Source organism: Ensifer sp. NPDC090286 (genome assembly GCF_044769565.1).
Lineage (GTDB): Bacteria > Pseudomonadota > Alphaproteobacteria > Rhizobiales > Rhizobiaceae > Ensifer.
Map to the genome: position 1 here is coordinate 574067 of NZ_JBIVYF010000002.1, position 57671 is coordinate 631737.

At 63.9% G+C, this 57671-nt stretch carries 47 protein-coding genes (2 of these 47 running past the window's edge); 31 read left to right on the forward strand and 16 right to left on the reverse strand.

Annotated features, from left to right (window positions below; all coding sequences use genetic code 11):
* The 3 genes in view from ACIQUG_RS12845 to ACIQUG_RS12855 are tightly spaced (at most 9 nt apart) and all read left to right on the forward strand, a layout consistent with a single transcriptional unit that may run on beyond the window.
* A protein-coding gene (locus ACIQUG_RS12845) for an ABC transporter ATP-binding protein (RefSeq protein WP_402321911.1) crosses the window boundary here: on the forward strand, positions 1 to 487 show its 3' portion. The gene continues 611 nt to the left of window position 1, outside the view; only the last 487 of its 1098 coding nucleotides appear in the window; the start codon falls outside the window, past its left edge; its stop codon occupies positions 485 to 487.
* The gene (locus tag ACIQUG_RS12850) at positions 480 to 1475 is read left to right on the forward strand and encodes an ABC transporter ATP-binding protein (RefSeq protein WP_402321913.1); all 996 of its coding nucleotides are present in this window, start codon (positions 480 to 482) and stop codon (positions 1473 to 1475) included. The genes ACIQUG_RS12845 and ACIQUG_RS12850 overlap by 8 nt, the downstream gene beginning before the upstream one ends.
* Positions 1476 to 1484: 9 nt before the next feature.
* Complete coding sequence (locus ACIQUG_RS12855) at positions 1485 to 3155, forward strand: dihydroxyacetone kinase subunit DhaK (RefSeq protein ID WP_402321916.1); 1671 nt, start codon at positions 1485 to 1487, stop codon at positions 3153 to 3155.
* Positions 3156 to 3224: 69 nt separating this feature from the next.
* Here ACIQUG_RS12855 and ACIQUG_RS12860 read toward each other — a convergent pair whose 3' ends face one another.
* Entirely contained in the window at positions 3225 to 3422 is a 198-nt protein-coding gene (locus tag ACIQUG_RS12860) for a heavy-metal-associated domain-containing protein (protein WP_034799336.1), read from the reverse strand.
* A 422-nt stretch (positions 3423 to 3844) separates the two neighbouring features.
* Here ACIQUG_RS12860 and ACIQUG_RS12865 point away from each other — a divergent pair, with 422 nt between their 5' ends.
* A complete protein-coding gene (locus ACIQUG_RS12865; protein WP_192449634.1) occupies positions 3845 to 5137 on the forward strand; it encodes an NCS2 family permease in 1293 nt (430 codons plus the stop codon).
* Between the two features lie 98 nt (positions 5138 to 5235).
* Here the strand turns inward: ACIQUG_RS12865 and ACIQUG_RS12870 are convergent, their stop codons facing one another.
* Together ACIQUG_RS12870 and ACIQUG_RS12875 are read right to left on the reverse strand one after the other, a co-directional pair.
* Positions 5236 to 5556, reverse strand: coding sequence for a 2Fe-2S iron-sulfur cluster-binding protein (locus ACIQUG_RS12870; RefSeq protein ID WP_043613820.1), 321 nt, complete (start codon positions 5554 to 5556; stop codon positions 5236 to 5238).
* A 42-nt stretch (positions 5557 to 5598) separates the two neighbouring features.
* On the reverse strand, positions 5599 to 6852 hold the full coding sequence (locus ACIQUG_RS12875; protein ID WP_402321921.1) for a cytochrome P450: 1254 nt from the start codon (positions 6850 to 6852) through the stop codon (positions 5599 to 5601).
* A gap of 110 nt (positions 6853 to 6962) precedes the next feature.
* Between ACIQUG_RS12875 and ACIQUG_RS12880 the strand changes: the two genes are divergently transcribed.
* The gene (locus ACIQUG_RS12880) at positions 6963 to 7811 is read left to right on the forward strand and encodes an AraC family transcriptional regulator (protein ID WP_402321924.1); all 849 of its coding nucleotides are present in this window, start codon (positions 6963 to 6965) and stop codon (positions 7809 to 7811) included.
* A gap of 86 nt (positions 7812 to 7897) precedes the next feature.
* Here ACIQUG_RS12880 and ACIQUG_RS12885 read toward each other — a convergent pair whose 3' ends face one another.
* The 3 genes from ACIQUG_RS12885 to puuE form a co-directional block, all read right to left on the reverse strand.
* Positions 7898 to 8383 (reverse strand): ureidoglycolate lyase, encoded by a 486-nt coding sequence (locus tag ACIQUG_RS12885; RefSeq protein WP_034799348.1) that lies wholly within the window; start codon positions 8381 to 8383, stop codon positions 7898 to 7900.
* Between the two features lie 71 nt (positions 8384 to 8454).
* On the reverse strand, positions 8455 to 9474 hold the full coding sequence (alc, locus tag ACIQUG_RS12890) for an allantoicase (protein ID WP_402321928.1): 1020 nt from the start codon (positions 9472 to 9474) through the stop codon (positions 8455 to 8457).
* Between the two features lie 10 nt (positions 9475 to 9484).
* Positions 9485 to 10900 carry an allantoinase PuuE gene (puuE, locus tag ACIQUG_RS12895; RefSeq protein ID WP_402321931.1) on the reverse strand — a complete coding sequence of 472 codons (1416 nt, stop codon included), beginning with the start codon at positions 10898 to 10900 and terminating at the stop codon, positions 9485 to 9487.
* A gap of 172 nt (positions 10901 to 11072) precedes the next feature.
* On the opposite strand from puuE, the gene uraH reads away from it, so the two are divergent.
* From uraH to xdhC, 4 genes are read left to right on the forward strand one after another with little or no spacing between them, the layout of a single operon-like run.
* Positions 11073 to 11444: a hydroxyisourate hydrolase gene (gene uraH / locus ACIQUG_RS12900; RefSeq protein ID WP_402321934.1), complete on the forward strand. Its 372-nt coding sequence runs from the start codon at positions 11073 to 11075 to the stop codon at positions 11442 to 11444.
* A 3-nt stretch (positions 11445 to 11447) separates the two neighbouring features.
* Positions 11448 to 12929 carry a xanthine dehydrogenase small subunit gene (gene xdhA / locus ACIQUG_RS12905; RefSeq protein ID WP_402321937.1) on the forward strand — a complete coding sequence of 494 codons (1482 nt, stop codon included), beginning with the start codon at positions 11448 to 11450 and terminating at the stop codon, positions 12927 to 12929.
* Positions 12930 to 12940: 11 nt separating this feature from the next.
* The gene (xdhB, locus tag ACIQUG_RS12910; protein ID WP_402321940.1) at positions 12941 to 15280 is read left to right on the forward strand and encodes a xanthine dehydrogenase molybdopterin binding subunit; all 2340 of its coding nucleotides are present in this window, start codon (positions 12941 to 12943) and stop codon (positions 15278 to 15280) included.
* An 18-nt stretch (positions 15281 to 15298) separates the two neighbouring features.
* Complete coding sequence (gene xdhC, locus ACIQUG_RS12915; RefSeq protein WP_402323025.1) at positions 15299 to 16165, forward strand: xanthine dehydrogenase accessory protein XdhC; 867 nt, start codon at positions 15299 to 15301, stop codon at positions 16163 to 16165.
* Positions 16166 to 16177: 12 nt separating this feature from the next.
* Here the strand turns inward: xdhC and ACIQUG_RS12920 are convergent, their stop codons facing one another.
* The gene (locus tag ACIQUG_RS12920) at positions 16178 to 16987 is read right to left on the reverse strand and encodes an NAD(P)H-dependent oxidoreductase (RefSeq protein WP_402321943.1); all 810 of its coding nucleotides are present in this window, start codon (positions 16985 to 16987) and stop codon (positions 16178 to 16180) included.
* A gap of 95 nt (positions 16988 to 17082) precedes the next feature.
* Between ACIQUG_RS12920 and ACIQUG_RS12925 the strand changes: the two genes are divergently transcribed.
* On the forward strand, positions 17083 to 18003 hold the full coding sequence (locus tag ACIQUG_RS12925; protein WP_402321946.1) for a LysR family transcriptional regulator: 921 nt from the start codon (positions 17083 to 17085) through the stop codon (positions 18001 to 18003).
* Between the two features lie 275 nt (positions 18004 to 18278).
* Positions 18279 to 18857, forward strand: coding sequence for a hypothetical protein (locus ACIQUG_RS12930; protein ID WP_402321949.1), 579 nt, complete (start codon positions 18279 to 18281; stop codon positions 18855 to 18857).
* A gap of 187 nt (positions 18858 to 19044) precedes the next feature.
* Here the strand turns inward: ACIQUG_RS12930 and ACIQUG_RS12935 are convergent, their stop codons facing one another.
* The gene (locus tag ACIQUG_RS12935; protein ID WP_402321952.1) at positions 19045 to 19959 is read right to left on the reverse strand and encodes a LysR family transcriptional regulator; all 915 of its coding nucleotides are present in this window, start codon (positions 19957 to 19959) and stop codon (positions 19045 to 19047) included.
* Between the two features lie 147 nt (positions 19960 to 20106).
* On the opposite strand from ACIQUG_RS12935, the gene ACIQUG_RS12940 reads away from it, so the two are divergent.
* Together ACIQUG_RS12940 and guaD are read left to right on the forward strand one after the other, a co-directional pair.
* Positions 20107 to 21345 (forward strand): urate hydroxylase PuuD, encoded by a 1239-nt coding sequence (locus tag ACIQUG_RS12940; RefSeq protein WP_043613579.1) that lies wholly within the window; start codon positions 20107 to 20109, stop codon positions 21343 to 21345.
* Complete coding sequence (gene guaD, locus ACIQUG_RS12945) at positions 21342 to 22694, forward strand: guanine deaminase (RefSeq protein WP_402321955.1); 1353 nt, start codon at positions 21342 to 21344, stop codon at positions 22692 to 22694. Before ACIQUG_RS12940 ends, guaD begins: the two co-directional genes overlap by 4 nt.
* Before the next feature lie 93 nt (positions 22695 to 22787).
* Here guaD and ACIQUG_RS12950 read toward each other — a convergent pair whose 3' ends face one another.
* Positions 22788 to 23609 (reverse strand): IclR family transcriptional regulator, encoded by an 822-nt coding sequence (locus tag ACIQUG_RS12950; protein ID WP_402321958.1) that lies wholly within the window; start codon positions 23607 to 23609, stop codon positions 22788 to 22790.
* A gap of 170 nt (positions 23610 to 23779) precedes the next feature.
* On the opposite strand from ACIQUG_RS12950, the gene gcl reads away from it, so the two are divergent.
* The 4 genes from gcl to ACIQUG_RS12970 all read left to right on the forward strand — a co-directional run bounded on the left by gcl (position 23780) and on the right by ACIQUG_RS12970 (position 28795).
* Complete coding sequence (gcl, locus tag ACIQUG_RS12955) at positions 23780 to 25564, forward strand: glyoxylate carboligase (RefSeq protein WP_043613573.1); 1785 nt, start codon at positions 23780 to 23782, stop codon at positions 25562 to 25564.
* 76 nt (positions 25565 to 25640) lie between these two features.
* Positions 25641 to 26456, forward strand: a complete 816-nt coding sequence (gene hyi / locus ACIQUG_RS12960) for a hydroxypyruvate isomerase (RefSeq protein ID WP_402321962.1) — start codon at positions 25641 to 25643, stop codon at positions 26454 to 26456.
* A gap of 5 nt (positions 26457 to 26461) precedes the next feature.
* Positions 26462 to 27346 (forward strand): 2-hydroxy-3-oxopropionate reductase, encoded by an 885-nt coding sequence (locus ACIQUG_RS12965; RefSeq protein ID WP_034799385.1) that lies wholly within the window; start codon positions 26462 to 26464, stop codon positions 27344 to 27346.
* Between the two features lie 180 nt (positions 27347 to 27526).
* Positions 27527 to 28795 carry a glycerate kinase gene (locus ACIQUG_RS12970; RefSeq protein ID WP_402321967.1) on the forward strand — a complete coding sequence of 423 codons (1269 nt, stop codon included), beginning with the start codon at positions 27527 to 27529 and terminating at the stop codon, positions 28793 to 28795.
* 42 nt (positions 28796 to 28837) lie between these two features.
* Here ACIQUG_RS12970 and hpaH read toward each other — a convergent pair whose 3' ends face one another.
* From hpaH to ACIQUG_RS12985, 3 genes are all read right to left on the reverse strand, one after another.
* Positions 28838 to 29641, reverse strand: a complete 804-nt coding sequence (gene hpaH / locus ACIQUG_RS12975) for a 2-oxo-hept-4-ene-1,7-dioate hydratase (protein ID WP_402321970.1) — start codon at positions 29639 to 29641, stop codon at positions 28838 to 28840.
* A gap of 76 nt (positions 29642 to 29717) precedes the next feature.
* The gene (locus ACIQUG_RS12980) at positions 29718 to 30329 is read right to left on the reverse strand and encodes a LysE family translocator (protein ID WP_402321973.1); all 612 of its coding nucleotides are present in this window, start codon (positions 30327 to 30329) and stop codon (positions 29718 to 29720) included.
* Between the two features lie 208 nt (positions 30330 to 30537).
* Positions 30538 to 31197 carry a response regulator gene (locus tag ACIQUG_RS12985; RefSeq protein WP_402321976.1) on the reverse strand — a complete coding sequence of 220 codons (660 nt, stop codon included), beginning with the start codon at positions 31195 to 31197 and terminating at the stop codon, positions 30538 to 30540.
* A gap of 68 nt (positions 31198 to 31265) precedes the next feature.
* On the opposite strand from ACIQUG_RS12985, the gene ACIQUG_RS12990 reads away from it, so the two are divergent.
* Positions 31266 to 33062, forward strand: coding sequence for an ATP-binding protein (locus ACIQUG_RS12990; protein WP_402321979.1), 1797 nt, complete (start codon positions 31266 to 31268; stop codon positions 33060 to 33062).
* On the opposite strand, the gene pbpC is transcribed toward ACIQUG_RS12990, so the two are convergent.
* The 3 genes from pbpC to ACIQUG_RS13005 form a co-directional block, all read right to left on the reverse strand.
* Positions 33052 to 35133, reverse strand: coding sequence for a penicillin-binding protein 1C (pbpC, locus tag ACIQUG_RS12995; protein WP_402321982.1), 2082 nt, complete (start codon positions 35131 to 35133; stop codon positions 33052 to 33054). The genes ACIQUG_RS12990 and pbpC overlap by 11 nt on opposite strands.
* Positions 35134 to 35141: 8 nt before the next feature.
* Positions 35142 to 40592, reverse strand: a complete 5451-nt coding sequence (locus tag ACIQUG_RS13000; RefSeq protein ID WP_402323026.1) for an MG2 domain-containing protein — start codon at positions 40590 to 40592, stop codon at positions 35142 to 35144.
* Between the two features lie 217 nt (positions 40593 to 40809).
* Positions 40810 to 41475 carry a GntR family transcriptional regulator gene (locus tag ACIQUG_RS13005; protein WP_052201650.1) on the reverse strand — a complete coding sequence of 222 codons (666 nt, stop codon included), beginning with the start codon at positions 41473 to 41475 and terminating at the stop codon, positions 40810 to 40812.
* A 290-nt stretch (positions 41476 to 41765) separates the two neighbouring features.
* On the opposite strand from ACIQUG_RS13005, the gene ACIQUG_RS13010 reads away from it, so the two are divergent.
* Complete coding sequence (locus tag ACIQUG_RS13010; protein WP_402321986.1) at positions 41766 to 42797, forward strand: proline racemase family protein; 1032 nt, start codon at positions 41766 to 41768, stop codon at positions 42795 to 42797.
* A 70-nt stretch (positions 42798 to 42867) separates the two neighbouring features.
* Here ACIQUG_RS13010 and ACIQUG_RS13015 read toward each other — a convergent pair whose 3' ends face one another.
* The gene (locus tag ACIQUG_RS13015) at positions 42868 to 43488 is read right to left on the reverse strand and encodes a helix-turn-helix domain-containing protein (RefSeq protein WP_402321989.1); all 621 of its coding nucleotides are present in this window, start codon (positions 43486 to 43488) and stop codon (positions 42868 to 42870) included.
* Positions 43489 to 43715: 227 nt separating this feature from the next.
* Between ACIQUG_RS13015 and ACIQUG_RS13020 the strand changes: the two genes are divergently transcribed.
* From ACIQUG_RS13020 to ACIQUG_RS13075, 12 genes are all read left to right on the forward strand, one after another.
* A complete protein-coding gene (locus ACIQUG_RS13020) occupies positions 43716 to 45293 on the forward strand; it encodes an ABC transporter substrate-binding protein (protein WP_402321992.1) in 1578 nt (525 codons plus the stop codon).
* 63 nt (positions 45294 to 45356) lie between these two features.
* Positions 45357 to 46298, forward strand: coding sequence for an ABC transporter permease (locus tag ACIQUG_RS13025; RefSeq protein ID WP_402321995.1), 942 nt, complete (start codon positions 45357 to 45359; stop codon positions 46296 to 46298).
* A complete protein-coding gene (locus ACIQUG_RS13030; RefSeq protein ID WP_402321998.1) occupies positions 46295 to 47164 on the forward strand; it encodes an ABC transporter permease in 870 nt (289 codons plus the stop codon). Before ACIQUG_RS13025 ends, ACIQUG_RS13030 begins: the two co-directional genes overlap by 4 nt.
* A gap of 1 nt (position 47165) precedes the next feature.
* Positions 47166 to 48179: an ABC transporter ATP-binding protein gene (locus tag ACIQUG_RS13035; RefSeq protein WP_402322001.1), complete on the forward strand. Its 1014-nt coding sequence runs from the start codon at positions 47166 to 47168 to the stop codon at positions 48177 to 48179.
* Positions 48180 to 48181: 2 nt separating this feature from the next.
* Positions 48182 to 49189 (forward strand): ABC transporter ATP-binding protein, encoded by a 1008-nt coding sequence (locus ACIQUG_RS13040; protein ID WP_402323027.1) that lies wholly within the window; start codon positions 48182 to 48184, stop codon positions 49187 to 49189.
* A 24-nt stretch (positions 49190 to 49213) separates the two neighbouring features.
* Complete coding sequence (locus tag ACIQUG_RS13045; RefSeq protein ID WP_402322004.1) at positions 49214 to 51016, forward strand: aminopeptidase P family protein; 1803 nt, start codon at positions 49214 to 49216, stop codon at positions 51014 to 51016.
* Between the two features lie 246 nt (positions 51017 to 51262).
* Positions 51263 to 51994, forward strand: coding sequence for a DeoR family transcriptional regulator (locus ACIQUG_RS13050; RefSeq protein WP_192449666.1), 732 nt, complete (start codon positions 51263 to 51265; stop codon positions 51992 to 51994).
* 173 nt (positions 51995 to 52167) lie between these two features.
* Entirely contained in the window at positions 52168 to 53181 is a 1014-nt protein-coding gene (deoC, locus tag ACIQUG_RS13055) for a deoxyribose-phosphate aldolase (protein WP_402322008.1), read from the forward strand.
* 5 nt (positions 53182 to 53186) lie between these two features.
* A complete protein-coding gene (locus ACIQUG_RS13060; protein WP_402322011.1) occupies positions 53187 to 55571 on the forward strand; it encodes an aldehyde dehydrogenase family protein in 2385 nt (794 codons plus the stop codon).
* Positions 55572 to 55706: 135 nt separating this feature from the next.
* On the forward strand, positions 55707 to 56159 hold the full coding sequence (locus ACIQUG_RS13065) for an RbsD/FucU family protein (protein ID WP_402322014.1): 453 nt from the start codon (positions 55707 to 55709) through the stop codon (positions 56157 to 56159).
* 101 nt (positions 56160 to 56260) lie between these two features.
* Positions 56261 to 57193, forward strand: coding sequence for a ribokinase (gene rbsK, locus ACIQUG_RS13070; RefSeq protein ID WP_402322017.1), 933 nt, complete (start codon positions 56261 to 56263; stop codon positions 57191 to 57193).
* Positions 57190 to 57671 carry the 5' portion of a carbohydrate ABC transporter permease gene (locus ACIQUG_RS13075; protein ID WP_402322020.1) on the forward strand. Its footprint extends 394 nt past the window's final position, so only the first 482 of its 876 coding nucleotides appear in the window; the start codon lies at positions 57190 to 57192; its stop codon lies off the right edge, out of view. Before rbsK ends, ACIQUG_RS13075 begins: the two co-directional genes overlap by 4 nt.

The window sequence follows — 57671 nt, forward strand, 5'->3', positions numbered from 1 at the left end:
CGTCGTCATGAACCACGGCGTCATCGAGCAGTTCGGCCGGCCGCAGCAGATCTACGACTGGCCGGCGACGAAATTCGTCGCCAAGTTCATCGGCTCCCCGTCCATGAACTTTCTGGAGTTCGAAGGCATGATCGGCGTCGGCGGCGACAGAATCGATCTCGGCGAGAAAAAGGTCGCGGTGCCGGCGTCGCGTGAGGGCAGGGCCGGTACGCTGTCGCTCGGTGTGCGTCCCGAGCACGTTCGTTTCGTCGACGACTCCAGCTACAGGGGTCGCGTAATCGCCGTCGAGTATCTGGGCACCACCCAGATCGTCACGATCGAAACGCCCAATGGCGAGATCAAGGCGCGCACGCCCTCCAGTCAGGCAGCCCGCACCGACGAGCTTGTCGGTCTCGACTTCAACGCACGGACCTTGACGCTCTTCAATGCGGAGACGGGTCGTGCTCTTGTCTCCGAAGCCAACGAGGGAGTGCTGCGCCGTGGCTGAAGTCATCCTAAGAAACGTGACGAAGACATTCGGCACCCAGACGGCGCTGAACGACGTCTCGATGACGATCCCGGACGGATCGTTCGTCGTGCTGCTGGGGCCGACCGGTGCCGGAAAGACGACGACATTGCGCATGGTCTCAGGTCTCGACACGCCCGACAGCGGCGAGATCTTTATCGGCGGGATGTCCATGCAAGGACTGACGCCGGCGCAGCGCAACGTGGCAATGGTCTTCCAGCAATATTCGCTCTACCCGCATCTGTCCGTGCGGCAGAACCTGGAGTTTCCGCTGAAATCCCCGCTTCTGAGAACGCCGCAAAAGACGATCGACGAAAAGGTGAACGCCATCGCCGAGGTCTTGCAGATCTCGCACAAGCTCGACAACAAGGCGACGGCCCTGTCCGGCGGCGAGATGCAGCGCGTGTCGATCGGTCGAGCGCTTGTCAGAAACCCGCAGATATACCTGATGGATGAGCCGTTGAGCTCGCTCGATGCGAAGCTTCGGGCCGACCTGCGCGTCGAACTGAAGAACATCCAGGCAAAATCCGGGGCGACGCTTCTCTACGTCACCCACGACCAGATCGAAGCCATGACAATGGCAACGCATATCGGCGTGCTCGAAGAGGGCAGGCTCGTTCAGTTCGGTTCACCACGAGAGGTCTACGAAGCGCCGGTCAGCGTCTACGCCGCGACCCGTCTCGGCCAGCCGCGCATCAACGTCCTGCCTGCCAAGCTTTTTGCGTGGGCGCCGGAGAGGGCGCAGTCGATCGGCCTTCGGCCCGAAAACATCGTCCAGGGCGCCGGAGAGGATGCTCTTGTGACCCGTGTCGAACATCTGGGCGACCAGACGCGCCTGCATCTCACGTTCAAGCAGCACAACCTCGTGACGGTCACGGATCCCCATACCGGCTTCCGCGGCGGCGAGACCATCAAGATCCAGCCAGATAAGCCGCTCTTCTTCGACGCGGCCGGAATGCGCATCGCTTAGGAGGCGAACATGAATCAGTTTATCAACCGCAAGGAAAATGCGGTTACGGAAGCGATCGACGGGGTTCTTGCCGCATCCGGCGGCGCGCTCTGCCGCCTCGACGGATATCCGCACATTCGCGTCGTCCTGCGCTCGGATTGGGACAGGAGCAAGGTTGCGCTGGTTTCCGGTGGCGGCTCGGGACACGAACCCGCGCATATCGGCTTCGTCGGCAAGGGCATGCTGACGGCTGCCGTCTGCGGTGACGTCTTCGCATCGCCGAGCGTGGACGCGATCCTCGCCGGCATTCTGGCGGTGACTGGGCCCGCCGGCTGCCTGCTGATCGTCAAGAACTACACCGGCGACCGGCTGAATTTTGGCCTCGCGGCCGAACGCGCCCGCGCCTACGGCCTCAATGTGAGCATGGTCATCGTCGACGACGACATTGCGCTGCCGGACCTTCCGCAGGCCCGGGGTGTCGCCGGCACCCTGTTCGTTCACAAGATCGCCGGAGCGCTCGCGGAAAGTGGGGCGGACCTCGATACGATCGCCCATGCGGCGCGCAAGGTCATATCCGGCACGAGCACCATCGGCATGTCGCTCGATACCTGCACCGTGCCGGGTTCGCCGAAGGAACACCGTATTCCCGAAGGGCATGCGGAACTCGGCCTCGGCATCCATGGCGAAGCCGGCGTCGAGCAGATCGTCTATTCGGATGCGAGAGGCGCGGTTGCCGCCATGGTCGAGCGACTGCAGGCGGCGATGGAGGACAAGCCGCACGTGGCGCTCGTCAACAATCTCGGCGGCACGTCGATCCTGGAAATGTCTGTCCTCATGCATGAACTCGTCCAGTCTGACATCGCCGACCGGATCGTGCACCTTGTCGGGCCCGCGCCGATGATGACGTCGCTGGACATGCGTGGCTTTTCCGTCTCCGTCTACCCGGCCGACAAGGCCGAACTGGAGCTGTTGTCCCGGCCCGTGGCGCTTCCGGCATGGCCGGGCGTGACCGCCGTCAGGCCGGTGAATGTTCTGGCCCTGCCGGATGGCCTGACGCCGATTTCGCCTCTGCCTTCACGACACGATGCGACGCGGCAGTTCCTGCTTGCCTGCTGCAACCTGCTGATCGATGCGGAAAAGGACCTGAACGCACTCGATGCCAAGTCCGGCGATGGAGACACCGGCTCGACGCTGGCCGGCGCGGCACGGGCACTCATTCAGGCGCTCGATCGCCTGCCGCTCTCCGACCATACGCAGCTCTTCCGCGCCATCGGGCAGGAGCTGAGCCAGACGATGGGTGGATCTTCCGGCGTGCTTCTGGCGATCTTCTTCGCCGCCGCCGGTGATGGCGCCTCGAGCGGGCTTTCGATCCGCGAAGCGCTGAAAGCCGGGCTGGCGCGCATGCAGGAAATCGGCGGGGCGCAGATCGGCGACCGCACCATGGTCGACGCGCTTTCCCCCGCGCTCGATGCGCTCGACGCGAGCATCGGCGCGGCTGCCAAGGCGGCGCGCGACGGCGCCAATCTGACGGCGACGCTCGTGCGGGCAAGGGCAGGGCGGGCCGCCTACATCAACGCCAAGCAGCTCGAAGGGCACATCGACCCCGGCGCCGAAGCAGTCGCTCGCCTGTTCGAGCACCTGGCGCGCCATCCCGATATGCTCGGGCGCCAGCCCGAAGGCGCCGCAGCCGTCGCCGGCTGACGGCCAGACAACAAAACGCCCCGGCAAGCCGGGGCGTTTTGTGACGGGAGGTGTCAGTGGAGCGTGGGCTCAGAGCGCGCGGCTCTCGTAACCGGCCGCCTTCAGGGCGTCTGCGATCGGCCCTGCCGCTGCGGCGGTCTCGACGCTGACTTCCCGATTGCCGAGATCGACCTTGATCGTTGCCTGCGGGTCGACGCTCAGGATCGCCTTCTGGACGACGCCGGCGCAGTGGCCACAGGTCATGTTGTCGATCTTGTAGTTCTGCATGCTTGTCTCCTTGGTTCGGTTGTGAGACAAACATGGCGTCTCCCACCGTTGGAAGGTCAATAGGGCCTTCGAGATATTTGTTCGCGGCATTTCCAGTCGCACGAATGGTGGAAAATACCCCCGAGAGTCTAGGCCAACGGCCTCTCAAATTCTCCGAAAAATTTGAAAGTCTTTCATCATCGATCCCGGGAATGGACGGCTAGCGGTCTGCGTCCGGAAGTCGCACAATCCTGGGGCTGTGCAAGAGGCATTCGCGTCGTCCGAGAGAGGGCGGACGATCGCCAGCCGGCACGAAGCCTAAAGCGAAGCGATCGCTCCGGACTGTCCGGGCGTTCGAAATGCACTGGTCGGGAACTGGAGGAGACGGTTTCCCGCTCATTGTCGTTCGGCTGCGTCGTGGTGACGCCGCCAAGGGAGGAAAGATGTTTGAACGACTATTCAAGCTGAAAGAGCATCAGACGACGGCGCGCACCGAGGTGATCGCCGGTATCACGACATTCCTGACGATGTCCTACATCATCTTCGTCAACCCCGACATCCTGTCGAGCACGGGCATGGATAGGGATGCCGTCTTCGTCGCAACCTGTATTGCCGCGGCCCTCGGCTCCGCCGTCATGGCGCTCGTCGCCAACTGGCCGATCGGCATGGCGCCCGGCATGGGCCTCAACGCCTTCTTCGCCTTCACCGTCGTCGCGGCGCTGGGCTTTACCTGGCAACAGGCGCTGGGCGCGGTCTTCATCTCGGGCGTGATCTTCCTGATCCTGACCGTGACGGGGGTCAGAAGCTGGCTGATTGCTGGTATTCCGCATTCGCTGAGAAGCGCGATCGCCACCGGTATCGGTCTCTTCCTCGGCATCATCGCCCTGAAGAACGCCGGCATCGTCGTCGACAACCCGGCAACGCTCGTCGGCCTCGGCGACCTCAAGCAGACCGGCCCGCTTCTCGCCATCCTCGGCTTCTTCGTGATTGCCGTGCTCGATGCGCTGAAAGTTCGCGGCTCGATCCTGATCGGCATCCTGGTCGTCACCGTCCTGTCGATGATCCTCGGCGTCAGCGAGTTCAAGGGCATTGTTTCGGCACCGCCGAGCATCGCGCCGACCTTCCTGCAACTCGACATCATGGGCGCCCTGCATGGCGGCCTGCTGCACGTCATCCTCGTCTTCGTGCTCGTCGAAGTTTTCGACGCCACCGGCACGTTGATCGGTGTCGCCAAGCGCGCCAAACTGGTCGAAGAAGGCAAGCCGAACCGCCTCGGCCGCGCGCTTCTGGCCGACAGCACCGCGATCGTCGCCGGCTCGCTGATCGGTACCAGCAGCACGACCGCCTATGTCGAAAGCGCCTCGGGCGTCCAGGCAGGCGGCCGCACGGGTCTGACCGCGCTCACCGTCTGCGTACTCTTCCTCGCCGCGCTGTTCTTCTCGCCGCTGGCAGCTGCCGTTCCGTCCTATGCGACGGCTCCGGCTCTGCTCTACGTTGCCGGTCTGATGATGCGCGAACTGACGGAAGTCGACTGGGACGATCTGACGGAAGCGGCTCCGGCGGCACTCACCGCCCTTGCCATGCCCTTCACCTACTCGATCGCCAACGGCCTTGCCTTCGGCTTCGTCAGCTACGTCGTGCTGAAGGTCTTCACCGGCAAGTGGAGCGTCATCCATCCGGCAACCCAGCTCGTTGCAGCACTCTTCATCGTGCGCTTCGCGTTCTTCGCCGAATAACGAAAATCGGCCGGGGCATGTTGCCTCGGCCGATCAGAACTTCCCCGTAAGTGCTGACCGGAGCAACGGAATGCTGCTCCGGTCTTTTTCTGTTCGTCTCAGTATTGGCCGGCGGGCAGATGCACGACGAGCCCATCCAGTTCTGCCGAGACGGTGATCTGACAGCTCAGGCGGCTGCGTTCGTTCGGGTTGACCACGCACTCGATCATGTCCTGTTCCTGGAACTCGGGCGCCGGAAGGCGGTCGCTCCATTCGCCGTCGATGTAACAGTGACAGGTGCCGCAGGCGCAGGAGCCGCCGCATTCGGCGGCAATGGCGTCGATGCCGTTCTGCACGGCGGCGGACATCAGCGACTGGCCGATCTCCGCCTGGATTTCTTTCGTCGTGCCGTCCGCGTCGATGAAGACGATCTTGGGCATGGGTATTCTCCGATTGCGTATGTTGGTGTCGAGGATGGGGGATCAGGCGGGTCGGATGGCGATCTTCAGCCGCTTGGGTCCGCGGACTGAAAGCCCGCGCTTGTACTCCGGTTCCCGGTCGACGAGTTCGATGGTCGGGAAGCGGCGAAGCAGGGTGCTGAAGATGATATCCATGTCGAGGCGCGCGAGGTGGTTGCCGAGACAGAAATGCACGCCGCCGCCAAAGGCCAGATGCCGATTGGGCGTGCGGCCGATGTCGAACGTGTCGGCGTTTTCGAACTGCTTGGGATCGCGGTTGGCGGCGCCATAGAGCAGGCCGAACTTGGTGCCGCGCTCGAAGCGCCGGCCGAAGATCTCGATGTCCTCGACGCAATGGCGGTGGAAGAACGGAAGCGGCGACTCGTAGCGGAACATCTCCTGCACGCCGGTCTGGATCAGGCCGGGTTCGCTCCGCAACCTCGCCATCTGGTCGGGGAAGCGCATAAGTGCGTGCATGCCGCTGCCGAGCACGTCGATCGTCGAGCCATGGCCGGCCATCAGGATCAGCATGCAGGTGGAGATGAATTCGTCGAAGTTCATCGCGCCGGAGCGTTCCGCCTCGATCAGCACCGAGATGAGATCATCCTTCGGTGCCCGCTCGCGCTCGGCCTTCAGTGCCGTCAGATATTCGTAGAACTCGGTCGTGTTGCGCTCGGCGAGTTCCTTGCGCGCATCCGAGCGGTCGACGTCGAAGAACTGCACGATGTTTTCCGACCAGATCCGTAGCTGCGGACAGTCCTCGTCCGGAACGCCGAGCAGGCGACCGATGATGTGGCCCGGAACATGGGCGGCCAGATCGTCGACGAAGTCGATCTCACCACGATCGGCGAGGCTGTCGATCAGCCGGTCGACATAGGCCTGGATCTGGTCGCGGAGCTTGGCGATCATCGCCGGCGTGAACAGCTTGAACACCTGTTTGCGTAACCGGTCATGCACGGCACCATCGCTGTCGAGCAGGCTGAACTGCACGAAACGCTCGTGATGCGGCATGTCGTGCCAATTGGCGGCGCGCTGCAGTTTTGCAAGCTCTTCCTTGGTTGCGAGGTCTTCGAGCGAGCGCACCATGCGCTTGTCCATGACGATCGCCGAGACGTCCTCGAAGCGCGAGGCAAGCCAGATGTCGAAGTCCGCGAAGTAGTGCAGCCCCTCCTTCTCGCGCAGCGCGCGATAGGTCGGATAGGGATCGCGAGCAAAATCCGGTGACAGCGGCGCGAAGGTGAAATTCGCGGCGTCGCCGTTCGGCGCGGTTTCGGTCATGGGCAAATCTCCGTGCATAAGCTGCATGATAACGTCACGGGATCAGCTCTGTGAATGGCGCCCTGTCGCAAGATGATGGACAAAACTCGCATCGGATGCCAGAAAATGGCATGTTGCCCGAAAGCGAAGAACTCCATTTTCACACCCCGGCAAAATTCGCCGATGCGTTTCCCTATCTGGCGCTGGTGGCCGGAAGCCGGACGACACGTCCTGACGAGGCGCCGATCCGCAAACGGTTCCACCAGCATGTCTTCGTCTACACAACGGGCGGACGCGGGTTGATCGAGGTGCGCGGTCAACGTTTCCTGGCCGAAACGGGCAGCGTCGCCTGGCTCGATACGGCTCAGGCCTATGCGCATAGCTGCGCACCCGACAGCGAAAGCTGGCGCTATCTCTGGATGGGGATCGAGGGGCATGGGCTTGATGCGCTCTACCAGTTTCTCGGCGTGCAGCAGTCGCCACTGTTCGTGCCGAGAGACACGGACAGGGCACAGGCGGCATTCGAAAGTGTGAGCGGATTTCTTGCCGAGCGTTCGCCGGCGACCGACGCCCTGTCGAGCGCCGCGATCGCGGGGCTGATGGCGGAAATGATCGCGCCACGGCTGAATGGGGCCGAGCCGGCTGAGGAGAGGTCCGGTGAAGACCGTTTGCTTCAGGTGCTGTCGGTGATGCGCGACGATCTCGCGAGACCCTGGACGATCGACGATCTGGCGGCGCTTGCGCGGCTCAGCCCATCGCAACTCTTTCGCCGCTTCCGCGACATGGTGGGAACAACGCCGATGGACTGGCTGCGCCACGAGCGCATCAACCAGGCAAAACGCCTGCTGGTGGGGCCCGATGCCAAGGTGTCGGCGGTGGCCGCCGTCTGCGGCTATCCGGATCCCTATCATTTCTCCCGCGATTTCCGGCGGCTGACGGGATACACGCCGACGAAGTTCAGGCGGGATGGCGGCTATTGAGGCCGCAGTCTTATCGTCCGATTTCGGCGGCCAGCGAGGCCCTGGCGCACCGATAACCCGACCGGACGACCGGGTCATGCATTCATTCACACGATCAGGAACGGCTCCTTGAAGAAATGCTCTTCCAGGTTGACGCCTTCGCCGCCGCGGTCGACCACCGCGAAATCCGAGACGTCGTCCAGCGGCGTCAGGATGCCGTGCCAGACGTTGCGGGCGATGTTGACGCCCTGGCCAGGCGTGGTCTTGAAGGCGATCGGTTCGCTCGGGCCCTCATCGGTTTCCCGGGAGACGACGATCAGAAACGGATTGTCGCTCAAGGGGATGAAGGCCTGGCTGCCGAGCGGATGACGCTCGACCATGGTGAGTTTCAGCGGCAGCGGATAGGGTACGCCGCGCACCAGGCTGATCATCGGCCGGGCCTTTTCGCCTGTCGTGTCGATCTTGGCGAGGTCGTGGTAGCGGGTTGCATTGCCTCCGTTGATGGGGAAGTTGTTGGCATTCTCCGTTTCGATCACGTCGCCGAAAGGCGCAAAGGCCTCCCGGGTCAACGGCTGTATGACGATCTCCTTCATGTGACGCTCCTCCGTCCAATGTTGATCGGTTGCCTGGAAGTTCGGTCGTTTCGCCTCCTCGGCGAAACGATCTAGATGCCGGCTTTCGCAATACGCCCGAAGACACGCAGCCGGCTGACGCCGCCGTCGGGGAAGATGTTGAAGCGCACGTGGGTTACGGGACCAACGGCCGCGAGCCCGTTTGCTTCATAGGTGTGGATGCTGTCGGCGGCGAGTTTCTGCGGCGGCAGGACCTCGCGCCAGAACATCGACGATGCCGTGACGGATGCGGCCACTTCGCAAGCCGCCGCTCCAAGGTCTGCCGCCTGCAGCGAACAGGCGTCCGGGTAGTTGCCCTTGAAATGGGCGGTATCGACGATGAGCCGCTCGATCTCACCGCGAGCGGCCAGCTTCACCACGATCCAGTCGTTGCCGGGCTCGCGGCGACGACGGGTCTCCCAGCCGTCGCCCATGTTGACGCCACGTCCGGGCGCAAGCAGCCGCTGATGGCCGTAATGCCCGTTGGAGTAGGCGATGATGCGCCCGCCGAGCAAGGATGAGGCCAGGTCGACCACCGTGTCGCCGATCGCTGCCCGGTCAAGCGCTGGCGCTCCGTAAACCCGAAGGCGGGCGACGCCGCCGTCGGGATAGATGCGCAGGCGCACATGACTCCAGATGGAATCCGACCGCGCTTCGAAGTGATGCGGCGCACTCGGGCCTAGCGGTCGAGGACAGACCAGTTCCGTCCAGACCGTCCGATCGTCCGGGCCATCGGGTGCCAGGCAGGCGTCGATGGCACAGGCGCTCGGGTAGTTGCCGGTGAAATGGGCGGTATCGACCTCGAAGCCCTGGATACGGCCGGTGGTCGCGAGCGCCACGATGGCGTGGTCGTTGCCGGGGCCGCGGCGTCGCCGCGTCTCCCAGCCGTCCATCCACTTGCCGTTCTCGTCATAGACACCGGGATGATAGACCGGAGGCGCATCCTGCAACATGCGCTCGAGCGGCGCGAAGAACTCGTCGGTTGCGAAGACCGGCCGTGCGCCGAGACCGGCGGAGGCAAGGTTGATCGCGTTCAGCGCGAATTCGGGCGGGCTCACGCCGTCGGTCGTCATCACGAGGCCCTCAGCTCGGCAGCATGTCCTTGAGGCGCAGATAGGCGATCCGCTCCACCTGCCGGCACGCCGTCTCGAACTCCGTGTCGCGATCGTTGCCGATCCGGCTTTCGAAGGCCGCGAGGATTTCGTCCTTGCTGCGTCCCTTGACCGCCATGATGAACGGGAACTTGAACTTGTCGACATAGGCGGCATTGAGCGTGGTGAAGCGCTCGCGCTCGGCATCGGTCAGCGCGTCAAGCCCGGCGCCAGCCTGCTCGTTGGTCGAGCTTTCGGTCAGGCGCTTTGCCTGCGCCAGCTTGCCCGCGAGATCCGGGTGGGCGATCAGCACAGCAAGCCGTTCTTCGGCCGAAGCTTCGCGGAAGACGGCGGAAAGGGCGGCTGCAAGGCCGATCGCCGTGTCGTTGGCCGGCGAGAGTTCGCCCTGGAAGGCGCGCTTCGCGATCCACTTGGAATGTTCGAAGACACCGCCGAACTTGGCGACGAAGGCCTCTTCGCCAAGCCGCGACGGGCGATCGTCCCAGGCCTTGTACGGGTAGTTCTCGGCCCAGTGGCGGGCGATATCGACGCGCTTGGCAAGCCAGACCTTCTCGTGGCTCTGCACGTAATCGAGGAAGCGCGCCAAGGCAGCGGCGCGGCCGGGCCGGCCGACGAGGCGGCAATGCAGCCCGATGCTCAGCATCTTCGGCGCACCGGCGGTACCTTCGGCGTAGAGCACGTCGAAGCTGTCCTTGAGGTAGCTGAAGAACTGGTCGCCGCTGTTGAAGCCCTGCGGCGTCGCAAAGCGCATGTCATTGCTGTCGAGTGTATAGGGGATCACCAGCTGATGGCGCCCGGCATGCTCGTGCCAATAGGGCAGGTCGTCGGCATAGGCGTCGGAGACATAGTCGAAACCGCCGGCCTCGGTGACGAGGTCGAGTGTGTTGTCGGAACAGCGTCCCGTGTACCAGCCGCGTGGGCGTTCGCCGGTGACGATCGTGTGCAGCCGGATCGCCTCGGCGATCTCCTGGCGCTCGCGTTCGGGCGAGAAATCCTTGTGCTCGATCCATTTGAGGCCGTGCGAGGCGATTTCCCAGCCGGCGTCCTGCATGGCGGCGACCTGTTCGGGCGAGCGCTTCAGCGCCGTGGCAACACCATAAACGGTGGCCGGCACGCCGCGCTCGGTGAACATGCGATGCAGACGCCAGAAGCCGGCGCGCGCGCCATACTCGTAGATCGATTCCATGTTCCAGTGGCGCTGGCCCTGCCAGGCCTGGGCGCCGACGATTTCCGACAGGAATGCTTCGGAGGCCGCGTCGCCATGCAGCACGCAGTTCTCGCCGCCTTCCTCGTAATTGATGACGAATTGCACGGCGATCCGCGCGCCGTCGGGCCATGTGATCTTGAAGTTCGGGCCGTGGCCGTGAAGATCGCGGGGGTATCTCATGAAAGCAGCTCCTCCAGACATTTTCGTCTCTGCATCCAATTTCTAGCGGCATTTGTTTCGAGCCATTCCCCCCAAAAAATTTGAAAGTCTCGAATGATCCGGTCGCTACCAAGCGGGTGGGAATGCCGGAATACTGCGAGGTGGAAAGCTGACTTCGGGAGGAGCGAAAATTATGCAATCTCAGGGTGGAAACGCCGGCCGTTTGACGACACACGTGCTGGATACGGCCAGCGGCAAACCGGCCGAAGGGCTGCGCATCGAGCTCTACCGCGTCGATGGCGATCGCCAGACGCATATCAAGTCCGTCAAGACCAATGACGACGGCCGCTGTGACGAGCCGCTTTTGAGCGGCGAGCGCATGCAGACCGGCACCTATGAGCTGCAATTCCATGCCGGCGATTATCTCGGCGGAGCGGCCAAGCGCGGCGAAAACCCGTTCCTCGACGTGATCCCCATCCGCTTTGGCATCGATAACCAGGGCGCGCACTACCACGTGCCGCTGCTTCTTTCGCCCTATGGCTACTCCACCTACCGCGGGAGCTGAATAATGACGATCCAGATCCGCAACACCATCCGCTTCATTCTGAACCACCGCTTGGTCGAACTCTCGGATGTTTCGCCGGTTCAGACCCTGCTTGATTTCCTGCGCATCGACCGCAATCTGAAGGGCACCAAGGAAGGCTGCGCCGAAGGGGACTGCGGCGCCTGCACGGTGCTTGTCGGCCGCCTGCTTGATGGCAAGCTCAAGTATGAATCCGTCAATGCCTGCATCCGCTTCGTCGGCTCGCTTGATGGCTGTCACATCGTAACGGTGGACAGTCTGGCGCAACCCGCCGGTCCGCTGCATCCGGTGCAGCAGGCAATGGTCGACACCCACGCCTCGCAGTGCGGCTTCTGCACGCCAGGTTTCGTGATGTCGCTCTATGGCCTCTGGATGGAGAACCCGAAGCCGTCGATCGCCGAAATCGAAAAGGCGCTGCAGGGTAACCTTTGTCGTTGCACCGGCTATGCCGCGATCATCCGCGCCGCCGAGGCGATCTCGACGATCGGCGACGTCGGCAAGGACCCGCTGGTGGCCGAGCGCGATCGGATCGCCGGCGAACTGGCCGCCCTCCAGGACGGCCGTCGGGTGGAAATCGGCTCGGAGACGGAACGTTTCATCCTTCCTGGCTCGGTCGACGATTTCGCCGCCGTGCTCGAAGCCAACCCGAAGGCGACGATCGTCGCCGGTTCGACCGATGTCGGGCTGTGGGTGACGAAATTCATGCGCGACATCTCGCCGGTCATTCATCTGACCCATCTTGAAGAACTGCGCCGCATCACCGTCGATGCCGATGGCGTCACGCTCGGCGCCGGCGTGAGCTATGCCGAAGCCTATCCAGTCATTGTCGAACACTTCCCGGAACTGACCGAGCTTTGGGACCGCATCGGCGGCCAACAGGTGCGCAACATGGGCACCGTCGGCGGCAACATTGCCAACGGCTCGCCGATCGGCGACACGCCGCCGGCGCTGATCGCTCTTGGCGCCTCGATTACGCTGCGCAAGGGCGCTCGCCGCCGCACGGTGGTGCTCGAGGACTTCTTTATCGCCTATGGCAAGCAGGACCGCGAGCCGGGCGAATTCGTCGAAAGCGTGCGCATTCCATTCGTTTCCGACAATGCCCGTGTTGCAGTCTACAAGGTGACGAAGCGTCTGGATGAAGACATCACCGCCGTCTGCGGCGGCTTCAACATTGCCTTCGACGCGGGTCGGGTCACCGACGCCATCATCGCCTTCGGTGGCATGGCCGCGACGCCGAAGCGCGCCGCAAATGTCGAGGCGGTGCTCAAGGGTGCCGAGTGGAACGAGGAGACGATCGAGCGCGCTGTCGCGGTCTTCGACCAGGATTTCTCGCCGCTCACCGACTGGCGCGCATCGGCGGAATATCGCCAGCTTGTGGCGAAGAACCTGCTTCGCCGCTTCTATCTCGAAACGCAGTCGAGCGGCGGCCAGCTCCGTCTCGATCGCACCATTGCTGTCGCGGTTTAAGGGAGGAAGCCATGAACGTGATGCAGCCCATCGACCGCATCCGCGGTGGCGTACACGAAAAGGAACGGCACGAGTCCGGCCACAAGCACGTGTCGGGAACGGCCGAATATATCGACGATATTCCGGAGCCCCAGGGCACGCTGCATGGCTATCTCGGCCTGTCGCAGCGGGCGCATGCCGATATCCTGTCGATCGACTTCGAGGCCGTGAAAGCCAGCGAAGGCGTGATCGGCGTCCTGACGGCGGCCGACATTCCCGGCGAGAACGACATCAGCCCGGCGCATAAGCATGACGAGCCGATCTTCGTCACCGACAAGGTAGAGTTCCACGGCCAGCCGATCTTCGCAGTCGTCGCGACCTCACGCGAGGCTGCCCGGCGCGCAGCCGCCAAGGTCAAGATCGAGTATCGCGACCTGCCGCATGTGACCGACGTGCTCGAAGCGGCAGCGGCCAACTATCCGCTGGTCATCGACCCCTTGAAGCTCGAGCGCGGCGACATCGACGCAGGCTTTGCCAGGTCGAAGAACATTCTCGAAGGCGAGATGCGCATCGGCGGCCAGGATCACTTTTACCTGGAAGGCCAGATCTCGTTTGCCATTCCCGGCGAGGACGACGAGGTGCTCGTCTATTCCTCGACCCAGCATCCGGCCGAAACGCAGCACATGGTTGCGACCGTGCTCGGCGTGCCGTCGAATGCAGTCACCGTCAACGTGCGCCGCATGGGCGGCGGCTTCGGCGGCAAGGAAACGCAGGCCAACATCTTCGCAGCCGTGGCGGCGGTCGCTGCCAAGAAATACCGCTGCCCGGTCAAGGTTCGGCCCGATCGCGACGACGACATGAGCGCGACCGGCAAGCGCCACGACTTCCACGTCGACTACAAGCTCGGCTTCGACGACGACGGTCGCATCGAGGCGGTGGACGCCGTCTTTTCGGCCCGCTGCGGTTACTCGGCCGATCTGTCCGGCCCGGTCACCGACCGCGCGCTCTTCCACGCCGACAATTGCTACTTCTATCCGAACGTGCGCCTGCGTTCGCGCCCGCTGAAGACCAACACCGTTTCCAACACCGCGTTCCGCGGTTTCGGCGGCCCGCAGGGCATGGTCGGCGGCGAACGCATGATCGAGGACATCGCCTATGCCGTCGGCAAGGACCCGCTCGAAATCCGAAAGCTGAACTTCTACGGCGGCGAGGGGCGCAATCTCACGCCCTATCACCAGACGGTGGAAGACAACATCATTGGACGGATCATCGAGGAACTGGAAACCTCGGCCGATTATGCCAAGCGTCGCGAAGCGGTGATCGCGTTCAACCGCGAGAACAACGTGGTGAAGCGCGGCATCGCGCTGACGCCGGTGAAGTTCGGCATCTCCTTCACCAAGACGGAGTACAACCAGGCCGGCGCGCTCGTGCATGTCTATACGGATGGCTCGATCCATCTGAACCATGGCGGCACCGAGATGGGGCAGGGGCTCTACACCAAGGTCGCCCAGGTGGTGGCCGACGAGTTCCAGGTCGATCTCGACCGGATCAAGGTGACGGCGACGACGACGGGCAAGGTCCCGAATACGTCGGCAACCGCGGCGTCGTCCGGTTCCGATCTCAACGGCATGGCCGCCGCCAACGCCGCCCAGCAGATCAAGGACCGGCTGGTCAAGTTCGCAGCCGAGCGCTGGAACGTCGCCGAGGCCGATGTCGCCTTCGAACCGAACGTGGTGCGGATCGGTGCCGAGCGCCTGAGCTTCAACGAGTTCATCAAGATCGCCTATGGCGCCCGCATCCAGCTTTCGGCCGCCGGCTTCTACAAGACGCCGAAGATCCACTGGAACCGTGCGGAGGGCCGTGGCCGTCCGTTTTTCTACTACGCCTACGGTGCCTCGTGCTCGGAGGTCAGCGTCGATACGCTGACCGGCGAATACCAGGTCGATCGCACCGATATCCTGCACGATGTCGGCCGCTCGCTGAACCCGGCCCTCGACCACGGACAGGTCGAAGGTGCCTTCGTTCAGGGCATGGGTTGGCTGACGACGGAAGAACTCTGGTGGGATGCGAAGGGCCGTCTGCGTACCCACGCACCCTCGACCTACAAGATCCCGCTTGCCTCTGACCGTCCGCGCGTGTTCAACACCCGGCTTGCCGAATGGTCGGTCAACCGCGAAGAGACGATCCGCCGTTCGAAGGCCGTCGGCGAACCACCGTTCATGCTCGGCATCTCCGTGCTGGAAGCCTTGTCGATGGCGGCCGCGAGCGTTGCGGAGTATCGTATAGCGCCGCGCCTCGACGCGCCGGCAACGCCGGAACGGGTGTTGATGGCGATCGAGCGGCTGCGGGCGGCCGCACGGCAGAAAGGGTAACAGGGGCTGATCGTCATGGTGGCAAGCCGCGAGGATATCAGGGACTTTCTCCGACGCGAGCGCGACTGCGTTCTCGTCGAGGTGATCGGTGCTGCGGGGTCCACACCGCGCGACACCGACGCCTGGATGCTCGTTGCGCCTGAGAGCCTGTTCGGCACGATCGGCGGCGGGCAGCTCGAATACATGGCGATCGATCATGGCCGGCGGGCGCTGAAGCGTGGCGACGCGCCGGAGGCGATGACGATCCCGCTCGGACCGGAGATCGGCCAGTGTTGCGGCGGGCGCGTGGCGCTTGCCTTCACACGCATCGATCGGGAGAGAGCAGCCATGCTGATTGAACGTAGCGACCTGGAAATCGCCAGCCGGCCGCATGTCTATGTCTTCGGCGCCGGCCATGTCGGCGATGCCTTGACGATGGCACTTTCCCTGGTGCCGGTGCGCACGGTTCTCGTCGATACCCGCGAGAACGAGCTTTCGGCGGTTGCCGACATCCCCGGCATCGAGACCTGCCTGACGGCGATGCCGGAGGCGGTGGTGCGCGATGCACCCCCCGGCAGCGCCTTCGTCATCCTCACCCATGACCATGCGCTCGACTTCCTGATCGCCGCGGAGGCGCTTCGGCGCGACGATGCCTCCTATGTCGGCATGATCGGCTCGAAGACGAAGCGCTCGACCTTCAAGAACTGGCTGTCGCGCGAGATCGGTCGCCCGGATCTCTTCGATAGGCTCGTCTGCCCGATCGGCGGCACGACGGTGAAGGACAAGCGGCCGGCGGTGATTGCCGCGCTTGCCGCCGCTGAGGTGATGGCGGCGGCGCTCAACTTCCGACAGCCGGCGCAAGCGGACATCTCGCGCCGGCCGGCTGCCGCCAAGCTGGCTCGTTAGCCACTCGGCTCGTCAGCCTAGCGCCGTCTCGGCCCGGTGTGCACCATTGAGGTGAAGCGCAAAGCCGTTGACGTGCGGTTCGGCGACCTCCGGTAGAAGTTCAAGGGTCGGGATCGCATAGTCCCCGCCGTTCTGGCGGCGATAGGGAATGGGTGCGGTCGTTCCAAGCGTGTGCATCCTCTGCCGTAGACGCTCGGCCGTCGCTTCGAAACCGACCTCGTCCAGACTATCGACGCGGTAGGCGACGAACGGCGGAAGCACGTCGTAACCGGGATAGAACAGAATCCCGTGATTGATCGGGAAGAGCAGGTCGTCGATCGGCCCGTTGACCCCGCGCGGGGAGTAATGCTCCTCCCAGCCGCCTGTCGTTACCACCAGCATGGCGCGTTTTCCCGCAAGCGTGCCCTCGCCGAAGCGCTTGCCCCAGTATTTGTCGCTGTGCTCGCCGACGCCATAGGCAAAACCATAGGCATAGACGCGATCGACCCAACCTTTCAGGATCGCCGGCATCGAATACCACCACAGCGGAAATTGCAGGATCAGGGTGTCGGCCCAGAGCAGCTTTTCCTGCTCGGCCTTGACGTCGGTGGTGAGTGTGTCGGTGGCAAAGGCCTCCTTCGACGCGCGGCTCGGCTTGAAACGGGCGTCCGGGTCAAGGGCCGGAAAATCGGCGCGGTCGATCTCGGATTTCCATCCCTCGGCATAGAGATCGGTGATACGAACCTCATGACCTTCGGCCTCAAGCGCGCTGACGGCGACATCGCGCAGCGCGGCATTAAGCGAGCGCGGTTCCGGATGGGCATAAACAATCAGAACTTTCATGGTCGGTCTTCCCTGGTCTCATCAACTGAGACTCTAGGTAGACCGCTACGTGCCTATGCGGTAGATATTCAAAATGCATAGGATTGTGCCATAAAATGGATAAATCTGACGTTACGCTCGAACGCATGCGAACCTTTGTGCGCGTCGCCGAGCGGGGCAGCCTTTCGGCCGTTGCCCGTGAGCTCGGCATCGGCCAGTCGACGGTGACGCGGCAGCTGCGGGAGCTTGAGGAAGCGGTCGGCGTGCCGCTCATCAGTCGCACCACCCGTCGCGTCACGCTGACCGACGAAGGCAGCCGCTACTATGCCGACAGCATCCAGATCCTGCGGCTGGTCGAACAGGCCGGCGACGAAGCGCGCGGGGCCCGTGGCGCAGCTGCCGGTACCATTCGTGTGTCCTGTACGTCGGCATTCGGGGTGCTGCACGTCAGCCGGCTGATCTTTGCCTTCCAGGACAGGCATCCCGACATTGGCGTCGATCTGAGCCTGACCGACGAGCGCATCGATCTCGTGCGGGAAGGCATAGATATCGCGCTGCGTCTTGGACCGCTCAGCGACAGCTCGATGAAGCTACGGCCGCTTGGGCAAAGCCGGCGTCTGCTTGTGGCAGCGCCGGAATACCTAGCCGCGCGTGGATTTCCGCGCGCCCCAAGCGACCTCTCGGCGCATGAGGGGATCCGCATGTCGAACATCGCCGGCAGTGACAGGCTCAACTTCGAAGCCGCGAACGGGCGGCATCTGTCCGTGCCTTTCGGTGGGCGTCTTCGCGTCGACCACGGGCTGGCCGCCCGCGAGGCACTCGTCGCCGGCCGGGGGATCGCGCCTGCCCATCGATGGCTCGTTGACGATCTGATTAAAGCCGGCCTGTTGGTGCCGCTGCTTTCGGATTTTGCGCTGCCTTCGGTGCCACTCAGCCTGCTGATCGTGCCGGAACGCTCTGGCATCGCCCGTGTTCGTCTGTTGGTTGATTTCCTGGTCGAGGCGATCGGCAGCCTTCCGGGCATCGAGAGATCTTGAGGTTAGCGGCCTCATCCCCCCGCTTTGGCCGGACGACCTGATCCATAATCCGAACGGATCGGTCGTATGACCCGTGCGCCGTAGCCATACCACAAATGTGTCGCTTACCCTTTGCTTCCGGATCTGCCTATCATCAGCAGTTTCTAAAATAAGGTTGACGCTGAGGTCGATCTTAGGGGAAGTAACGCGTCCAGGATTTTCTTTAGTGCTTTTCAGACAAATCGCGTTTTACGCAATTGCACAGAGACGGGGACGCATCAGATCGGGAGACGACTATGAAGAAACTGACGCGTGCTCTGCTCTTGTCCACGGCCTTCGCGGTGCTGACGCACTATAGCGCGCCGTTCATGATCGGTGTTGCCCACGCCGATGGGGGTACCACCAGTGGTGAAGGCAGCACGGGCGGCACCGGTGGCGACGGCGGGACTGGCGGCACCGGGGGAACCGGTGGTGATGGTGGTACGGGCGGCGATGGCGGTACGGGTGGTACCGGCGGTGACGGCGGAACAGGGGGCGATGGCGGTACGGGCGGCACCGGTGGTGATGGCGGCACGGGTGGCGATGGCGGTGGCACAGGCGGCGACGGTGGTGGCACCGGTGGCGACGGTGGCGGCACTGGTGGTGACGGTGGTGGCACTGGTGGTGACGGTGGTGGCACCGGCGGAGATGGCGGCGGCACCGGCGGTGATGGTGGCGGCACGGGCGGCGACGGTGGCGGCACCGGTGGCGATGGCGGCGGAACCGGTGGTGACGGAGGCGGTGGCGGTAAGACCAAGCACGCCAACAACGGCTTCGGCAACGGCGGCGGTGACGGCGTTCCCGGCAAGTCGAAGCACAGCGACGTGAAACGCTGATCCCTGGGAAACAAAGAGGGCGCGCCGGATCGGCGCGCCCTCTTTGTTATTTTGCGAACCGCGCGGGACCCCGCCCCGGGCGAACGAACCGGACCCCTCCGGTCGGAGTGGCCGGCAGCCTATAGCGACGCTAAGACCGCGCCGCCCTGTTCCGACGCTCAGGCCGAAGGAGGCGGAACGCGAATGGTCAGGCCAACATTCCGTTGATGAGACGCTGACAGCGCTCGGCCATGTAATCGATCATCAGCCGCACTTTCGGGTCCTGGAAACGCTTGTGCGGATAGATCGCCGCAAGCTGCACGCTGAGCGGCGGCGTTTCGGTGAGGATCGGCACCAATGCACCGGAATTGATGTGGGCCTTCACCTCGAAGAGCGGCTTGTTGATGATGCCGCGGCCGTCGAGCGCCCATTGGGTGAGCACGTCGCCGTCGTCGGAATCATAGGGGCCGGTGACTTCGAGCTTGCGCACGCCGTCCATGGTCTGGAGCGTCCAGAAATACTCCTTCGAACCGGGATATCTGAGCAGCAGACAGTCGTGCTTGTCGGCGATGAGTGCGTCGGGCGTCTGGGGAATGCCCCGCTTCTCGAAATAGGCCGGTGCCCCGCAGACAACGCGCTCGCAATTCATGATGCCGCGCATGCGCAGGTTCGAATCTTCGAGGATGCCGAGCTTGAAGGCGACGTCGACGCCTTCCGACAGGATATCGACATTGTGGTCGGACAGGCGAAGCCGCACTTCGATGTCGGGATACTTGTCGTGAAACTCCGGAATGCCCGACGCAATCAGCCGCCGACCTATCCCCAAGGGAGCGGTAATCTTCAGCGCCCCCTTCGGATTGCGCGAGAGATCGGCGATCGCATTTTCCGCTTCGTTGACCGCCTCGAGGATCTTCACCGCACCGTCGTAAAAGACGCGACCGTGCTCCGTCGGGGTCAGCTTGCGCGTCGTCCGATTGAACAGGCGAACGCCCATGTGGCGTTCCAACTCTTTGATTCTATTGCTTGCAACCGCCGGCGTCACGCGCTGGTCGCGACCGGCCGCCGATAGGGTTCCAAGCTCTACGACGCGTACGAAGACGCGCACATTGTCCAGATAAGACATGCCTTCGTCCCACTCCTCCAGGCTCTCTCTAGCCTATCCATTCCGTCGCTATTTTATAGATTTTTTTGAAAGTGTTGGTGAAGCAGCGACGTTCCCGCGACCTCCAGCAATGACACATAATGGCGAGAGGAGAAATGGGAGAATTTCATGTACGACTATGCCATCGCCTGGGATTGGCTGACCTTTGCCGTGAGATGGCTGCACGTCATCACCGCCATTGCATGGATCGGTTCGTCCTTTTACTTCGTCGCCCTTGACCTCGGTCTGAAGAAACATCCCGGCCTGCCCGTCGGCGCCTATGGCGAAGAATGGCAGGTGCATGGTGGTGGCTTCTACCACATCCAGAAATACCTGGTTGCGCCGGCCAACATGCCGGAGCACCTGATCTGGTTCAAATGGGAGTCCTACGTCGCCTGGCTCTCCGGCTTCGGCATGCTCTGCCTGGTCTACTATGCCGGCGCCGACCTCTATCTGATCGATCCGAACGTGCTCGATGTCTCGAAGCCGGTGGCGATCGCCATTTCGCTTGCCTCTATCGCCTTTGGCTGGCTCGCCTACGACACGATCTGCAAGTCGCCACTCGGCCGTGACAACACGCGACTGATGGTGCTGCTCTACTTCATCCTGGTCGCGATGGCCTGGGGCTACACGCAGCTCTTCACCGGCCGCGCCGCCTTCCTGCATCTCGGTGCGTTCACCGCAACGATCATGTCGGCCAACGTGTTCTTCATCATCATTCCGAACCAGAAGGTGGTCGTTGGTGACCTGATCGCCGGCCGCACGCCCGACGCCAAGTACGGCGTGATCGCCAAGCAGCGCTCGACCCACAACAACTACCTGACGCTGCCGGTTCTGTTCCTGATGTTGTCGAACCACTACCCGCTGGCCTTCGGTACCCAGTACAACTGGATCATCGCCTCGCTGGTCTTCCTGATGGGCGTCACCATCCGCCACTATTTCAACACCCGCCACGCCAACAAGGGCAATCCGACCTGGACCTGGCTCGTGACGGCACTTCTCTTCGTTGCGATCATGTGGCTTTCGACCGTGCCGAAGATTCTCTCGGGCGGCGATGAGACAAAGATCTCCGCCGCGCAGCAGCCCTTCGTGACGGCGGAAGCCTTCCCGAAGGTGCGCGACACGGTGCTTGGCCGCTGTTCCATGTGCCATGCCAAGGAGCCGGGCTGGGAGGGCATGATCGTCCCGCCGAAGGGCGTGACGCTCGAGACCGACGCCGAGATCGCCAATCACGCGCGTGAAATCTACCTGCAGGCCGGCCGCAGCCACGCGATGCCGCCCGCCAACGTGACCGCGGTGTCGGACGAGGAGCGGCAGTTGCTCGTCGCCTGGTACGAGTCCGTCGTGAATGGAGGAAAGACCCAATGACCGATCTCTTGATCCGCGGCCGCGTGCTCACCTTCGTCGAGGAACCGAAGGGCATCGACGACACCGCCTCCTATCGCTACTTCGAAGACGGCGCCGTGCTGGTGCGCGGCGGCAAGGTCGCCGATATCGGCGATCATGCCGATGTCGCCCGCCGTGCCGGTGCCGGCGTCAAGGTCGCCGACCATCGCCCCCATCTGGTGCTGCCCGGCCTGATCGACACGCACCTGCATTTCCCGCAGACGCAGGCGATCGCCTCTTATGGCGCTCAGCTTCTCGAATGGCTGAACACCTACATCTTCGTCGAGGAGCAGAAGTTCCGCAAACCGGAGCATGCCGACTTCATCGCAGGCCGCTTCATGGACGAACTGCTGGCAAACGGCACGACGACGGCCGCGGCCTATTGCTCGGTGCATCCGGAAAGCGTCGACGCCTATTTCGGTGCTGCCGAAGCCCGCGGCATGCTGATGATCGGCGGCAAGGTGATGATGGACCGCAACGCGCCCGATGCGCTGCGCGACACGGCACAGCAGGGCTATGACGAGACGAAGGCGCTGATTGCCAAGTGGCATGGCCGCGGCCGCGCGCACTACGCGATCAGCCCGCGCTTCGCCATTACCTCGACGCCGGAACAGATGGAGGCGAGCCGCACGCTCGTTGCCGAGCATCCCGAGTGCTACGTGCAGACACATCTCTCTGAGAACAGAGACGAAATCGCCTTCGCCACGTCGCTCTATCCGGAGGCGAAGGACTATACCGACATCTACGCGCGCTACGACCTGCTGACGCGCAAGACCCTGCTCGGTCACTGCATCTATCTGAGCGATCGCGAGATCTCGGTGCTGGCCGAAACCGGTGCCGTCGGCAATTTCTGCCCGACGTCGAACCTGTTCCTCGGCTCGGGCCTCTTCGACCGCGATCGTTTTGACAAGCTCGGCGCCCGCTGGTCGGTCGCAACCGACGTCGGCGCCGGCACCAGCTTCTCGATGCTGGAGACGATGGACGAGGCCTACAAGGTGCTGCACCTGCAGGGACAGCGGCTGACGCCGTTCAACTCCTTCTACCGCATGACGCTCGGCAACGCCCGGGCGCTCGACCTCGATGACCGTATCGGCTCGCTGCATGTCGGCGCGGATGCCGATATCGTCGTACTCGACAGCCGCGCCAAGCCGTCGATGGACTTGCGCATGCGGGTTGCCGGTTCGCTTGTCGAGGAACTCTTCATCCTGCAGACGATGGGTGACGACCGTTGTGTCGCCGAGACCTATGTCGCCGGCAAGGCGATGAAGGGGACGGCACGCGCTTCGAAGGATGCAGCCACGACCACGGCAAAAAGCCTCGAAACCGCCTAAGGCGCATTCGCCCTTACGGCGGGGCTCGCCAGCATTGCTTGCTAGAACGCCGCGTGTCCGGATCGGACGCGCGGCGTTTCTGTTGGTCGGGGTCTAAAGCTCTTCCGGTCGCTTGCCGCCCATCGCCTTGGTCAGGGCATCGGCGCGTTCGCGAACGATGGGGCCGAAGGTCGAGAGCTTCTGGTCGCTCACGCGGACCGACGGACCGGAGATGGAGATGCCGGCGATCGTTTCGCCATATTCGTTGAAGATCGGAGCGGCGACGCAGCGCATGCCGAGCGTGTGCTCCTCGTCGTCGACCGACCAGCCGCGGTGGCGGATTTCCTGAATGTCCTTGAGCAGAGTAGGCAGCGTATCGCGCGTCTTGTCGGTGAAATGCGCGAGCTCGCGGCCGTGAAGCAACTGGGCGATCTCCTTGTCCGACCAGGTGGACAGGATGGCCTTGCCGATGCCGGAGGCGTGCACCGGGCCCCGGCGGCCGGGACGGAAGAAGGCGCGCATGGGCGCGTGGCTTTCGACCTGTGAAATGAAGACGACGTCGCCGCCTTCCTCGATGCCGATATTCGCCGTCTCGCCGCTTTCCTCCATCAGGCCCTTCAGAAACGGGCGGCTGATGCTGCCAAGCTTGCGAAAGCGGAGATAGGCATTGCCGATTTCGAAAGCCTTTAAACCGACTGTCCAGGCGCCCGTATCCGGGTCGTTCATCACCATGCCGTGGCCGGAAAGCGTCGTCAGCAGGCGGTGAACCGTGGACGGCGCCATGCCCGTCTCGTCGGCGAGCTGCGTCAAGGTCGAGCCATCGCCCTCGGCCACCACCGTCAGCAGAGCGAGGCTGCGGTCCAGCACCTGGACGGATGAAGGGGCGGCATTCTCACCCGCCTTGCGCCCGCGTTTTCCCCTGCCGTTGCCGTCCATCGAAGCCTCTCTGCAAATCACATCTCTGCCCATCATCCTCTATCAGGCCCCGCTGCGATTTTCTCCGAATTGTTGAAAATCTTTATTTCCACATGATGGAAATGAATTCCATTTGTATGTTGCGTATCACGAATTATGGATTATGTTTTCAGGAAATAGGAGGAGTTCCCATGGCAAAGATGCGTGCCGTTGACGCGGCTGTTTACGTTCTGGAGAAGGAAGGCATCGATTGCGCCTTCGGCGTACCGGGTGCCGCCATCAATCCGTTCTACTCGGCGCTGAAGGCGCGCGGCTCGGTTCGTCACATCCTGGCGCGCCACGTCGAAGGCGCCTCCCACATGGCCGAGGGCTATACCCGCGCCAAGCACGGCAATATCGGCGTCTGCATCGGCACGTCGGGCCCGGCCGGCACCGACATGATCACCGGCCTCTATTCGGCCTCGGCAGATTCGATCCCGATCCTCTGCATCACCGGCCAGGCGCCGCGCGCCCGCCTCGACAAGGAAGACTTCCAGGCGGTCGATATCGCCAAGATCGCCGCACCGGTCACCAAGTGGGCGGTCACCGTCATGGAGCCGGCGCTCGTTCCCTTCGTCTTCCAGAAGGCGTTCCACATCATGCGCTCCGGCCGTCCCGGTCCGGTCCTGATCGACCTGCCGGTCGACGTCCAGCTTGCCGAGATCGAGTTCGATCCCGACACCTACCAGCCGCTCGAGGCCTACAAGCCGAAGGCGACGCGCGCCCAGGCCGAAAAGGCGATCGCGATGCTGAACGAGGCGGAGCGTCCGTTGATCGTCGCCGGTGGCGGCATCATCAACGCCGACGCGTCCGATCTCTTGACCGAGTTTGCCGAAATCACCGGCATTCCGGTTATCCCGACGCTGATGGGCTGGGGGACGATCCCGGACGACCATCCGCTGATGGCCGGCATGTGCGGCCTGCAGACCTCGCACCGCTACGGCAATGCCAACATGCTCGCCTCCGACTTCGTTCTCGGCGTCGGCAACCGCTGGGCCAACCGCCATACCGGCAACGTTCCGACCTACACGGAAGGCCGCAAGTTCGTTCACGTCGACATCGAACCGACCCAGATCGGCCGCGTTTTTGCGCCTGACTTTGGTATCGTCTCGGATGCCGGCGCCGCGCTGAAGCTGTTCCTTGACGTTGCAACCGAATGGAAGACAGCCGGCAAGCTGCGCGACTGGTCCGCCTGGGCGGAAGAGTGCCGCGAGCGTAAGCGCACGATGCTGCGCAAGACGCACTTCGACCAGACGCCGCTGAAGCCTCAGCGCGTCTATGAAGAAATGAACAAGGCGTTTGGCCGCGACACTTGCTACGTCTCGACCATCGGCCTCAGCCAGATCGCCGGTGCCCAGTTCCTGCACGTCTACAAGCCGCGCAACTGGATCAACTGCGGCCAGGCCGGCCCGCTCGGCTGGACCCTGCCGGCAGCGCTCGGTGTTCGCGCCGCCGACCCGGACCGGACGATCGTTGCGCTCTCGGGCGACTACGACTTCCAGTTCCTGATCGAGGAACTCGCCGTCGGCGCCCAGCACAAGCTGCCCTACCTGCATGTGGTCGTGAACAATTCGTATCTCGGCCTCATCCGCCAAGCGCAGCGCGGCCTCAACATGGACTTCGAGGTCAGCCTCGCCTTCGACAACATCAATGCGTCGGGCGATGCGGAGAAGGGCTACGGCGTCGACCACGTCGCGGTCGCCGAAGGTCTCGGCTGCAAGGCGATCCGGGTGCGCAGCCCGAACGAGTTCCAGGAAGCCTTCGACCGTGCCCGTGCCCTCATGGACGAGCACCAGGTTCCCGTCGTCATCGAGTTCATCCTGGAGCGCGTCACCAACATCTCCATGGGCGCCGACATCAATGCCGTCGTCGAGTTCGAGGAACTGGCGCTGCGCGGTGAAGACGTACCGACTGCGATCACGGCCCTGCTCGACTGAGCCACGAATGACTGAGGAGATGCGGACGCTCCGCCGCCCGCGTCTCTCACAAGACAACATAAGGAGGAAACATCGCATGGCGAAGTTCGCTGCGAACCTGACAATGCTGTTCAACGAGGTGCCGTTCCTCGACCGTTTCGCCCTTGCTGCCAAGGCCGGCTTCGAAGGCGTCGAATATCTGTTTCCCTATGAATTCGAGAAGATAAGCCTGCGCGCCGAGCTTCAGCGCTACGGCCTGACGCAGGTTCTGCACAACCTTCCGGCTGGCAACTGGGCGAGCGGCGAGCGCGGCATCGCCATCCTGCCGGATCGGGTCGACGAGTTCCGCAAGGGTGTCGCCAGCGCCATCGACTATGCGACGGCACTCGATTGCAAACAGGTCAACTGCCTGGTCGGCATTGCGCCGATCGGCGTCTCCGAAGGTGTGCTTCGCAGCACGCTTGTCGCCAACCTCAAGCTTGCGGCGAGCGAACTGGGCAAGCAGGGCATTCGCCTGCTGATCGAACCGATCAACGACTTCGATATTCCGGGCTTCTACCTCAACACGGTGGAGCAGGCGGCTTCCATCATCGAGGAGGTCGGCAGCGACAACCTGTTCATCCAGTACGACCTCTACCACCAGCAGCGCACGCAGGGCGAGTTGATCGGCACCTACAAGCGTTTTGCCGATCGCATCGTTCACGTGCAGCTGGCCGACAACCCGGGCCGCAACGAGCCGGGCACCGGCGAGATCAACTATCCCTTCGTCTTCGACGCGCTGGAAGCAGCCGGCTACGACGGCTGGATCGGCTGCGAATACAAGCCGCGCACCACGACGGCCGAGGGCCTTTCCTGGCTCGGCGCCGAGCGCCAGCGCACCCAATCCGCAGACATCATCAAGATCAGGAGCTAAGCACCATGGCAACAATCGGTTTCATTGGACTGGGTATCATGGGCACGCCGATGGCGCGCCACCTGCAGGATGCCGGCCACACCATCGTCACCTCGAAGTTCGTCATTCCGCCGCGCCAGGAGCTGCTCGACAACGGCCTCAAGTTCGTTGACTCGCCGAAGGCGCTCGCCGAGACCGTCGACACCATCATCCTGATGCTGCCGGACACCCCTGAGGTCAAGGACGTCCTCTTTGGCGAAAACGGCGTCGCCTACGGCCTTTCCAAGGGCAAGCTCGTCATCGACATGAGCTCAATCTCGCCGATCGAGACGAAGGAATTCGCCAAGAAGGTTCGCGAAACCGGAGCCGAATACATCGATGCCCCGGTCTCCGGCGGCGAAGTCGGCGCCAAGAACGCCTCGCTCTCGATCATGGCGGGCGGCGCCCAGGAGAGCTTCGACCGCGCCCTGCCGTTGTTGAAACTGATGGGCAAGAACATCACGCTCGTCGGTGACTGCGGCGATGGCCAGGTCACCAAGGTCGCCAACCAGATCATCGTTGCACTGACGATTGAGGCGGTTTCCGAAGCCCTCGTCTTCGCGTCCAAGGCAGGTGCAGATCCGGCGCGCGTTCGCGAAGCGTTGATGGGCGGCTTTGCCTCCTCGCGCATTCTCGAAGTGCACGGCGAACGTATGATCAAGCGCACCTTCGATCCGGGCTTCCGCATCTCGCTGCACCAGAAGGACCTGAACCTGGCGCTCCAGGGCGCGAAGTCGCTCGGCATCTCGCTGCCGAACACGGCGGCAACGCAGGAGCTCTTCAACAACTGCGCCGCCAATGGCGACAGCGGCCTCGACCACTCCGGCCTCGTCCGGGCGCTGGAGCGCATGGCGAACCACCAGGTCGCCTGACATCAAACCGGCTGCACATGATCCGTCCGGAGACCCATTGTTCCGGGCCGGTCATGTGTCCGGGCGGCGGTTGGAGGAACCGCCGCCCGAGACTTTCATGTCGATCCAGCCGTGTCTTGGCGTCGGAACGACATAGGACGATGGAGCATCGCAGACGATGCGACATGTAAGGGGAGATCAATGCCAGCCATCACCGATCCACGCCGCTTCCTGGAAACGCTGTTCACCTCGGCCGTCGCGGCCGCCGATCCTGAAAAGGTGATTGCCGCCAACCTGCCGGAGCGGCCGAAGGGACGAACGGTGGTGGTCGGTGCCGGCAAGGGCGCGGCGCAGATGGCGGCAGCCTTCGAACGTCATTGGGATGGTCCGCTTTCAGGCGTGGTCGTCACCCGCTACGGCTATGCCGCTCCCTGCGACAGGATCGAGGTGCTTGAGGCGTCGCACCCGCTTCCGGACGAGAACGGGTTGCTGGCATCGAAGCGTTTGCTTGCCGAAGTCAGCGGCCTGACGGAAGACGACCTCGTCGTCGCTCTCGTTTGCGGCGGCGGCTCGGCACTCTTGCCTTCGCCGCCTCCGGGCCTGACGCTCGAAGACGAGATCGCCGTCAACCGCGCACTGCTGGCCTCCGGCGCGCCGATCAGTGCCATGAACGCCGTGCGCAAACATGTTTCGCTGATCAAGGGCGGCAGGCTCGCGGCGGCCGCCTATCCGGCGAAGGTCGTCTCGCTGATCGTCTCCGACATTCCGGGCGACGATCCGGCGCTTGTCGCCTCAGGGCCGACGCTTGCCGATGCGAGCTCGCGAAAAGACGCGTTGACGCTCGTTGAGCGTTATGGCCTGGAATTGCCGGCCAAGGTCCTGGCCTGGATCAACAACCCTGACAGCGCTGCACCTTCGCCGGATGATCCACGCTTTCAGCGCAACGAAGTGCGGTTGATCGCCTCCGCTTCCGTTTCGCTCGAGGCCGCGGCCGAAAAGGCGCGGGCTGCCGGCATCAAGGCGATCATTCTGTCCGACGCGATCGAAGGCGAGGCGCGAGACGTCGGCGGCGTGCATGCGGCCATTGCCCGCGAAGTGGCGGGACGGGGGCGGCCGTTCAGCAAGCCTGTCGTCGTGCTCTCGGGCGGAGAAACGACGGTCACCATTCGCGGCAAGGGCAAGGGCGGCCGCAACAGCGAGTTCCTGCTGGCGCTGGCGCTCGGCATCGACGGCGCCAAGGGCGTGTCGGCACTCGCGGCCGATACGGACGGTATCGACGGATCGGAAGACAACGCCGGGGCCTTTGCCGATGACACCACAATCGCAAGGCTCGTCGCGCAACGGCTCGACGCTGCATCCCTCCTGCAGAAGAACGACAGCTGGTCGGCGTTCGACGCGCTCGGCGATCTCTTCAAGCCCGGCCCGACGGGCACCAACGTCAACGACTTCCGCGCCATCCTGGTGCAGTGAAACCCGCGCGGCGGGCCTTTACCTTGCCCGTCGCTCTCTGCCTCAGGCGAAATGACAGCTCACCGAACCGTAGGCGCCGAAATCGGCAACGATGGTGTCGCCGCTCCTGGCTTCGAGCGTGCGAACAAACGAGCCTGAGAGCACGATCTGGCCCGGTTCGATCGCATCGCCGCATTGGGCGAGGCGATTGGCAAGCCAGGCGATGCCGCGGGCCGGATGATTGAGCACGCCGGCTGCAAGCCCAGTCTCTTCGATCACGGCGTTGCGCGAGACGATCGCACCCATCCAGCGCATGTCGACGGCATCTGGACGCACGGCGCGGCCGCCGAGGACAAGGCCACCATTCGCGGCGTTGTCGGAAATGGCGTCGACGATCGTTCGCGCTTTTTTGGTCTTCGGGTCGGTTCTGAGGATGCGGGTGTCGAGGATTTCCAACGCCGGCATCACATAGTCTGTGGCGTTCAGCACCTGGACGAGGTTGACGCGCGGTCCCTTGAGGCCGGTCTTCATGATAAATGCGATCTCGGCTTCGACGCGTGGCTGGATGAAGCGGTTAGCCGGGATGCTCGTACCGTCGTCAAACAGCATGTTGTCGAAGAGCACGCCGGAATCCGGCGTGTCGATCCCGAGCGCCTGCTGCATGGCGTTGGAGGTGAGCCCGATCTTCCAGCCGATGATGCGGTGGCCGTCGTCGCGCTTGCGCCTGACCCAGGCGGCCTGGACCGCATAGGCGTCGTCGATCGTCATCTCGGGATGCTTGAGCGAGAGAAGCCCGATCTGTTTTCGATCGTGCTCGGCCTGATGCAGGCTTTCGGCGGCCTTGGCGATCTCGGTTGCATTGAGCATGGTGCCCCCCTCGACTTCAGCGTGTCGCAGGATACACCAAGGTTGAGGCGCGGGCACCGGGCGTCTTTGTCAGGTTTTAGACCGGCTGGCTCGCCAGTATCAGCCCGAGGCCGATCAGGACCGAGCCACAGGCGCGGGGGATCAGGCGGCCGGAACGACCAGCAAACCGTCCGAGCGTGAAGGAGGCGAGGACGACCGCCGCGACGTCGGCGACCGTAAGCGCAAGGTTGACGAGCAGGCCGAACAGGAGGAACTGCATCGAAGTCGGTACCGCGGCTGTGGGGTCGACGAATTGCGGGAGGAAGGTCACGAAGAACAGCGCTGTCTTCGGGTTGAGGATCTCCACCACAATGCTGTCGCGCAGCACGCCCGGCTTCAGCGTGTCGACATGCGCCGATTGGTTGCTTCCAAACAGCATGGTCGCGCCGAGCCAGACGAGATAGACGGCGCCGGCAAGCTTGATCGCCGTGTAGAGTACCGGAGCATGGTGAAGCAGCGCTGCCAGTCCAAGAGCGGCTGCGGCAATATGGACGTAACAGCCGATATGGATACCGAGTGCGGCAAGCAGACCGGCCTTGCGGCCGTGCGCCAGCGTCTGCGCCGTCATGTAGAGAATGGCGGGCCCCGGCATGAAGGCGAAGATCGCCGTTGCCAGCGCAAACGAAATCCAATGCTCCGCCGAAGGCATGGCAGTTCCTCCCGGTATCGCCGGTTATGTTCGAGCCAGCGTCAAAGTGTCGGCCACGCTGTGTGCGGCGCGACGCGGTGGGAGATCTACGCTCGGTTGCATCCGGGCGACATACGGCAGCTGCCGTATTTCGGTGCCATGGCAGCTTCGCCTATGCTGCGGTGGTTAACGGAACATGATCGCCGGGGAGGGGGAGGGAATGCGGCCGTCAACCGATCGGCAGTCCGATGCGCACGGCATAGGCGGCGATTTCTGCGGCGTTGTGCAGACTAAGCTTGCGCATCAGGTTTTCGCGATGTTTGCGCGCCGTCAACGGGCTGATCCCCAGGCGATCGGCGGTCTCGCGCGCCGTCAACCCCTGGGCCGCAAGCGACAGGATCTGCATTTCGCGCCGGGTCAAGGGGATCGGCGAGAGAACCGCATCGATTGCCGGCGGTGGCTGATGACTGTGGGGATCGTCGACCGCAAAGCGGATGGACTGGCTGAGATAGATTTCATGTCGCAGCATGGCATCGAATGCCGCGTTCAGTTCTGCCGGATCGCCGCTCTTCGTCAGGTAGCCGTTGGCGCCGGCGGCGATCGCGGCACGCACCGTCCTTGCTTCAATATTGGCCGTCAGCACCAGGATTTTCATCCGCGGCGCAATCGCCCTCAGTTCGCTGATGAACTGTACGCCAGCCACGCCCGGCATGCCGAGATCGAGCGTGACGAGATCTGGCGCCCCCCTACGCACGATGGTTGCCAACGCCTCGCCGTCGGGTGCTTCCGCAACCACCGATACGTGCTCCATGGTGGAAATAAGCAGCTTCAGGCCTTCGCGAACGATGGCGTGATCGTCGGCCACCACGACCGTCAGCAGTTTGCGCATGTAAGCAATCCTTCATCGAATTCGGCGTATGTCGCCAAATACCGCATCATGTCTGGAGAGGATCGGCAATGGAGACTCGCGAACACCTGCAACCTCTCCTGATAGACTTATTATTTCGTCAATCCTACGCGGTGCTTTTTGCCAATTTCGCAATTCCACTGCCGGTTGCCTATGTCTTGCGCGAATGGGTGCCGATCGACGCGCTGCTCCTCTGGATCGCCGCGCTCTATGTGCTGACGTCGGCGCGCCTCATCCTCGACTGGCGATACAGACGGCAAGCCCGGGAAGAGCGAAACCGGAAATGGCGGCTATGGGCCTGGCGGTTTACGCTGCTGTCCTGGATATCGAGCGCGCTCTGGGGGGCACTTGCGTGGTTCGCCTTCGTGCCGGGCGAGCCACAGACGCTCGCCTTTATCTGCATCGTCATCACCGGCATCGCCAGCGGCGCCGTGCCGTCGCTGTCGGCCTTTCCGCTTGCCTATGCGGGCTCCTTGCTGGCGATGCTGTTGCCCTTCGCGATCCGTTGCGTGATCGGTGAAGGCACGATCTACAACACCTATCTGCTCTTCACCCTCTGCCTCTTCTGCGTCAATCTCTACTACAGCCGCGTGACCCATCGCACACTTGCCGAGACGGTGCGGCTGCGGTTCGAGAACCTGTCGCTGATCGACCGATTGCAGGAAGAGCGCGACCGGGCGCAAACTGCCGATCGATCGAAGTCGCGTTTCCTCGCCGCTGCCAGCCATGACCTGCGCCAGCCGATCCACGCGCTCAGCCTGTTCATCTCGACACTTGGCGCTCTTGGCCGCAACGGCGACGTGCCGGGAAAAAATGCGCGCGAGCTTGCCGACCGCGCCCGTTCCGTCATCGCAAGTCTGGGCGGACTGCTCGACGCATTGCTCGATATCTCCAAGCTCGATGCAGGCATCGTCACCGTCGCGCGCGAGCCGCTATCCTTGCGGCGGTTGCTCGCCGATCTCAAGGCCGAGTTCTCCGGCATCGCCAAAGACCAGGATCTCGGCTGGCGCGTTGTCATGACGGATGTCTGGGTCGATACCGATCCGATGATGCTGAAGCGCGTTCTCGACAACCTGCTGTCCAACGCCTTTCGCTACACGCGCACCGGCACGGTCCTGATGGGCTGCAGGCGGCGCGGTGCTCAGGTGGAGGTGCAGGTCTGGGACACCGGCGTCGGCATCCCGGCGTCCGAGCAGGAGGAGATCTTCGAGGAGTTCGTACAGCTTCAAAACCCGGCGCGCGACCGGGCGCAGGGGCTGGGGCTCGGCCTTGCCATCGTCCAGCGCACTGCCGCTCTGCTCGGCCATCCGGTCCGGGTGGTCTCGATGGAAGGTCGCGGCTCGATGTTCTCCATCACTTTGCCGGTGGTCGCACCGCCGTCGCTGGCAAAGCCCGGACGCGCCCACCCGACCGCCGCGACCCAGCATGGGGGCATCGTCGTCATCGACGACGAAAGCGACGCGTTGGACGCCACGGCGCTGCTGCTCCGCACGCTCGGCTATGCGGTCTATGCCGGGCGTTCGGCCGCGGCGGCCCGAACGGAGCTTGAGAAGGCTGCGCGCCTGGGAGAGGCGCCGGTCGATCTCGTCATCACCGACTACCGTCTTGAGGCCGGCAAGACCGGGATCGACGCGATCCGGGAGATCAGGGCCTATCTTGGGTGGGAGGTGCCGGCGCTGATCCTTTCCGGGGATACCTCGCCGGCACGGCTGAAGGAAGTGACCGCAAGCGGTCACCGTCTTCTGCACAAGCCGCTCGATGCAGTTCGGCTCGAAGAGGAGATCGAAGCGCTTCTCGCCGAGCGGCCTGACGACGCGGCGCGCGAGGTCCGCACCGTCACTCGATGAAGACGCGCACGCTGGCGGCGCGCCCGACGGAATCGATCACCGTCAGCGTCGAATAGCCGGCGCCATCCGGTTGCCACTGGGTCACCCGCCGGCGGGTGAGTTCCGGCAGCGGCTTGCCGTTGGCAAGCCAGCGGAACGGTGCGCGTCCGCCCTGGAGCTTGAGTGTCAGCGGCGACAGCGCCTGATGGTCCGCGCCGAGCTCGACGCGCGCGCCCTCGGGCGGAAACACGATCTGCGGGGCCGGTTCGCGGGCCGAAGCGTTGACAAGGCCACTTGCCGTCAACGAGAAGCGGCGCTGGCTGATCGGCAGTTCGGCTTGAGAAATCCGGATCGCGCCGGCCGGCGCATCGAGCAGCGGCGTGATGCCGAAGCCGGACTTGGCGAAGCCTTCGAAGAGAATGGGAGCGGCGCTGCCATAGCCGGTCAGGCCGGGAACCGCACCGTTGTCGGGTCGTCCGACCCAGACCCCGAGCACATGGCGGCCATCGTAGCCGACCGACCAGGCATCGCGATAGCCATAGCTGGTGCCGGTCTTGTAGGCGATGCCGCGCTGGCGGCTGCCGGTGGGCGGCAAGACGCCAGCGAGCGCGTCGGAGACATTCCAGACGGCGACGGGTGAAAGCACCGGCTCCGCCTCGATCAGGCCGGCCTTGCCCTCGACGCCGTCGCCGAGCCGAAGCGGGAAGCCGCGATTGGCAAGCGCCGCATAGAGCTGCACGAGATCGCGCAACGAGAGCCCGACGCCGCCAAGGCCGATGGCAAGGCCGGGTGCCTCGCCGGCAGGAAGCGCCGGCTTCACCTCGCCACGGCGAAAGCGCATCATCAGCTCGGCCGGACCGACCGCGTCGAGCAGGCGGATTGCCGGTACGTTCAGAGACAGTTGCAGCGCCTCGCGCACGCTGACGTCACCCTGATAACTCATGTCGAAATTGCGCGGCCGGTAACCGAAGAAGTCAGCCGGACGATCTTCGATGATTGTCTCCTGGCTGACGATCCCTTCTTCGAAGGCAAGACCATAAATGAAGGGCTTAAGGGTGGAGCCTGGCGAACGCGTGATGCGGGTCATGTCGATCCAGCCGGAGCGGCTCGCATCGAAATAGTCGGCCGATCCGACCGAAGCGACGATCTCGCCGGTCTTGGCATCGGCCATCAGCATGGCGACCGACACCTTCGGTCCGAGCTTGGCAGCGCCTTCCTTGGCCACCGCCTCGAGGTTGCGTTGAACCGCAAGGCGCAAGCTCGTCTCATGCCGAACTGCCTGCGGGTCCTTGCGCAACGCGCGTTCGGCGAGATGGGCGGCATAGGCGGGAAGCTGCAGTCGGCGCGACGGGACGGAGGTGGCGATCGCGCGCTCCGCTTCGCCGTCTCCGATCACATCGGCAACGGCCAGTCGCGTCAGCACCCGTTCGCGGGCGGCGACGGCGGCGGCATGGTTGCGGTCCGGGCGGCGCTTTTCAGGCAATTGCGGCAGGGCGACGAGCAGAGCCGCCTCGCCGGCCGTCAGGCGTTTCGGCTCCTTGCCGAGCCAGGAGAGGCTTGCGGCGCGCACGCCCTCGATGTTGCCGCCATAGGGGGCGTGGGTGAGATAGAGATTGAGGATCTGGTCCTTGGATAACCGTCTCTCGATCTGGATCGCGCGGGCGATCTGCAGCAGCTTGGCGGTGATCGAGCGCTGCTGCCGTGGCTCGATCAGGCGGGCGACCTGCATGGAGAGCGTCGAGGCGCCCGAGACAATCCGGCCGTTGCTGACGAATTGCAAAGCAGCGCGGCCGAGCGCCAGAAGATCGACACCGGAATGCTCCTCGAAACGCTGGTCCTCGTAGGCGATCAGCATCTTCAGGAACTGCGGATCGACATCATCGACGGTCGTCTTCAACCGCCAGAGACCATCCGGCGTTGCGAAGGCGCGCAACAACTGTCCGTTGGCGTCGTCCACCTCGCGCGAGACGACATCCGCCTCGCCAAGCGGTGGCGGGAACGCCTCGTCGGCCTTCTCGATCGCAAAGCCCGTCAGCCCCGTCAGAAGCAGGCAGACGGGCAAGGCGATCAGCAGTTTGCGCCCAATCGACATGATCTTGCCTATTGCGCCGCCAGCACCTCCATCCGCCCGGTTGCCGTGCGGGCCGAAAGCTGCGGCCGGTACATGTCCTCGACGGTTGCAGCCGGATGATCGTAGGTGCCCGGCGTTACCGCACGCACGACATAGGCGAGCGTGACCTCGCGGCCGGATCCGATGCTGCGGTCGAGTGCTGCGACGAAGCGGTCGTTGCGGAACTCCGTGTGGGTCGCAGTGATTTCACCAAGCCACTCGAAATTGCTGAGCTGTGCGCTGTCGACAAGGCTCGGATTGTCGATCTGGAAACCGGCCGGCAGCAGGCCGGTAACCAGCACGCGCGACGGCCAGTCGTTGGCTTCCGTGACCTTCAGCACGACGACGTAGCGTTCGTTCTGCCGCGCCTCCATGACGTTCGCCTCGGCACCGTCGAGCGTATAGTAGGTGCGCTCGATGGTGAAGCCGTCACCGCCGGCCGAAAGCGGCTGGGCTGGGGCGGCCACCGTGGTGACCACGGCCGAGACCGGATCTGCGCCCTGGTTGCGGATCACCACCGGATGGGTGATGAGCGCGCCGCCCGTCATCTGAGCGGCATAGCTGCCGGTCTTCGATGCGCCGTTGACATCGAGCGACATGTCCTCGTCGCCATTCTGGATGGCGCGGGCGGCAAGCAGCATCCAGGCCTGTTCCTGGGTGCTGGTATAGGTCTTCTGTTCCCATTCGCGGGCGACCATTTTCGACAGCTCCGGAACGATCGGCGGGACCGGCCGGCTTTCGGCCGCGAGCGCCAGGACCGCCGCGCCGTCGCGCAGGGACGAGCCGTAGTCGGAGCGCGACAGGCTGACATTGACGAGACCCGTCGACATGTTCGCCGCGTTGGCAAACGTGTCCTGCGCCCCTTGCGCATCGCCATACAGCGAAAGCGCTGCGGCGATATGGGCCTTGGCGAGCGGCGTCGGGAAGTCGTTGATCAGCGTGTTGGCGTAATAGCGCAGGTCGTTGATCGCCGCCTTGCGATTGCGCGCAAGCACGTAGAGCGCATAGGCGATCTCGTTGCCGCGATCCTTGGCATTGGTGTCGTAGCTGACGCCGTTCTGCAGGTTTTCGAGCGCCTGAACCATCGCGGCCTCCGGCACGTCGTATTTCTGCTCGCGGGCCCGGGTCAGGAAGTCGGTGACATAGGCGTCGAGCCACAGGTCGCCGTAGCCCGGCCCCCAAAGGCCGAAGCTGCCCGACGATGACTGGTTGGAGAGGACGCGGTAGATCGCCTCCTGTACCCGCTTGGTCACGCCCTCGTCGTCGGCAAGGCCGGATTGCTTGGCGAGCTCGCTCAGGTAGAGCAGCGGCAGCGCGCGGCTGGTCGTCTGCTCCGTGCAGCCGTAGGGATAGCGGTCGAGCGTCATCAGCAGCGCCGGCATGTCGAAGGCGGCGGAGCGGGTGATGCTGAGGTTGACCGAGGCGCCCTGCAGGATGCTGTCAGCGAGCAACTGCCCGTCGACCGTCAGGCTGCTTCCCGGCGCGATCGACACCACCCGCCGCTCAGTCACCGGCAGGGTTGCCGGACGCACGAGTAGGTCGAGCGACTGCTCGAGCGAAAGGCCATTGGCGCCGGTCAGCGCCACTGTGACGACGCCGTTGCCGGGATACTGCCCGACCACCGGTAAGGTGATCGAGGAGCGGCCGCCCTGGTCCAGAGTGACCGTGCTGCCCGTGCCCGGTTGCTCGACGGTCGCCTGGCCGCTGGTCGTCACATGGATCTGGTAGTCGCCGGCCGGTGCGTCGGTGTTGGCGATATCGAGCCTCAGGTCCGACCGGTCTCCGGGTGCCAGGAACCGCGGCAGGCTGGCGGTGACGACAACCGGGTCGCGGATCACCACGTCGCGCGTGGCGTGGCCGACACCGGATTTCGTCCAGGCGACGGCCATCAGCCGCGCCGTGCCGTTGAACTGCGGAATGTCGAAGCTGACGGTTGCCTTGCCGTCGCCGTCGAGCTGAACCGGCCCCTCGAAGAAGGCGACCAGCTTTTCCGTGGGTGGGCTGCCCTGAAGTGCCACCTGGCCGCCGTCGCCGCCGGTGCGCAGTTTTCCGGTCGCGCCAAGCGAGCCGTCGATCAGGCGGCCGTAGAGGTCGCGGATTTCAAGGCCGAGTTGGCGCTGTCCGAAATACCAGGCTTCGGGGTTCGGCGGCTCGTAGCGGGTGAGGTTGAGGATGCCGACGTCGACGGCGGCGATCGTCACATAGGCTTCTTCATTGGCGCCGGCGCCGGCGACCTGAAGGCTGATATCGAGCGGCTGGCGCGGCTCCATCTTCTCGGGCGCTGCGAGCGTGACGGCAAGTGCGCGATCGCCCGGATCGACCGAGAGCCACTTGATGCCGATGGCGCGCATCGGCATGCGGCTTTCCTGGGCGTCGCCTGGCCGATAGAGCGTGGCCGTGACATAGGCCCCGGCGCCCCAGGCGTCGGTGACCGGCAGCTCGACTTCGCCGCCTTCAGCCGCAATTGATGCCGTCTGCGTCGTGATCAGGTTCTCGGTGCCGACGGTCACCAGCAGCTCGCCGGCAAAACGCGGCGAGACCTTGAGCTTGGCCGTGTCGCCGACCGCGTATTTCTCCTTATCAAGCGCGATTTCCAGACCGTCAGGGGTTTCCGTCGAGGTGGCGGCAACGTACCAGCCAGCGTCGAATTCGAGGCTCGAGGTCGGGCCATCGACTGCCGCGGTCTCGACCTCCAGGCGATACCGCCCCCAACCGACGGGCACGGAGATGTCGCCGCCGTCTTCCGTCAGGTCGACGCTGCCGTTGGCCACCTGCTTGGTGGTGACGACGGGTTCGTATTTCCAGGCGCTGCCGTCGCGGTACCAGTGATAGTTCCGCTCGACGCTGATCAGCTTCCATAGGACCCCGGGCATGGCGAGCTTGGCACCGGCCGGATCGACGGCGATGACGCGGAACTTGCCGACGGAGTTCTCGGCGAGTTCACCTTCGAATTCCGGCTTGATGCCGAGCATTGGGCCTTCGGCGCGCACCGGCAGTTTCAGCGAGCGCTCGACGGCGCGGCCGCCGGCTTCACGCATGCGGACGGTCACGGTGGCGTTAAGCAGCTGCGTGGTCGAGGGCACTTCGTCGATGAGGACGTCGAAGCTGGATTTGCCTTCTTCGTCGAGCGACGAAAGCTCTTCGAGGGGCAGGCGCGTGTCTTCACTCGCCTCTTCGTCGGCAAGGCCGAAGGAGTAGCCCTTGAAGGCGGCATTTTCGCGCGTCGGCTTGATCGTCACTTCGCCTTCAAGTTCGAGGCCAGCGGCCGGCGCGCCGTAGAGATAGCGCCCGTCGACCGCCACACTCGCCGTCTCGCCGACAGCGATTTCTTTGGCGTCGCTGGTGAGGTCGAATTCGGTGCGATCCGGCACGAAGTCATCGATCAGGAACTGTTTTTCGCCTATCGCAGGCGACTTCGGATCGGTGAAGATCTGCATCGTCCAGGTGCCGCGCATGGCGTTTGCCTGGGTGTCGAGGTCGAGTGTATGGCCTCCGAGCTTGCCGCCGGCGCTGGTCATGCGGCGATATTCGACACCATCCGGGCGGAGGAAGACGAAGGTGAGCGGCAGGTTTTCGATCGCCATGCCGTCGACGTCACGGGCAAGCGCTGCCGCATGCACGGTCTCGCCGGCGCGATAGATGCCGCGCTCGGTCCAGGCGAGAATGTCGATGGCGCCCGGAGCCGCGCGTCCAGTGACGCCGCGGTCGGAAAGGTCGAAGCCGGCGCGGCTCATGTCGAGGAAGACGTAATCGTCTTCGCCCTTCTTGGCCGTGATCACCGCAGGCGTCAGGCCGGCCGTGCCACGGATCAGGCCGGCGGTGAAGGTGACGCGGCCGTCGTCATCGCTCACGGCCGTGCCGAGGATCTCGTTGTTCTTGGCGACGAGCTGCAGTTCGACGCCTTCGATCGGCTCGGCTGTGGCAAGCGAACGCACGAAGACGTTCAACCCGTCGGTGCCGGCATAGGTGGAGAGGCCGATATCGGAAACGACGAACCACTGTGTCGCGCGCGCGTCCCATTCCTGGCTGACGCCGGTGGTCGGCGCGGCGGTGAGCACATAGACGCCGGGCTTGCGTTGGGGCAGCGCCTCGTCGACCGGGAAGCTGGTGACCACCTCCTTGTTGACGTCACGCTCGATATCGATCGAGCCCTGCCAGACGAGTTCGCCGATCTCATCCTCAATGCGCTGGGCGCTGTAGCCGTCGAGCTGCGTCAGAAACTGCGAGCTCTGCAGCACCTGGGCGATGCTGCGATCGCCAACGCGGTAGAGTTTGAGCTTGGCGCTGTCGGTGTTGACGGAGACGAGCGGGATGCCGCGGCGCGCGGTCGACGGCAGCACGAAGCTGTCGCCGGTGAAGCGCACCATCTGCGCACGGTCAGCGACATAGATGTCGAGGGTCACGGGCGCTTCGAGCACTTCGTCGACGGTGGAAGGCAGGCCAGTGCGAACGGTCAGCTTGTAGCGTTCACCATGCGAAAGGCCCTCGATGCAGATCTGGTCGCCCTTGGCCTCAAGCGCCTTTGGCGCAGCACCATTGACCGTGACGAAGGAGGCATAGTCGGCGCCGCTCTTTAGAAGCTGCTCGGAGAACTGCACGCAGGCGCGCGGCGTCGCAGCGTCGGAATCGATCGTATGTTCGACGACGCGGAAGCCCTTGCGCTGCTTGAGGTCGAGATAGGCCGCCTCGACCGATTTTGCCTTCACGAGTTCCAGGCTCGCCTTGTAGGCGTTCAAGGCGGCGCGGAAGTTTTCAGCGCCTTCGAGCGATTTCGCCATGACGGCGAGCGCATGCGCGCGGCTTTCGGTGGTGCGGGTGAGTTCATAGCCGTTGATCGCGGCGATGGCCGCCTGGATCGATACGCTTGAATTGTTGGTGATGCGGTTCGCGGTGCGCGCCGCCTCCAGCCAGAGTTCGCCATCATCCGGATTGATCGCCAGCGCGCCCTGGAAGGCCTTCAACGCATTCTCGATATTGCCCATGCCGGCCTGGCCGCGCGCCATGTCGATGAGCGTATTGACGCCCATGCCCTGCTGATCGTCGGCGAGCGCCAGATTGGCCTTGGTGTTGCGGGCGTCCTGCAGCAACTGATCCGACAGGAAATTCAGGCGCGGCGGTGCGCCGATATCGGCCTGTGTGGCCTGCGGCTGCACGACCTTGCCGGCAATCGCGCCGGGGAAGGTGTTGAGCTGGTTATAATCGGACTTGAGGAAGCACCACTTCACCTTGGGATTGTAGGTGAAGGCGCGGCAGGACTGGTCCGCGATGCATGTCTGCTGGCATTCGTCGAGCGAGACGTTCTGTTCGGTCCTGAGGTCGAAACCGAAATAGTCGCCGTCCTTGGTGATCTCGATCTGCCGTCCACTCTCCTGGGCAACGGCGGGGACGCCGGCGGTCACAAGCGACAGGAAAAGGGTGGAAAGGCCGAAAAACGCGCGCACAGACATCAAGTCCTCCCAACGCTGCCGGTCTCGATAGGGGCTTCACTTTTCAGGCTTCCGCCCCGCTTGTCAACCGAAGAGCAGTCGACGTACGGCGCAATTTCAGCGGGAGCACTGCTGTGAAGGATCGAGCATCGATCCGGAATGAAACACGATAAAACGATATGTAAATCAAACTATTATGACGGTCGGCCAAAGCCGCGGGAAAACCGCGCCGCTAGCCTCGTTGGTCTCTGAGGAAGACGGTCAGCGAGCGACCGGCGTCGAGGATATGATCACGCGTCAAGGCGCTGGCTCGCTCCGCGTCGCGCGCAATGCAGGCATCGAGGATCGCCTTGTGTTCGCGCCGCGCGCGCGCAACGCCCGAGGTCAGCGTCAGCTGCGCCCGCAAGTAACGGTCGATGCGATCGAGCGAGGCCCGGACAATCTGCAGGTAATAGGGGCGACGGGCCGCCTCGTAGAGGCTGTAGTGGAAATTGCGGTTGATTTCGCCCCAACGGTCGGAATTTTCCTCCCGCTCGAACTCCTCGCAATGCTGGCGTGCAAGGTCGAGTGTGCGGCGGTCGAGATTGGGTATCGCAAGCCGAATGACCTCCGCCTCGATGAGCGCGCGGAACTCGAAGATCTCCTCGATTTCCTCGATCGAGAGGCCGGCGACGACGGCGCCCTTGTAGCGCTCCGTGGTGATCAGCCCATGCTGCTCTAGCCGCGAGAGCGCCTCGCGTACCGGAATGCGGCTGGTGTTGAACATTTGGGCGATGTGGTCCTGGCGCAGGTTCTCGCCCTCGGCGAGGTCACCTTCGATGATCGCCTTGCGCAGGGCCTCATAGACGATATCGGCCGCTGAAGCGGCTTGCCTGACATCGACGGCGTCGAGTTTCATCCTGTTCAAACCCTGCTGGCCAAACCTTGCGGCCTGGCGAATTTGGAAGCGTTTTCGCGCGCTTGGCCAATGGTCATAGGTCCAATTCAGGCGCCGGGCAACATACGCGTTCGGTTCTCGCAGCAAATTCGAATATTTCAGATTGTATATTGGATCCAATTTTTCTATGACTGTTTTCGCCGGGCGGGCGCGGACGCGCTATCATCTCCGGCGAAGAGCGGAGCGTAGCCAGTGCGAAAGCATGGTGCGCCCGGGTGGCGCCCGTCCACCAGCACGGAAGGAGAAAGGGCATGCGCAGCAACAAGGTCGTTCACATCGTTTCCTGCCACGCGGAGGGGGAAGTCGGCGACGTCATCGTCGGCGGCGTCGCGCCGCCGCCCGGAAACACGCTCTGGGAACAGCGCCGCTTCATTGCCGAAGATCAGACGCTGCGCAATTTCGTGCTCAACGAGCCGCGCGGCGGCGTCTTCCGCCACATCAACCTGCTTGTGCCGCCGAAGGACCCGCGCGCGACGATGGGCTTCATCATCATGGAGCCCGAGGACACGCCGCCGATGTCCGGTTCCAACTCGATCTGCGTTTCGACCGTCCTGCTCGACAGCGGCATCGTGCCGATGCAGGAGCCGGAAACGCGCATGGTGCTGGAAGCGCCGGGCGGGCTGGTCAACGTCGTCGCCCAATGCCGCAACGGCAAGGCCGAACGCATCACCGTCACCAACGTTCCGTCCTTCGCCGACAAGCTCGACGCCAAGCTGGAAGTCGAGGGCCTGGGCACGCTGACGGTCGACACGGCCTATGGCGGCGACAGCTTCGTCATCACCGACGCGCGAGCGCTCGGGTTTTCCGTGACGCCAGACGAGGCCCGCGAACTTGCGGAAACCGGCATCAAGATCACCCGCGCGGCCAACGAGCAGCTCGGTTTTACTCATCCGGAAAACCCGGAATGGAACCACATCTCCTTCTGCCAGCTGACGCTGCCGGTCGAGGAGGAAGACGGCGTCCTGCATGGCCGAAACACCGTCGTCATCCAGCCGGCCAAGCTCGATCGTTCGCCGACCGGAACCGGTTGCTCTGCGCGCATGGCGGTGCTGCATGCCCGCGGCGTGATGAAGGTGGGCCAGCGTTTCGACGGCCACTCGATCATCGATTCGACGTTCAATTGCCGCATCGCCGGCGAAACCACGGTTGGCGGCCGCCCGGCCATCGTGCCGGAAATCTCCGGTCGCGCCTGGATCACCGGCACCCATCAGGTGATGCTCGATCCGGCCGATCCGTGGCCGGCCGGCTACCGCCTTGCCGACACCTGGCCGCGCAAGCAGTAAGGCCTGACCTTACGGGCCGCCTTGTGCGGCCCGTACCTTTCGGCCCTGTCCTTTGGATAGTTCCGGCGGTTCAGTCTTCCTTGATGATCCGGGTGGTGCCGACCCAGAGTTCGCGGGCTGGTCCCGTGCCGACATTGCGGGCGCGGTGGGGCAGCGAGGCGGGGAAGTGCAGCGTGTCGCCAGCCTTTAAGAGATAGTCCTTGCCGTCGATCTGGTAGAGCATCTCGCCCTCGATCAGGTAGAGGAAATCCTCGCCCTCGTGGCTGGTCAGTTCCGACGCGTAACCGGGCGGCATATGGGTGATACAGCCATTGAGGGCAGCGCCCGGAAAGCCGCGCTCGATCAGTTCGTAGACGCGTTCTTTCGTTTCGACATTGTAGCCGGGGCGTTCGCCGGCATGCGAGACCATCGAATGCGAATGCTGCGGCGGCTGCGACAGGAAGGTATCGACGCTGGTGCCGAGCGCGTTGGCGACGTTGTAGAGCGAGATCAGCGACGGGGTGGAAATGCCGCGCTCGATCTGGCTGATGAAGCCCTCCGTCAGCCCGGCCTCGCGCGCCACGTCCTTCATGGTCTTGCCGATTTCCTTGCGGCGGGCTCTGAGCATTTGCCCGAGCGAGGCGGGTGTCGAGGCTTCGGGGAGGGAGGCGCCTTCATGGGCTTCGGGCGCCTCTTCTATCTTCAGGGGCATGACTTTCTTTCCGCTTGACTCACGTCTATCGATGTACTTTAGTCCAGCTAAAGTTGGTTCGGCAAGCCGATCAGATCGCGTGCCGGCCTTCTTGAAAAGGGGAACTACAAGAACGTCTTCGCGGCAATCCGTCGGCGGCAAAAAACACTAAGAAAAATTGGATCCAATATCCAATAGGCGTGTTTGGCGCACGATCGATGACGGCTGCGGTCAAAAGGAGGAGTGAGATGAAACGTATATTGCCTATTCTGCTCGGCACGACGCTGGGTCTGCTTGCGGCCACCTCGGCCTTTGCGATCGAGCGCGGCGGCGCAATGACCTTCGCGCGCTACGACGACTCGACCGTCATCGATCCCGTTTATGCCGACCGCAATCCCGATCTCTGGATGGTCAACGGTCTCTACGAGACGCTGCTGCGCAACGGTCCTGACGGTGCGATCGTGCCGGGTCTCGCCGAGGCTCACGAGGTTTCGGCCGACGGCAAGACCATCACCCTTACTCTCAGAGACGGGCTCAAGTTCTCCGACGGCTCGGACCTGACCGGCGCGGACGTTGTCTTCTCGCTCGACCGGGCGCGCAATGCCGAACTCGGCCCCTGGGCTGGGCTGCTCGGCGCGGTCGACAAGGTCACGACCGATGGCAACAAGATCACCGTGTCGCTGAAGAACCCCGACCCGACGATCATCTCGATCCTCGCAACCTTCAACACCGGCATCATGCCGAAGGCGGCCTTCGAAAAGGCGGCAGGTGCCACCGACCAGGAAAAGGCGCGGGCCTTCTTCTCGGCCGGTCCGGTCACATCGGGCCCCTTCGTGATGAAGAGCCACGTGCAGGGCTCGAGCATGAGCTTCGAGCGCAACCCGAACTACTGGCGCCAGGGCGAAGACGGCAAGCCGCTGCCGTATCTCGACCGGGTGGAATTCCTCGTCATTCCCGACGATGCGACCCGCATCCTCAAGCTGCAGGCCGGCGAGGTCGATGCCGCCGAATTCATTCCGTTTGCCCGCGTCGGCGAACTCGGTGCCGATCCGAACCTGAAGATGGAACTCTTCCCCTCGACCCGCATCGTCTATGCGCCGATCAATACGCGTGAGGCGAAGAAGGACGGAGCGAAGAACCCGCTTGCCGACGTCAAGGTTCGCCAGGCGCTGAACTATGCGACCGACAAGAGCGTGCTGATCAAGCTTGTGACCTTCGATACCGGCAAGCCGATGACCTCGCTGATGTCTGCGGCGACGCAGCTTCATTATGGCCCCGAGCCGCTCTATCCCTATGATCCGGAAAAGGCCAAGCAGCTGCTATCCGAAGCCGGTCTCAGCGGCGGCTTCGAGGTGAAGCTTACCACGCTTGCAGGCAGCGCCGACGATGCGACGCTGTTTACAGCACTTCAGCAGATGTGGGCGCCGCTCGGCGTCAACCTCAAGGTCGAGCAGGTCGATAACCCGACGCGCGGCGAGAAGAACCGGTCCGGCGACTTCGATATCCATACCTACGGTTGGGCGAACGACGTCAACGATCCGGCGCAGGTGACCGGCTGGCTCGGCTACTACAAGCAGCGCCAGGCCGTCGGTACCGGCTGGAACAACCAGGAATTCAACACGCTGTTCGAGGCCTCCAACGTCGAGACCGATCCGGCCAAGCGCAACGACGAATACAAGCGCATGCAGGAGATCTACGCGACCGAAGCGCCGCTGCTCTTCCTGTTCGAAACGCCCTTTGCCGTCGCCGTCTCGAAGTCGATCGAAGGCTACGTCCAGACGCCGCTCGGCGCGAACGACTTCTCTGAAGCCTGGCGCGCCGACTGATCGCGGAACGATCCGAGAGAGCCGGGCGGCAAGCCGCCCGGTTTTCCGTTGAAGGTTGGAACCATGCCCTCACTTTCCTATCTCGTGGCACGGCTGCTGCAGATTATCCCGACGTTCCTGTTGGTAATGATCTTCATCTTCCCGCTCGTGCGCATGCTGCCGGGTGATCCGGCGATCGCCATGGCCGAGGCCAAGGCGACCGACGCCCAGCTCGAACAGATCCGGCACAATCTCGGTCTCGACCAGCCGCTGCCGGTGCAGTTCCTCGTCTTCGTCAAGAACACGCTGACCGGCGATCTCGGCCGCTCGATCATGCTGAAGGCGCCGGTGACCGAGGTCATTCTGAGCCGTTTGCCGACGACGATATTCCTGGCGCTCTATTCGGTCGTGCTCGCGGTCTTGCTTGCCGGTCCGCTCGCCTTTCTCGCGGCATCGCGCGTCAACAGTCCGGTCGATGTCGCCATCCGTGGCGTCTTCCAGGTTGGCCTGTCCATGCCGGTCTTCTATATCGGGCTTTTGCTTTTGACGGTGCTTGCGGCGCAGCTGCGCTGGTTTCCGGTCGGCGGCTACGGCAAGACCTTTCTTGCAAACCTCTACCACCTGATCCTGCCCGCACTCAGCGTCGCGCTCTATACCTCGGCGATCATCCTGCGCAATCTCCGGGCCTCTCTGATCGAGGTGCTCGACGCGGAATACGTGCAATTCGCCCGTGCCAAGGGCCTGTCGCCGCGCATCATCATGACCCGCCACGTGCTGCGCAATGCGCTGGTTTCGACGGTGACGCTGCTCGGCCTTTCGATCGGCAACCTGATGAGCGGTACCTTGGTGACCGAGACGGTCTTTGCCATTCCCGGCGTCGGCCGGCTGATGCTGGAGGCGATCTTTGCCCGTGACTATCCGCTGATCCAGGGCCTGACGCTCACCTTCGCCGTGCTCGTCTCCGTCGTCTTCCTTTTGACGGATGTCGTGCAATCCTGGCTCGATCCGAGGCTTCGCCAATCATGACGGTCCTGACCCAAACCCATCCGCGGACGCGGGGACGGCTGGCCGCCTTTCTGGCACGCGCCTTCGCCCGCCCGTCCTTCGTGATCGGCATCGCCATTCTCGGCCTGTCGCTGGCCTTTGCGCTGTTTCCTCAGCTCTTTGCGCCCTATGATCCGCTCGCCTTCGATCTTCAGGCGATCCAGCAGGGACCAAGCCTTGCGCATCCCTTCGGCACCGACAATTTCGGCCGCGATGTGCTTTCGCGCGTCATCTGGGCCTATCGGGTCGATATGCAGATGGCCTTCTTCGCGACCATCTTTGCGCTTCTGATTGGACTGACCGTCGGCGCGTTCGTCGGTTATTACGGCGGTATCGCCGACGTGATCTTCGGCCGTTGCGTCGACGCGATCATCACCTTTCCGTTCCTGGTGCTGGTGATCGCGATCGTCGCGGTGCTCGGCCCCGGTCTCGTCAACATGTATGTGGCGATCACGGCGGTGAATTGGGTCTACTACGCCCGGCTGACGCGCGCCGAAATCATGGCGCAGAAGGCCAACGACTATGCCGCCGCCGGCCGCGTGCTCGGTTATTCCGATCGCCGCATCATCTTCCGCCACCTGCTGCCGAACGCGATCTCGCCGATCCTCGTCTACTGGATGACCGACATGGCGCTCGCGATCCTGCTCGGCTCCTCGCTCGGCTATCTCGGCCTCGGCGCCCAGCCGCCGGCCGCCGAATGGGGTGTCCTGATCGCCGAGGGCCGCAACTTCCTGATGACGGCCTGGTGGATGAGCCTGATGCCGGGCATAGCCATCGTCCTGACGGGGCTCGGCTTCAGCCTCGTCGGCGACGCGCTTGCCGATCTGCTTCGACCGAAGGGACGCTGAGATGGGAACGACAGAAAAACCCCTCGTGCTCGACGTCAGGCACCTTCGTACCGAGTTCGGCCCGCGCGAGCGGCCGCTGGTGGCGGTGGACGATGTGTCGTTCCAGGTGGGGCAGGGGGAAATCCTTGGGCTCGTCGGTGAATCCGGCTCGGGCAAGAGCATCACGCTGCGCTCGATCCTCGGCATTATCCGGCCACGCGGGCGTGTCTCGGGTGAAATCCTCTGGAACGGCCGCGACCTCGTTCCGCTCGACGAGACGCGTCTCCGGCGCATCCGGGGCCGCGAGATCGCGATGATCTTTCAGGAGCCGATGTCGTCGCTCAATCCGCTGCTGACCGTTGGCCTGCAGATCTCGGAAAACCTCGTGGCGCACACGGATCTCGATGCGAGGGCGCGCAAGGCGCGCGCGATCGAACTGCTCGATCTCGTCGGCATTCCCGGTGCGCGCAATCGTCTCGACGATTTCCCGCACGAGTTCTCCGGCGGCATGCGCCAGCGGGTGATGATCGCGATTGCGCTCGCCTCCAACCCAAAGCTGCTGCTTGCAGACGAGCCGACGACGGCGCTCGACGTCACCATTCAGGACCAGATCCTCAGGCTGATCCAGTCGCTGAGCCGCGATCTCGGCATGGCGGTAATCCTCGTCACCCATGACATGGGCGTCGTTGCCGAAACCTGCGATCGCGTCGCCGTCATGTATGGCGGCAGGCTTTGCGAAGTCGGTACGACGACGGATGTGATCGCCGATGCGCGCCATCCCTATTCCCTGGGCTTGCTGCGTTCTATCCCGCGCGACGTCGCGCCGCGAACGCCGCTCTATTCGATCCCCGGTGCGCCGCCGGCGCTAAACGCGCTGCCGCCCGGCTGCGCCTTTAGCGCCCGCTGTCCGGTCGCTGGGCGCGAATGTCCCGATCGTCGCCCGTCGCTCGAAGCGATCGGCTCGTCGCGGCTCGTTGCCTGCCATCATCTTGAGGATGCCCAAGCGCATTTCGGACCGCGGGAGGCGGCGCAATGACTATGCCCATGTCAACCAGCGCCACTCCCTTGCTCTCGCTCCGCGCGCTGTCGATCCAGTTCGAGAAGCGACGGTCCCTTTCCGACACGCTCGCCCGGCGTCCGCAGCAGGTCGTCTCGGCGGTCAACGGCATCGATCTCGATGTGATGCCCGGCGAGACGCTCGGAATCGTCGGCGAGTCCGGCTGCGGCAAGTCGACACTCGCGCGCCTGATCGCCGGCCTGCACCGGCCGACATCAGGCGATATCCTGTTTGAGGGCGAGAGTGTCGTCGGCCTCAAGGGGGCACGGCGGCGCGCTTATAACCGGCGCGTCCAGATGATGTTCCAGGACCCCTACACCTCGCTCAATCCGCGCATGACCGTGCACGATACGCTGCGAGAGGCGATCACGGTGCACCGCATGCGCGAGGGTGTGGCGATTGACCGAAGGGTGGACGAACTGCTGGACCTGGTGCGGCTGCCCGAAGGCGCCGCGGACAAGTTCCCGCATGAATTCTCCGGCGGCCAGCGCCAGCGCATCGGCATTGCGCGGGCGCTGTCGCTGGAGCCGACCTGTCTCGTCGCGGACGAATTGGTCTCGGCGCTCGACGTTTCGGTCCAGGCGCAGGTCGTCAATCTCCTGATTGAGCTTCAGGACGAGCTCGGCCTGACGGTGCTGTTCGTTGCTCACGACCTTCGCCTCGTGCGCCATGTCTCGCATCGCGTCGCCGTCATCTATCTCGGCGCCATTGTCGAGATCGGCCCGTCGGAGGCGCTGTTTTCGAAGCCGATGCATCCCTATTCCAAGGGGCTGCTTGCGGCCGCACCGTCGCTCGATCCAGGCGCCAGGGGGCGCGCGCCGGCGCTGTCGGGCGAGCTGCCGAGCCCGCTCGCCATCCCGCCCGGCTGCCCCTTTCACGTGCGTTGCCCGCACGCGACCGAGCTTTGCCGCCGCGAAAAGCCGGCGCTGCGTCCGGTCGGATCCGGCATGACCGCCTGCCATTTCGCCGAGACGATCGGCGACGCCTGAAACTCACTCGATAGGAAAGACATCATGGATACGAGAGCAAGGCCGGACATCTCTGGCCGCATCGGCGCGCTACGCCGCAAGCTTGCGGAAACCGGGCTCGACGGCTACGTCGTGCCGCGCTTCGACGAACATCAGGGCGAGTATTGCGCGCCGCATGACCATCGCCTGGCCTTCGTCTCCGGTTTTACCGGTTCGGCCGGCGTGGCGATCGTCATGCGCGACCGTGCGGCGATCTTCGTCGATGGCCGCTACCAGGTGCAGGTGCGAGACGAAGTGGATCTCGGCACCTTCGCGATCGAGCACTTCTATGACGCGCCGCTCAAGGATTGGCTGAAGAACAATCTGCGCAAGGGCGAACGTGTCGGCTTCAACGCCATGCTTTTGCCGTCCACCTGGGACGCGGACTGCATTCGCTCGGTCGAGTTGGCCGGCGGCGTCTGGATACCTGTCGATGGGGACCTTGTCGATGCGGTCTGGACCGACCAGCCGGAAAAGCCGCTCGGCAAGATCACCGCCTTCCCGGTCGCCAATGCCGGCGAGAGCGTTGCCGAGAAGAAGCGCCGCATCGCCGCCCTTCTGGCGGAGCAGGGGGCCGACCTCCTGATCGAGGCGCAGCCGGACAATATCGCCTGGTTCCTCAACGTCCGTGGCCGCGACGTCGCCTTCAACCCAATGCCGCAATCCTTCCTGATCTTCGACCGCGCCGGGCAGACGGAATGGCTGGTCGATCATCGCAAGCTCCCGAACGATCTCTCGGACTTCGAGCTTGAGGATGTTGCGATTGCCGAGCCTGGGCAGCTGCTTGACCGTGTCAAGGTGATGGCGGCGGGGCGCACCGCCTTGATCGATCCCGGCTTCGCCCCGTCGGCCACGGCCCACGCTACGCGCGCTGCGGGCGGCACCGTGCAGCTTGCGAAAAGCCCGATCACGCTCGCCAAGATGCACAAGAACGCGACCGAGCTTGCGGGCTTCCGGGATTGTCACCGTCTGGACGGCGCCGCCTGGGTTCGCTTCTTTGCCTGGCTCGAGCGGCACGCCGCCGAACGGGAGGCGAGCGGCAAACCGGTGACAGAACTGGAAGCCGAAGAGCGCATCCTCGCCTACCGCCAGATGGCCGAAACCTTCGTCGAGCCGAGCTTCCGATCGATTTCGGCGGCCGGCGGCCACGCGGCGATGTGCCATTATGCAGCGACTGAGACGAGCAACGGGCTGATCCGCAAGGACGGTGTCTACCTGCTCGATTCCGGCGGGCAGTATCTGACTGGCACCACCGACGCCACGCGCACGACGGCGACCGGTCCGGTCAGCGACGAGATCCGCCGCGCCTACACGGCTGTCCTCAAGGGGCTGATTTCCATGGCGTCGCTGAAATTCCCGAGGGGAAGCTTCGGCCATCAGCTCGACGCCTTTGCCCGCCGCCCGCTCTGGGATCTCGGCCTCGACTATGACCACGGCACCGGCCATGGCGTCGGTCACTTTCTCTCGGTCCACGAACAGCCGCAACGTTTCGATCGGCGCGTCAACGAGATCGAGCTGAAGCCGGGCATGGTGACGACGATCGAGCCGGGCTACTACAAGGCCGGCGCCTACGGTATCCGCATCGAGAACCAGGTGGAGGTGGTGGACGACGGCGACGGGTTCCTGAGCTTCCGCAGCCTGACGCTGGTGCCGATCGACCTGCGGCTCGCCGATCTCGGTCTGCTGACGACGGCAGAGCGGTCGTGGATCGACGCCTATCATCGTCGGGTCGCGCAGGACCTCGACGGCTTGCTTGAGCCGGAGACGGTGGGCTGGCTTGCCGAGCGGACCGCGCCGATCGGCGTGTGATTGCGTCTTGTCCGCTTCTTTGCGCGGATTGGCATGACGTCAGTGGAGCGGCGGGCCGGTTGGCCCGCCGTTGTCATTTCTTGGCGATCGGCCGCCTGGCAGCGTTCTCGGCGGCGGTCGCTTTCAATCGTGGTCGCTTTCAATCAATGTGACTCCTCTTGCTTGGAGAAGAGTGTTTGTGATATTTTTCACAAAACCTGTTCGCGCCGCCTACGGCGGCAGAACACGTCGGACACGGAAGAAATCATGGTCAGCCGCAAGACAGCCCGCATCATCCAGCTCGCCGATGCCCTTTCAGGACGGAGAGTCCTGCACTTGCGCGACGCCGCAGCCCTGCTTGGCGTCTCGGAAATGACGATCCGGCGCGACGTTGCCGACAATCCCGGCCAGTTCGCCTTTCTCGGCGGACATATCGTCCCGGCGTCTGAGATCGAAGGCGACGCGCCCTATGAGCTGGCACGTGAGGCCGATAGCCACGCGGCCGCCAAGCGCGAGGCCTGCGTCCACGCGGCGCGCCACATCCGCCCGGACGAGACGATCTTCATCGATTGCGGCACCACGCTCGAATATCTCGTCGACCTCATTCCCGAGAATTATTCAATAACGGCAGTATGTTACTCCCTGAATGTGGCGGAGAAGCTGACCCATAAGCCGAATGTCCGGATTGTCATGCTTGGTGGCGTCTACCACCCCTCGTCTGCGTCCTTCTCCGGCAATTCCGGTCTGGAGACGCTCGATTCGCTCGGCATCAACGTCGCCTTCCTTTCGGCCGCCGGCGTCGACCCGGCGCGTGGCGCGACCTGCGTCCATTTCCACGAAGTTTCGGTGAAGCAGAAGGTCATCTCGCTGGCGCGCGAGAGCCATCTGGTCGTCGACCTCAGCAAGATCGGCAAGCTGAAGCCAGCTTTTTTCGCGCCAATCGGCGTTTTTCGCTCTATCATCACCGAAGAGGGTGAAACGCAGCTGCCGGGCCTGTGACGGCGGCATCCGCAAAAATATTACGAAATCGTCAAAACGGCAGTGTCTCGCTTGACACTCTCTGTTCTTGATGGAATAGTCACAAAAATTCGATAGAAAAATAACAAAAATGAGTTCTCGGCGGCTGTGCTCGAGTGCGGCTGGTCGTGACAGGGAGTTCAAGGAGCCATCGCTTGGAAGACCTTGCTGTGAAAACTGGCGCGCCGAAGGCCACGCATTCGCCGGCGGCGGGCCACAACTGGCCGCGCAATAACGGCATCGATCTGGATCTTGGCTGGGTGCTGGATCAGCGCGTCAACCTGTCGGCCGCCGAGCGTCGCGTTGCGACGCTGCCCGGTCGCCGCACGGTGAAGAAGGACGCGCAGGCCGCCTGGCTCCTGAAAGCCGTCACCTGCATCGACCTCACGACGCTCAATGGCGACGATACGACGGAGCGGGTCAAGCGCCTCTGCGCCAAGGCGCGCCAGCCGGTGCGCCAGGATCTGCTCGATGCGCTCGGCATGGGCGGTCGCGGCATCACGACGGGCGCTGTCTGCGTCTATCATCGTTTCGTCTCGACCGCCGTCGAGGCGCTGGAAGGGTCCGGTATCCCCGTTGCTGCCGTCTCCACCGGCTTCCCGGCCGGCCTTATCCCGCATGACGTCAAGTTGCGCGAGATCGAGGCTTCCGTTGCCGACGGCGCCAAGGAAATCGATATCGTCATCACCCGCGAGCACGTGCTGACCGGCAACTGGCAGGCGCTCTATGACGAGATGCGCGACTTCCGCGCCGCCTGCGGTGACGCGCATGTGAAGGCTATTCTTGCGACCGGCGACCTGAAGACGCTGCGCAACGTTGCGCGTGCTTCGCTCGTCTGCATGATGGCCGGCGCCGATTTCATCAAGACTTCGACCGGCAAGGAAGGCGTCAATGCCACGCTGCTGGTAACGCTCATCATGCTGCGCATGATCCGCGCCTATCAGGAGCAGACCGGCCTCAAGGTTGGCTACAAGCCGGCCGGCGGCATTTCTGCCGCCAAGGACATCCTGAACTACCAGTTCCTGATGAAGGACGAGCTTGGCCGCGAATGGCTCGAGCCGGATCTCTTCCGCATCGGCGCATCGAGCCTGCTTGCCGATATCGAACGTCAGCTCGAACATCACGTTACCGGCGCCTACTCGGCCCTCAACCGTCACCCGATTGGATGATCCCGATGACTGTCGCAAGGTATTTTGACGAAATGTCCTATGGTCCAGCACCCGAGGCCGACACCGAAGCCCGTCAGTGGCTGGCACGCCACAAGGGCGAGTTCGGCCACTTCATCAATGGCGCCTTCGTCGCTTCCGCATCCGGCAAGACCTTCGAGACCAACGAGCCGGCAACCGGCAAGCTGCTCGCCAAGATCGCGCTCGGCGGTGCCAAGGATGTCGACGACGCGGTTGCCGCTGCCCGCAAGGCGCAAGGCCCCTGGGCGAAGCTGCCAGGCCATGCCCGCGCCCGCCATCTCTATGCACTCGCCCGCATGATCCAGCGCCATGCGCGCCTGATCGCGGTGGTCGAGGCGATCGACAACGGTAAGCCGATCCGCGAGACCCGCGACATCGACGTGCCGCTTGCGGCCCGCCATTTCTATCACCACGCCGGCTGGGCGCAGCTGCAGGAAACCGAGTTTGCCGATCAGGTGCCCGTCGGCGTCGTCGGCCAGGTCATCCCGTGGAACTTTCCGTTCTTGATGCTCGCTTGGAAGGTTGCGCCGGCGCTGGCGCTCGGTAACACCGTGATCCTGAAACCGGCGGAATTCACGCCGCTGACGGCGCTGCTCTTTGCCGAGCTTGCCGCTGCTGCTGGTCTTCCGGCTGGCGTGCTCAATGTCGTCACCGGCGAAGGTGAAACCGGCGCACTGATCGTCGAGCACTCGGACATCGACAAGATCGCCTTTACCGGCTCGACGGAGGTCGGCCGCCTCATCCGCGAGCGCACTGCCGGAACCGGCAAGTCGCTGACGCTCGAGCTTGGCGGCAAGTCGCCCTTCATCGTCTTCGACGACGCTGATATCGACGGTGCCGTCGAAGGCGTGGTCGATGCCATCTGGTTCAACCAGGGCCAGGTCTGCTGCGCCGGCTCGCGCATCCTCGTGCAGGAAGGCGCAGCCCCGCTCTTCTACGAGCGGCTGAAGCGCCGCATGCAGACGCTGCGCGTCGGCTATCCGCTCGACAAGGCCATCGATATGGCGGCGATCGTCGCCCCGGTGCAGCTCCAGCGGATCGAAGCCCTCGTCGCCAAGGGCGTCGCCGAAGGCGCTGCCTTGCATCAGCCTGCCATTGATTTGCCCAAGGGCGGCAGCTTCTATCCACCGACGCTTTTGACCGGCGTACAGCCGACCTCGATCGTTGCGACCGAAGAGATCTTCGGCCCCGTCGCCGTCTCCATGACTTTCCGCACCCCGGAAGAGGCTATCCAGCTTGCCAACCACACGCGCTACGGCCTTGCCGCCAGCGTCTGGAGCGAGACGATTGGCCTAGCTCTGCATGTCGCGGCCAAGCTCGCCGCCGGCGTCGTCTGGGTCAATGCGACCAACCTCTTCGATGCTTCTGCCGGTTTCGGCGGCAAGCGCGAATCCGGCTTTGGCCGCGAGGGCGGTCGTGAGGGCTGCTACGAATACCTGAAGCCGAAGGCATGGCTCGGTCGCAAGCTGCGTCCCGCCGTCGCCGAGCCGGTGCTGAAGCCCGTCGCCGGCGATTTCGCCATGCCTGACGTCGATCGTACCGCCAAGCTTTTCATCGGCGGCAAGCAGGCGCGGCCGGATGGCAACTATAACCGCAACGTGCTTTCGCCGAAGGGCAAGGTGCTTGGCGAGGTCGGCGAGGGCAACCGCAAGGACATCCGTAACGCGGTCGTCGCAGCGCAAGCCGCATCCGCCTGGTCCTCGGCAACGACGCACAACCGCGCGCAGATCCTCTATTACATCGCTGAAAACCTGAGCGGCCGTGCCGGCGAATTCGCAGATCGCATTGCCGACATGACCGGTGCGTCCTCAGCGAACGCCAAGGCAGAGGTCGAAGCCTCGATCGCGCGGCTCTTCACCTACGGTGCCTGGGCCGACAAGTACGAGGGCGCCATCCACCAGCCGCCGCTTCGCGGCGTCGCACTTGCGATACCCGAGGCGATCGGCGTCGTCGGCGTCGTTTGCCCGCCGGAAGCCCCACTTCTCGGCATGATCAGTCTCGTCGCGCCGCTGATCGCCACCGGCAACCGCGTCGTCGTCGTGCCGAGCGAACAGCATCCGCTGGCAGCAACCGATTTCTATACGGTTCTGGAAACATCCGACGTTCCCGCCGGTGTCGTCAACATCGTCACCGGGTCGACGATCGAACTGGCCAAGACGCTCGCAAGCCATAACGACGTGGATGCGCTCTGGGCTTTCGGCTCAGCGGAACTCTCGACCCTTGTCGAGAAGCTCTCGGTGGGCAACCTGAAGCGCACCTTCGTCGACTACGGCAAGGCAACGAACTGGCTCGACCGCGAGGCGGCGGAAGGGCCTGCCTATCTGCGCCGCGCGACGGACGTCAAGAACATCTGGATCCCCTACGGCGAGTAGGGGGCCAGCCACGCGCGGGGCGGGGGGAGCCGGTCCGCGCGGTGGTGGAAAGTGACCAGTTAGGGAGACGCGTTCGCCTGTAAGGGGAATGCATTGCGCGCCACGGAAACCGGAGCGCGCCAGGAGGAGGACTGCATGCTGAAGAATATCGATCCGGCGCTGAATGCCGACGTGCTGCACGCGCTGAGGTCCATGGGACACGGCGACACGCTGGTCATCTCCGACACCAATTTCCCGTCCGACGCCATTGCCCGCAAGACCACGCTCGGCACGCTTTTACGCATCGACAATGTCTCGGCCGCGCGTGCCGTCGAGGCGGTGCTTTCGGTGCTGCCGCTCGATACGCCGCTGCAGCCCTCCGCCGGCCGCATGGAGGTGATGGGTGCGCCCGACGAAGTGCTACCGGTGCAGCAGGAAGTCCAGGCCGCGATCGATCGCGCCGAGGGCAAATCGGCGCAGATGTACGGCATCGAACGCTTCAAGTTCTACGAGGAAGCAAAGAAAGCCTATTGCGTCATCACGACGGGAGAGACGCGCTTCTACGGCTGCTTCCTCTTCACCAAGGGCGTCATTCCGCCGAAGACCTGACGATCCGCTGCGCAACGCAGCGTTCGAATAAATGAATGAAATCGCGAGAGATTGCCTGGGCACACCGTTTCACACCGGTGCGGTCGCAGGGGGAGGCTTAAATGAAGGTTGGTGTTTCGATCCTTGGTATCTTCGTGGCCGATACGGCCTATCTGGCGCGGCGCATGCCCGTCGTCGGTGAAACGATTACCGGCAGCGGCTTTTCCGTCGGGCCCGGTGGCAAGGGCTCGAACCAGGCGGTTGCCGCAGCCCGTGCGGGAAGTGCCGTTTCCTTCATCTCCAAGCTTGGCCGCGACACCTTCGGCGAGATGGCGCTGCGCACCTATGCGGAAGCCGGCGTGACGCCGAAGATCGTCGAGATGGACGACCTGCCGACGGGTGCTGCCTTCATCTACGTCAACGACCAGAACGGCGAAAACGCCATCATCGTCTATCCGGGTGCTGCCGGTTCGATCGGCATCGACGATGTCGAGGCCGCGCGCGAGACGATCGAGGGGTCGCGCATCTTCGTCACCCAGCTGGAGCAGCCGGTTTCTGCCGCACAGCGCGCGCTCGAGATTGCGCACGCGGCCGGGGTCATCACCGTCTTCAACCCGGCCCCGGCCGAAGCTTTCCCCGACGCGATCTACCCGCTCTGCGATTACCTTGTGCCGAACGAGACGGAGGCGGCGGCGATCGTCGGTTTCACGCTTGCGACGGAAGAAGACATCCGTCGCGCCGGTGACGCGATCCTCAAAAAAGGCGCCAGGACAGCACTGATCACGCTCGGCGAACGCGGCGTGCTCTATCACAATCACGAGCAGTCGGTGCTCGTTCCGGCGATCGCCAGCGGACCGGTGATCGACACGACCGGGGCAGGGGACGCGTTTGTCGGCGGGTTCTCCGCCGCACTGGCGCGCGACCTTGCTCCGGTCGACGCGGTCCGCTTCGGCTGCGCCACGGCCGGCATCGCCGTCACCCGGCGCGGCACCGCACCCGCCATGCCGGCGCTCGTCGAGATCGAGGCGCTGCTTGCGCGCGGGGCTTCCGCATGACGCGCAACGATCCGATCAAGCACTTCTTCATCTGGCCGGCGCTGTTGATCGTCCTTTTGATTTCGATCTTCCCGCTCGTCTATTCGCTGACGACGAGCTTCATGAGCATGCGGCTGGTGCCGCCGACGCCGGCGCGCTTCGTCGGCTTCGGCAACTATATCGACCTCCTGCAGAACCCGCGGTTCTGGCATGTGGCGGGCACGACAACGCTGATCGCCTTCATTTCCGTCGGGCTGCAATATGTGATCGGCCTCTCGGTGGCGCTGGCGCTAAATTCAAAGGTGCCGGGCGAAGGCATCTTCCGCGCCAGCTTCCTCCTGCCGATGCTGGTGGCGCCGGTCGCCGTGGCGCTGATCGCCCGTCAGGTGCTCAATCCGACCATGGGGCCGCTCAACGAACTGATGACGGCGATCGGTTTTCCCAACCTGCCGTTTCTGACCCAGACGAGCTGGGCGCTCGGCTCGATCATCGCGGTCGA

Coding starts and splice junctions, on each gene's coding strand:
- guaD (WP_402321955.1), top strand. CDS start 21,342: ATGACCGATCTCTTGATCCGCGGCCGCGTGCTCACCTTCGTCGAGGAA.
- rbsK (WP_402322017.1), top strand. CDS start 56,261: ATGAAGGTTGGTGTTTCGATCCTTGGTATCTTCGTGGCCGATACGGCC.
- ACIQUG_RS12965 (WP_034799385.1), top strand. CDS start 26,462: ATGGCAACAATCGGTTTCATTGGACTGGGTATCATGGGCACGCCGATG.
- xdhA (WP_402321937.1), top strand. CDS start 11,448: ATGACGATCCAGATCCGCAACACCATCCGCTTCATTCTGAACCACCGC.
- ACIQUG_RS12980 (WP_402321973.1), bottom strand. CDS start 30,329: ATGCCTTCGGCGGAGCATTGGATTTCGTTTGCGCTGGCAACGGCGATC.
- ACIQUG_RS13065 (WP_402322014.1), top strand. CDS start 55,707: ATGCTGAAGAATATCGATCCGGCGCTGAATGCCGACGTGCTGCACGCG.
- ACIQUG_RS13010 (WP_402321986.1), top strand. CDS start 41,766: ATGCGCAGCAACAAGGTCGTTCACATCGTTTCCTGCCACGCGGAGGGG.
- ACIQUG_RS12860 (WP_034799336.1), bottom strand. CDS start 3,422: ATGCAGAACTACAAGATCGACAACATGACCTGTGGCCACTGCGCCGGC.
- ACIQUG_RS13030 (WP_402321998.1), top strand. CDS start 46,295: ATGACGGTCCTGACCCAAACCCATCCGCGGACGCGGGGACGGCTGGCC.
- puuE (WP_402321931.1), bottom strand. CDS start 10,900: ATGAGATACCCCCGCGATCTTCACGGCCACGGCCCGAACTTCAAGATC.
- uraH (WP_402321934.1), top strand. CDS start 11,073: ATGCAATCTCAGGGTGGAAACGCCGGCCGTTTGACGACACACGTGCTG.
- ACIQUG_RS13005 (WP_052201650.1), bottom strand. CDS start 41,475: ATGAAACTCGACGCCGTCGATGTCAGGCAAGCCGCTTCAGCGGCCGAT.
- ACIQUG_RS13020 (WP_402321992.1), top strand. CDS start 43,716: ATGAAACGTATATTGCCTATTCTGCTCGGCACGACGCTGGGTCTGCTT.
- xdhB (WP_402321940.1), top strand. CDS start 12,941: ATGAACGTGATGCAGCCCATCGACCGCATCCGCGGTGGCGTACACGAA.
- ACIQUG_RS12920 (WP_402321943.1), bottom strand. CDS start 16,987: ATGAAAGTTCTGATTGTTTATGCCCATCCGGAACCGCGCTCGCTTAAT.
- ACIQUG_RS13060 (WP_402322011.1), top strand. CDS start 53,187: ATGACTGTCGCAAGGTATTTTGACGAAATGTCCTATGGTCCAGCACCC.
- ACIQUG_RS13050 (WP_192449666.1), top strand. CDS start 51,263: ATGGTCAGCCGCAAGACAGCCCGCATCATCCAGCTCGCCGATGCCCTT.
- ACIQUG_RS12970 (WP_402321967.1), top strand. CDS start 27,527: ATGCCAGCCATCACCGATCCACGCCGCTTCCTGGAAACGCTGTTCACC.
- ACIQUG_RS12950 (WP_402321958.1), bottom strand. CDS start 23,609: ATGGACGGCAACGGCAGGGGAAAACGCGGGCGCAAGGCGGGTGAGAAT.
- ACIQUG_RS12855 (WP_402321916.1), top strand. CDS start 1,485: ATGAATCAGTTTATCAACCGCAAGGAAAATGCGGTTACGGAAGCGATC.
- ACIQUG_RS12880 (WP_402321924.1), top strand. CDS start 6,963: ATGTTGCCCGAAAGCGAAGAACTCCATTTTCACACCCCGGCAAAATTC.
- gcl (WP_043613573.1), top strand. CDS start 23,780: ATGGCAAAGATGCGTGCCGTTGACGCGGCTGTTTACGTTCTGGAGAAG.
- ACIQUG_RS13015 (WP_402321989.1), bottom strand. CDS start 43,488: ATGCCCCTGAAGATAGAAGAGGCGCCCGAAGCCCATGAAGGCGCCTCC.
- ACIQUG_RS12985 (WP_402321976.1), bottom strand. CDS start 31,197: ATGCGCAAACTGCTGACGGTCGTGGTGGCCGACGATCACGCCATCGTT.
- ACIQUG_RS13045 (WP_402322004.1), top strand. CDS start 49,214: ATGGATACGAGAGCAAGGCCGGACATCTCTGGCCGCATCGGCGCGCTA.
- ACIQUG_RS13025 (WP_402321995.1), top strand. CDS start 45,357: ATGCCCTCACTTTCCTATCTCGTGGCACGGCTGCTGCAGATTATCCCG.
- hyi (WP_402321962.1), top strand. CDS start 25,641: ATGGCGAAGTTCGCTGCGAACCTGACAATGCTGTTCAACGAGGTGCCG.
- ACIQUG_RS12870 (WP_043613820.1), bottom strand. CDS start 5,556: ATGCCCAAGATCGTCTTCATCGACGCGGACGGCACGACGAAAGAAATC.
- ACIQUG_RS12940 (WP_043613579.1), top strand. CDS start 20,107: ATGTACGACTATGCCATCGCCTGGGATTGGCTGACCTTTGCCGTGAGA.
- ACIQUG_RS12865 (WP_192449634.1), top strand. CDS start 3,845: ATGTTTGAACGACTATTCAAGCTGAAAGAGCATCAGACGACGGCGCGC.
- ACIQUG_RS12875 (WP_402321921.1), bottom strand. CDS start 6,852: ATGACCGAAACCGCGCCGAACGGCGACGCCGCGAATTTCACCTTCGCG.
- ACIQUG_RS13040 (WP_402323027.1), top strand. CDS start 48,182: ATGCCCATGTCAACCAGCGCCACTCCCTTGCTCTCGCTCCGCGCGCTG.
- alc (WP_402321928.1), bottom strand. CDS start 9,474: ATGACGACCGACGGCGTGAGCCCGCCCGAATTCGCGCTGAACGCGATC.
- hpaH (WP_402321970.1), bottom strand. CDS start 29,641: ATGCTCAATGCAACCGAGATCGCCAAGGCCGCCGAAAGCCTGCATCAG.
- ACIQUG_RS12990 (WP_402321979.1), top strand. CDS start 31,266: ATGGAGACTCGCGAACACCTGCAACCTCTCCTGATAGACTTATTATTT.
- ACIQUG_RS12930 (WP_402321949.1), top strand. CDS start 18,279: ATGAAGAAACTGACGCGTGCTCTGCTCTTGTCCACGGCCTTCGCGGTG.
- ACIQUG_RS13035 (WP_402322001.1), top strand. CDS start 47,166: ATGGGAACGACAGAAAAACCCCTCGTGCTCGACGTCAGGCACCTTCGT.
- ACIQUG_RS12885 (WP_034799348.1), bottom strand. CDS start 8,383: ATGAAGGAGATCGTCATACAGCCGTTGACCCGGGAGGCCTTTGCGCCT.
- ACIQUG_RS12935 (WP_402321952.1), bottom strand. CDS start 19,959: ATGTCTTATCTGGACAATGTGCGCGTCTTCGTACGCGTCGTAGAGCTT.
- ACIQUG_RS12925 (WP_402321946.1), top strand. CDS start 17,083: ATGGATAAATCTGACGTTACGCTCGAACGCATGCGAACCTTTGTGCGC.
- pbpC (WP_402321982.1), bottom strand. CDS start 35,133: ATGTCGATTGGGCGCAAACTGCTGATCGCCTTGCCCGTCTGCCTGCTT.